52 protein-coding genes and 1 tRNA gene (2 of these 53 running past the window's edge) are annotated in these 57671 nt (G+C 50.0%); 16 read left to right on the top strand and 37 right to left on the bottom strand.

Features of this window, described 5'->3' with window-relative positions; all coding sequences use genetic code 11:
* From P304_RS0106580 to P304_RS14395, 3 genes are all read right to left on the bottom strand, one after another.
* On the bottom strand, window positions 1–826 hold the 5' portion of the coding sequence (locus tag P304_RS0106580) for a DUF2232 domain-containing protein (protein WP_027389896.1). It extends 68 nt beyond the left edge of the window; the window shows 826 of its 894 coding nt (coding positions 1–826); it begins with the start codon at window positions 824–826; its stop codon lies off the left edge, out of view.
* A gap of 126 nt (window positions 827–952) precedes the next feature.
* Window positions 953–2053, bottom strand: coding sequence for an OmpA family protein (locus P304_RS0106575; protein ID WP_027389895.1), 1101 nt, complete (start codon window positions 2051–2053; stop codon window positions 953–955).
* Between the two features lie 118 nt (window positions 2054–2171).
* Window positions 2172–4496 (bottom strand): ice-binding family protein, encoded by a 2325-nt coding sequence (locus P304_RS14395; RefSeq protein WP_201766929.1) that lies wholly within the window; start codon window positions 4494–4496, stop codon window positions 2172–2174.
* A 97-nt stretch (window positions 4497–4593) separates the two neighbouring features.
* On the opposite strand from P304_RS14395, the gene P304_RS0106565 reads away from it, so the two are divergent.
* A complete protein-coding gene (locus P304_RS0106565) occupies window positions 4594–5811 on the top strand; it encodes an IS256 family transposase (RefSeq protein ID WP_027389894.1) in 1218 nt (405 codons plus the stop codon).
* A gap of 13 nt (window positions 5812–5824) precedes the next feature.
* Here P304_RS0106565 and P304_RS0106560 read toward each other — a convergent pair whose 3' ends face one another.
* From P304_RS0106560 to P304_RS14390, 7 genes are all read right to left on the bottom strand, one after another.
* Window positions 5825–6007: a CsbD family protein gene (locus P304_RS0106560; RefSeq protein WP_027389893.1), complete on the bottom strand. Its 183-nt coding sequence runs from the start codon at window positions 6005–6007 to the stop codon at window positions 5825–5827.
* A 21-nt stretch (window positions 6008–6028) separates the two neighbouring features.
* Window positions 6029–6640, bottom strand: a complete 612-nt coding sequence (locus P304_RS0106555) for a porin family protein (protein WP_027389892.1) — start codon at window positions 6638–6640, stop codon at window positions 6029–6031.
* A gap of 46 nt (window positions 6641–6686) precedes the next feature.
* A complete protein-coding gene (locus P304_RS0106550) occupies window positions 6687–6908 on the bottom strand; it encodes a hypothetical protein (protein WP_027389891.1) in 222 nt (73 codons plus the stop codon).
* 56 nt (window positions 6909–6964) lie between these two features.
* Complete coding sequence (locus P304_RS16900; RefSeq protein WP_152514498.1) at window positions 6965–7114, bottom strand: lmo0937 family membrane protein; 150 nt, start codon at window positions 7112–7114, stop codon at window positions 6965–6967.
* Between the two features lie 12 nt (window positions 7115–7126).
* A complete protein-coding gene (locus tag P304_RS0106540; protein ID WP_027389890.1) occupies window positions 7127–7441 on the bottom strand; it encodes a BON domain-containing protein in 315 nt (104 codons plus the stop codon).
* Between the two features lie 42 nt (window positions 7442–7483).
* Complete coding sequence (locus P304_RS0106535; RefSeq protein ID WP_027389889.1) at window positions 7484–8131, bottom strand: DUF2959 family protein; 648 nt, start codon at window positions 8129–8131, stop codon at window positions 7484–7486.
* A 144-nt stretch (window positions 8132–8275) separates the two neighbouring features.
* Window positions 8276–10795 carry an ice-binding family protein gene (locus P304_RS14390; RefSeq protein WP_160165024.1) on the bottom strand — a complete coding sequence of 840 codons (2520 nt, stop codon included), beginning with the start codon at window positions 10793–10795 and terminating at the stop codon, window positions 8276–8278.
* A 127-nt stretch (window positions 10796–10922) separates the two neighbouring features.
* Between P304_RS14390 and P304_RS17225 the strand changes: the two genes are divergently transcribed.
* The 3 genes from P304_RS17225 (at window position 10923) to istB (ending at window position 13125) form a co-directional block, all read left to right on the top strand.
* On the top strand, window positions 10923–11495 hold the full coding sequence (locus tag P304_RS17225; RefSeq protein WP_201766928.1) for a transposase: 573 nt from the start codon (window positions 10923–10925) through the stop codon (window positions 11493–11495).
* 23 nt (window positions 11496–11518) lie between these two features.
* On the top strand, window positions 11519–12361 hold the full coding sequence (locus P304_RS17665) for a Mu transposase domain-containing protein (RefSeq protein ID WP_425479991.1): 843 nt from the start codon (window positions 11519–11521) through the stop codon (window positions 12359–12361).
* Entirely contained in the window at window positions 12358–13125 is a 768-nt protein-coding gene (gene istB, locus P304_RS0106510) for an IS21-like element helper ATPase IstB (protein ID WP_027389162.1), read from the top strand. Before P304_RS17665 ends, istB begins: the two co-directional genes overlap by 4 nt.
* A 413-nt stretch (window positions 13126–13538) precedes the next feature.
* Here istB and meaB read toward each other — a convergent pair whose 3' ends face one another.
* Together meaB and scpA are read right to left on the bottom strand one after the other, a co-directional pair.
* The gene (gene meaB / locus P304_RS0106505) at window positions 13539–14525 is read right to left on the bottom strand and encodes a methylmalonyl Co-A mutase-associated GTPase MeaB (protein WP_027389885.1); all 987 of its coding nucleotides are present in this window, start codon (window positions 14523–14525) and stop codon (window positions 13539–13541) included.
* A 12-nt stretch (window positions 14526–14537) separates the two neighbouring features.
* Entirely contained in the window at window positions 14538–16691 is a 2154-nt protein-coding gene (gene scpA, locus P304_RS0106500) for a methylmalonyl-CoA mutase (protein ID WP_027389884.1), read from the bottom strand.
* A 400-nt stretch (window positions 16692–17091) separates the two neighbouring features.
* Between scpA and rho the strand changes: the two genes are divergently transcribed.
* From rho to P304_RS0106480, 4 genes are all read left to right on the top strand, one after another.
* Window positions 17092–18342 (top strand): transcription termination factor Rho, encoded by a 1251-nt coding sequence (rho, locus tag P304_RS0106495; protein ID WP_027389883.1) that lies wholly within the window; start codon window positions 17092–17094, stop codon window positions 18340–18342.
* Between the two features lie 101 nt (window positions 18343–18443).
* A complete protein-coding gene (rpmE, locus tag P304_RS0106490) occupies window positions 18444–18650 on the top strand; it encodes a 50S ribosomal protein L31 (protein WP_027389882.1) in 207 nt (68 codons plus the stop codon).
* Window positions 18651–18758: 108 nt separating this feature from the next.
* Window positions 18759–19466 (top strand): FAD-dependent thymidylate synthase, encoded by a 708-nt coding sequence (gene thyX, locus P304_RS0106485; protein WP_027389881.1) that lies wholly within the window; start codon window positions 18759–18761, stop codon window positions 19464–19466.
* A gap of 9 nt (window positions 19467–19475) precedes the next feature.
* A complete protein-coding gene (locus P304_RS0106480) occupies window positions 19476–19697 on the top strand; it encodes a heavy-metal-associated domain-containing protein (RefSeq protein ID WP_027389880.1) in 222 nt (73 codons plus the stop codon).
* A gap of 16 nt (window positions 19698–19713) precedes the next feature.
* Here the strand turns inward: P304_RS0106480 and P304_RS0106475 are convergent, their stop codons facing one another.
* The 5 genes from P304_RS0106475 to P304_RS0106455 all read right to left on the bottom strand — a co-directional run bounded on the left by P304_RS0106475 (window position 19714) and on the right by P304_RS0106455 (window position 23981).
* Window positions 19714–21132, bottom strand: coding sequence for a hypothetical protein (locus P304_RS0106475; RefSeq protein ID WP_027389879.1), 1419 nt, complete (start codon window positions 21130–21132; stop codon window positions 19714–19716).
* Between the two features lie 106 nt (window positions 21133–21238).
* Complete coding sequence (locus tag P304_RS14385; RefSeq protein ID WP_051321474.1) at window positions 21239–21889, bottom strand: aminotransferase class IV; 651 nt, start codon at window positions 21887–21889, stop codon at window positions 21239–21241.
* Window positions 21873–22853 carry an aminodeoxychorismate synthase component I gene (locus P304_RS0106465; RefSeq protein WP_027389878.1) on the bottom strand — a complete coding sequence of 327 codons (981 nt, stop codon included), beginning with the start codon at window positions 22851–22853 and terminating at the stop codon, window positions 21873–21875. The genes P304_RS14385 and P304_RS0106465 overlap by 17 nt, the downstream gene beginning before the upstream one ends.
* A complete protein-coding gene (locus P304_RS0106460) occupies window positions 22837–23454 on the bottom strand; it encodes a DedA family protein (RefSeq protein ID WP_027389877.1) in 618 nt (205 codons plus the stop codon). Before P304_RS0106460 ends, P304_RS0106465 begins: the two co-directional genes overlap by 17 nt.
* An 83-nt stretch (window positions 23455–23537) precedes the next feature.
* Window positions 23538–23981: a MarR family transcriptional regulator gene (locus P304_RS0106455; protein ID WP_027389876.1), complete on the bottom strand. Its 444-nt coding sequence runs from the start codon at window positions 23979–23981 to the stop codon at window positions 23538–23540.
* A gap of 613 nt (window positions 23982–24594) precedes the next feature.
* On the opposite strand from P304_RS0106455, the gene P304_RS0106450 reads away from it, so the two are divergent.
* The 3 genes from P304_RS0106450 (at window position 24595) to P304_RS0106440 (ending at window position 27931) form a co-directional block, all read left to right on the top strand.
* A complete protein-coding gene (locus tag P304_RS0106450; protein WP_027389875.1) occupies window positions 24595–24933 on the top strand; it encodes a P-II family nitrogen regulator in 339 nt (112 codons plus the stop codon).
* A 55-nt stretch (window positions 24934–24988) separates the two neighbouring features.
* On the top strand, window positions 24989–26404 hold the full coding sequence (gene glnA, locus P304_RS0106445; RefSeq protein ID WP_051321473.1) for a type I glutamate--ammonia ligase: 1416 nt from the start codon (window positions 24989–24991) through the stop codon (window positions 26402–26404).
* Between the two features lie 306 nt (window positions 26405–26710).
* Window positions 26711–27931, top strand: coding sequence for an ammonium transporter (locus P304_RS0106440; protein WP_027389873.1), 1221 nt, complete (start codon window positions 26711–26713; stop codon window positions 27929–27931).
* A gap of 78 nt (window positions 27932–28009) precedes the next feature.
* On the opposite strand, the gene asnS is transcribed toward P304_RS0106440, so the two are convergent.
* From asnS to dnaX, 8 genes are all read right to left on the bottom strand, one after another.
* Window positions 28010–29365, bottom strand: coding sequence for an asparagine--tRNA ligase (asnS, locus tag P304_RS0106435; RefSeq protein WP_034764456.1), 1356 nt, complete (start codon window positions 29363–29365; stop codon window positions 28010–28012).
* A 5-nt stretch (window positions 29366–29370) separates the two neighbouring features.
* Window positions 29371–30255, bottom strand: coding sequence for an acetylglutamate kinase (argB, locus tag P304_RS0106430; protein WP_027389871.1), 885 nt, complete (start codon window positions 30253–30255; stop codon window positions 29371–29373).
* Window positions 30256–30550: 295 nt separating this feature from the next.
* Window positions 30551–31651, bottom strand: coding sequence for a redox-regulated ATPase YchF (ychF, locus tag P304_RS0106425; RefSeq protein WP_027389870.1), 1101 nt, complete (start codon window positions 31649–31651; stop codon window positions 30551–30553).
* 117 nt (window positions 31652–31768) lie between these two features.
* Window positions 31769–33991 (bottom strand): thiamine pyrophosphate-dependent enzyme, encoded by a 2223-nt coding sequence (locus P304_RS0106420; protein WP_034764453.1) that lies wholly within the window; start codon window positions 33989–33991, stop codon window positions 31769–31771.
* Between the two features lie 15 nt (window positions 33992–34006).
* On the bottom strand, window positions 34007–34987 hold the full coding sequence (locus tag P304_RS0106415; protein ID WP_027389868.1) for a 2-oxoacid:acceptor oxidoreductase family protein: 981 nt from the start codon (window positions 34985–34987) through the stop codon (window positions 34007–34009).
* Between the two features lie 114 nt (window positions 34988–35101).
* Window positions 35102–35734, bottom strand: a complete 633-nt coding sequence (locus P304_RS16110) for a toprim domain-containing protein (RefSeq protein WP_051321472.1) — start codon at window positions 35732–35734, stop codon at window positions 35102–35104.
* On the bottom strand, window positions 35734–36066 hold the full coding sequence (locus tag P304_RS14375) for a YbaB/EbfC family nucleoid-associated protein (protein WP_034764450.1): 333 nt from the start codon (window positions 36064–36066) through the stop codon (window positions 35734–35736). The genes P304_RS16110 and P304_RS14375 overlap by 1 nt, the downstream gene beginning before the upstream one ends.
* 56 nt (window positions 36067–36122) lie before the next feature.
* Window positions 36123–37757, bottom strand: coding sequence for a DNA polymerase III subunit gamma/tau (gene dnaX, locus P304_RS16105; RefSeq protein WP_051321471.1), 1635 nt, complete (start codon window positions 37755–37757; stop codon window positions 36123–36125).
* Between the two features lie 181 nt (window positions 37758–37938).
* On the opposite strand from dnaX, the gene P304_RS0106395 reads away from it, so the two are divergent.
* Together P304_RS0106395 and P304_RS0106390 are read left to right on the top strand one after the other, a co-directional pair.
* The gene (locus P304_RS0106395) at window positions 37939–39279 is read left to right on the top strand and encodes an NAD-binding protein (protein ID WP_027389867.1); all 1341 of its coding nucleotides are present in this window, start codon (window positions 37939–37941) and stop codon (window positions 39277–39279) included.
* Window positions 39276–40721 carry a TrkH family potassium uptake protein gene (locus P304_RS0106390; RefSeq protein ID WP_027389866.1) on the top strand — a complete coding sequence of 482 codons (1446 nt, stop codon included), beginning with the start codon at window positions 39276–39278 and terminating at the stop codon, window positions 40719–40721. The genes P304_RS0106395 and P304_RS0106390 overlap by 4 nt, the downstream gene beginning before the upstream one ends.
* Here P304_RS0106390 and wrbA read toward each other — a convergent pair.
* The 12 genes from wrbA to P304_RS0106325 all read right to left on the bottom strand — a co-directional run bounded on the left by wrbA (window position 40718) and on the right by P304_RS0106325 (window position 53099).
* Window positions 40718–41326, bottom strand: a complete 609-nt coding sequence (wrbA, locus tag P304_RS0106385; protein WP_027389865.1) for an NAD(P)H:quinone oxidoreductase — start codon at window positions 41324–41326, stop codon at window positions 40718–40720. The genes P304_RS0106390 and wrbA overlap by 4 nt on opposite strands.
* 40 nt (window positions 41327–41366) lie before the next feature.
* Entirely contained in the window at window positions 41367–42146 is a 780-nt protein-coding gene (locus P304_RS0106380) for a MipA/OmpV family protein (protein ID WP_027389864.1), read from the bottom strand.
* A gap of 35 nt (window positions 42147–42181) precedes the next feature.
* Window positions 42182–43012: an ABC transporter permease gene (locus P304_RS0106375; RefSeq protein WP_027389863.1), complete on the bottom strand. Its 831-nt coding sequence runs from the start codon at window positions 43010–43012 to the stop codon at window positions 42182–42184.
* Entirely contained in the window at window positions 43013–44005 is a 993-nt protein-coding gene (locus P304_RS0106370) for an ABC transporter permease (RefSeq protein ID WP_027389862.1), read from the bottom strand.
* A complete protein-coding gene (locus P304_RS0106365) occupies window positions 43993–44880 on the bottom strand; it encodes a Ppx/GppA family phosphatase (protein ID WP_027389861.1) in 888 nt (295 codons plus the stop codon). Before P304_RS0106365 ends, P304_RS0106370 begins: the two co-directional genes overlap by 13 nt.
* Complete coding sequence (ppk1, locus tag P304_RS14365) at window positions 44877–46964, bottom strand: polyphosphate kinase 1 (RefSeq protein WP_051321470.1); 2088 nt, start codon at window positions 46962–46964, stop codon at window positions 44877–44879. Before ppk1 ends, P304_RS0106365 begins: the two co-directional genes overlap by 4 nt.
* A gap of 162 nt (window positions 46965–47126) precedes the next feature.
* Complete coding sequence (locus P304_RS0106350) at window positions 47127–48257, bottom strand: HD-GYP domain-containing protein (protein WP_027389860.1); 1131 nt, start codon at window positions 48255–48257, stop codon at window positions 47127–47129.
* Window positions 48258–48469: 212 nt separating this feature from the next.
* Entirely contained in the window at window positions 48470–50062 is a 1593-nt protein-coding gene (locus P304_RS0106345) for a peptidoglycan D,D-transpeptidase FtsI family protein (RefSeq protein ID WP_160165023.1), read from the bottom strand.
* 67 nt (window positions 50063–50129) lie between these two features.
* Window positions 50130–50432: a cell division protein FtsL gene (locus tag P304_RS0106340; protein WP_027389858.1), complete on the bottom strand. Its 303-nt coding sequence runs from the start codon at window positions 50430–50432 to the stop codon at window positions 50130–50132.
* A 48-nt stretch (window positions 50433–50480) separates the two neighbouring features.
* Window positions 50481–51440 (bottom strand): 16S rRNA (cytosine(1402)-N(4))-methyltransferase RsmH, encoded by a 960-nt coding sequence (gene rsmH, locus P304_RS0106335; protein ID WP_027389857.1) that lies wholly within the window; start codon window positions 51438–51440, stop codon window positions 50481–50483.
* Between the two features lie 17 nt (window positions 51441–51457).
* The gene (locus tag P304_RS0106330) at window positions 51458–52168 is read right to left on the bottom strand and encodes a J domain-containing protein (RefSeq protein WP_027389856.1); all 711 of its coding nucleotides are present in this window, start codon (window positions 52166–52168) and stop codon (window positions 51458–51460) included.
* A gap of 1 nt (window position 52169) precedes the next feature.
* Window positions 52170–53099, bottom strand: a complete 930-nt coding sequence (locus P304_RS0106325) for a hypothetical protein (RefSeq protein ID WP_027389855.1) — start codon at window positions 53097–53099, stop codon at window positions 52170–52172.
* 206 nt (window positions 53100–53305) lie between these two features.
* Here P304_RS0106325 and P304_RS0106320 point away from each other — a divergent pair.
* The 3 genes from P304_RS0106320 to P304_RS0106310 form a co-directional block, all read left to right on the top strand.
* Window positions 53306–53391, top strand: a tRNA-Leu gene (locus tag P304_RS0106320).
* 438 nt (window positions 53392–53829) lie between these two features.
* Complete coding sequence (locus P304_RS0106315; protein ID WP_027389854.1) at window positions 53830–55554, top strand: acyl-CoA carboxylase subunit beta; 1725 nt, start codon at window positions 53830–53832, stop codon at window positions 55552–55554.
* A 62-nt stretch (window positions 55555–55616) separates the two neighbouring features.
* Window positions 55617–57671, top strand: the 5' portion of a protein-coding gene (locus P304_RS0106310) for an ATP-binding protein (RefSeq protein WP_027389853.1). The gene runs 843 nt beyond the window's last position; 2055 of the gene's 2898 nt are visible here — the first part of the coding sequence; its start codon is at window positions 55617–55619; its stop codon lies off the right edge, out of view.

Genomic DNA, 57671 nt, shown 5'->3' with positions numbered 1-57671 from the left:
CAAGAATAAGCCCCGGCTGGATAATCATAAAAATATAAACCACAAACTGAAATGGCTTCGGAACAGAACGGACGCGAAAGAATGTCGACAAAATAAGTACGCCCTGAAAGGCGTACAACATAAGCAAATAGAAAAGAATACTCGACGCCACCATAGTCAGCGCCGTATTTTCACCCATAGTTCCAACTAACGAAGCCAGAAACAAAAATACTATCTCAAACGGAATGCGCGTACCGACAAAACGGTCAATGGCAAAAGAATCATCGGAATTTTTCGCCGCTTTCTGACGGCGCAACAACAAGCCTAATGAGCAAATAAGACTAAATGAAATTCCTGCCATGACAAATCCAAACGAAATATTGGCAAGCACAGCAAAAACCTGATTGATATTACCGCCCGCCAGCATGACCGATGCGCCGCTATCAACCACCACTTGAGCCATTTCCTGAAAGAAAACCTGTACCGGATGCGACCCACTCATCACCATATACACCACGTAACCACCCATCAACAAAGCACCAGCAGCTAAGGTTGATTTCACCACAATTTCAAGCGGGTTCGTACGACTGAGCAACAAGTACCCTGCCACCAATGAAGGAAAAACCGTTTCGAAAACATATAATCCCCCACCAAGCGGGTTGATCGCGACTAAAAAAAGCAGTGAGGGTAGCGCAACATACAACGACGCCCGAAAATTCACCGAAACTATCGTGCGCAGTAAAGGGTAGGGAGTAAAGAGACCAGCAATAATACCAATGATGGGTATAAACGAAGAGACGGCTACCAATGCCAAGCTTAACAAAATATTACGGGTAATGGTTTCCACAGAATTTCCTTTACTTAGAGTCTGTCAACGACAACACAGCGTATCGTTGACAGACTACCAGAAATAAGGGATGAACCGCAATTAAGAAGCATCAGCGCAGATAGCCGTCGTCAATTTCATCCGTGACTATTTGACGATGATTTCAAAAAGAACGCGCATATTCGCTTTCGCCGCTTTGGAGTAAATATCTTTCGGGGCAGACTCATACTGAGCCGGTCTGGTCTGTCCATAGCCGATAGTAGAAAGTCTCCCCGGCCTTACGACTCCTTCTTGCACAAGGTAATCTTCAACGGCTTTTGCCCGTCTTTCACTGAGTGCCTGGTTATATGCTTCCGTACCAGACGCTGAGGTATATCCGGCAATGCGGACATTCGCCTTGGGGTTGTCCTTAAGAATCTGGATGCTCTCTTTCAGTACGGCTTTGGCTTCATTATTGAGCGTCGCCTTATCAAAATCAAAGTGGACGTCTTCAAACGCCAGAATAATGATTTTGCCTTCACCTTTCGCCTCTTCTGAAAGAACCTTGACCTTCTCTTCAACCTTCGGCACAGGCGTTTCCGCTACAACAATAACAACCTTTTCCGCCGGTACTGTTTTGGGTTGCGCCACTTGAACCGGAGCCGACTTCGACGTGCCACCTAACGCAAAGACAAGCCCCATCGTTGCACTAAGGTTATGGTAGCTTTCCTGAAATACTTCCGTAACCACGTGATCTCTCAGGTCAAATCGCAATGCGATGTTTTTGGACAACCAATATTTCGCCCCTACGCCATAATTGAGGGCTATCATGTCGCCGCTTGATATGTCAGGGCTATGGTGCGCACCACCGATACCCGCAACGACAAACGGGTTGAATCTCCCGTCAGGCATAAAGTGATAGAGGGCATCAATATGGTAAAAGGTCAGATCTACATCGGTCATGGGGCTTCTAAACTGCCCTTCTTTTGCACCGACGATGGATCTATCATCAATACGGGTGCGAATGGTCTCCACGACCCCTTCAAGCGCAAAATGCTTCGTGAAATTATAGCCAATACGTCCACCATATATAGGGCGATCTTTCAAATTCTTATCATTTTCGAAAAAATTGTACCCAACAAAAGGGCTCAACTCAAAGCTTCCAGCCTTTATCTCAGCACGAGCTGATAACGGCAGAAGAACAACACACGCGAACAACATCATCGCTGTTGTTTTCAACACAGGAATGGTAAATGGACTATTTTTCATTTGAAACCTCCTCGACGTATCTTAATTGTCATAGCAAGCAACATAAAAATGCTCGCAACACAGCCATAACCAAGGGAACAGGCTCACGTCGCTGCTCCCTCAGTTATGGCGCTGCTCTTTACGGAGCTTTGGTTACCATATTGTTGTCTAGGGTCACTTGCTCGGTCACAGAAAACAATCTTCCGACGACCGTAGCGCCTGTGGTTACGTTGACTTGCGGCCAAGCAAAGACGTTTCCACGAAAGGTTGTGTTCGTACCGACAATCGTCGTTCCGGCCGTTCTCCAATACACATTTTTGGAGAGCGCGCCGCCGGCAAGAATAATATTCCCGCCCGGAGCACCGGTAGCCAATGTTCCACCGATTGAAAAAATCCAGACAGAATCAGGGTCACCCTGCGCGTCGAGCGTCAGATCGCCCGTTTGAATGGTTACATTGGACGCCGTTTTATACACACCACGCGTCAGCGTCTGGTTGCCCAACTCAACAGGAAGAACCTGCGTTGCAGCGCCCGGATTCGGGTCGGCGGCGAGGAAGGTATACGCAATGCCAAGGTCAGTTCTGACCTGATTGATAAACGCCACCGTCGAAGCATACGGTGCGGGGACGATATAAGGAGGCGTTACATCATCAGGCGCATAGGATAACCCGTTCGTAAGCTCCACGAATTGGCCAGCAGTAACACCTGGGGTGAATCCGGCATAAAAGGAACGAGCTTGATCCAACAGACCAAAATCCCCATCCGCAATAGATGATATAGGCGCGGGGGTCGTGGTAATCGCCTGGCTCGCCAATACCACGAAGCGCTCGGTTTCCCCAAGATCAGGCGGTGTCGGATTATTCGCCAGCGCCGCCGTGACGGTCAGAGTCGTATCATCCGAATCGGCGCCTAGCGTAGCGGTTATGGTAGATGTTCCCACTGAAACGCCTGTCGCACGGCCACTACTGGCGGTTCCATTCGGGTTCATAGTGGCACGCGTAATATCACTCGATGCCCAAATGACTAATGCTGTAATGTTCGCCTCGCTACTGTCAGAATAGGTGCCCGTGGCAGTGAACTGCCGAATCAGGCCGCTGGCAACACTTGAATTTTCTGGTGTCACGGCAATAGAACTCAACGTTACCGCAGTCACAGTCAAGGTTGTATTCCCAATGACGCTCCCTAAGGTTGCTCTAATAACAGAAGTGCCATTCAAAATACCTGTCGCAAGGCCGCTGGCGACTGTTCCGCTCGGGTTCATGGTAGCACGCGTGATGTCGCTTGATGACCAGACCACCGAAGCAGTAATGTCAGCCACGCTGCCATTCGAATAGGTGCCAGTAGCGGCAAACTGCCGCGTTAATCCCATCGCAACGCTTGGGGTAACCGGCGTTACTGCAATAGAACTTAACGTTGCCGCCGTAACGTTCAAAGTTGTCGTTCCGGTTTGGCCACCCATTGCAGCGCTAATGGATGCCGTACCGACCGCAATTCCGGTGGCAAGGCCACTGCTGGCGGTTCCATTTGGATTCATGGTAGCACGCGCGATGTCGCTTGATGACCAAACAACTAAAGAACTAATGTCTGCCACGCTGCCGTTTGAGTAGGTTCCGGTTGCCGTAAACTGTCTGTTAAGACCGCTCACAACGCTCGGATTAAGGGGTGCTACCGCAATAGAACTCAGTGTTTCCGCAGTAACGGTCAAATTGGTCGCTCCGTTTATACCGCTCAGTGCAGCACGAACTGATGTCGTTCCTGCTGCCTCACCAGTGGCGAGACCGCTGGCATTTATCGTAGCAATAGCGGACGAAACTGTTGACCAGACAGCAGATGCGGTAATATCCTGCGAAGTGCCATCAGAGTAAATCCCTGTGGCGGTAAACTGCCGCGTCAGACCATTAACAACACTCGGATTGGCCGGTGTCACGCTAATAGAGTCCAAGGTTGCACCCGTGACAGTCAAAGTTGTTGCCCCAGTTACGCTACTCGGAGCCGTAGCACGAATGGCAGAAGCCCCAGCAGTAACACCCAAGGCAAGACCAGCGGAATTGACGGTAGCGAAATCAGTTGAATCCGAACTCCATGTGACCGTAGCGGTAATATCATGCGATATCCCTTCGGTGTCGATACCGGTAGCCAGAAACTGCCGCGTGAGTCCACTCGCTATGGTGGAGTTTGCGGGAGTTACGGTAATGGAAGCCAACGTAGCTGCAGTTACCGTAAGATCGGTATTGTCAGATAAAAGCCCCAAGGTTGCCGTAATGTTCGATGTACCTGCCGCTACGCCCATAGCAAGGCCATTATTGGCGCCTATCGTAGCAAAACTAGTCATGCTGGATGACCAGGTGACGGAATCGGTGATATCTTGCGAGGTTCCGTCAGAGTAAACGCCAGTGGCCACAAACTGTCTGCTTAGACCAGCGATGGTAGTCGGATCAGTCGGCGATACAAGAAGAGAAGTCAACGTAGCAACACCTGCTGGCGGAGCTCCGCGTGTGTAAAATATTTTGTGTAAGTGGCCATTTACGATACCATTCTGATCATATCTCAAGGAGTATCCCATGGCCATTTCCGATGAACTTCTCGACCAGCTTCTTGCCAACTATAAAAAGCCTGAAGATCTTGTAGGCGAAGGCGGTCTACTCAAAGAGTTAACAAAGCGACTTGTAGAGCGTGCAATGCAGACAGAGATGACTGACCATCTTGGCTATGCCAAACATGGAAAGTCAGACAAGCAGGCTGGAAACTCACGTAATGGCAAATATCCAAAGACCATTAGTGGTGAGTTTGGTGAGCTTCAGATCAATGTCCCCCGTGACCGCGACGCCAGTTTTGAGCCAAAAATTATCCCCAAAGGTCAAAGCCGTTTTCATGGTTTTGACGATAAAATCCTCTCTATGTACGCGCTGGGCATGAGTACACGGGACATTCAAGTTCACTTGGAAGAAATGTATGGTGTGGAGGTTTCCCCCACCTTAATATCCCAAGTAACCGATGCTGTGATTGACGATGTGAAATCATGGCAAAACCGTCCCCTTGATGAAGTTTACCCCATTGTTTATCTGGATGCTATCAGGGTGAAAGGGAGACAAGGCGGACACATTATCAACAAAGCAGTGTATCTCGCGTTGGCTGTCACCATGGAGGGACAAAAGGAAGTTCTTGGCATGTGGATCGCGGAAAATGAAGGGGCAAAGTTCTGGCTTAGTATTCTTAACGGACTACAAAACCGTGGAGTTAAGGATATTTTCATAGCTTGCGTTGACGGCTTAAAAGGGTTCCCAGAAGCTATAGAAGCCGCTTATCCGAACACCCAAGTGCAAACCTGCATTGTGCATATGGTCAGACATAGCTTGAATTTTGTGGCATGGAAAGAGCGCAAACAGATGGCCGCCGACTTGAAAGAAATTTATGCCGCGCCAACAGAAGAGCAGGCGCGGAGGAATCTTGAACAATTTGAAACAAAATGGGATGCCACTCATCCAATGGTCAGCCAATCATGGCGCCGCAACTGGGAGCGAATAATCCCATTTTTCAACTATCCTCCCGATATCAGAAAGGCAATCTACACCACCAATGCCATTGAATCATTAAACCACTCGCTGCGCAAGGTAACCAAGAACCGTGGGGCATTTCCCGACGACGAAGCAATATTCAAGCTCTTTTACATGGCGTTACGCAATATTTCAAAGAAGTGGACAATGCCGATCAGAGACTGGAAAGCGGCACTTAATCAGTTCTGTATTTTCTTTGAGGGGAGGGTGCCAATGCAAAATTGATGTCTTCCGCTACTTACACAAAATTATTGACAGACCCAATTTGCCCAATCTTGACTTGCATTTTGCCGGCTTTTTGCTCCGTCACACCTTCCGCTTCAATCTTCGGATTGTCGGTCAGCTTGCCAATAAACTCCTTCACATTCCCCTTGGCTTCGTGAAATGTCCCTTCTGCTTTGTCTTTGGTGCTCGATTTCATGGTATTTACTCCTTATGTGTATTAGAACCGGAATCCAACGTGAACCGTGGTGATAAATCCGTCGAGATCAATGTGTTGTCCGCCAAACTCTGGTTCTGCCCAGAGGTATTTTCCTTCAAGTCCAACGAACATGTTCTCAGGAAGATTAAAATTAAATCCTGCTCCGAGATGCAACCCATAGGTAATTTCGGTTGACCCATTGAAGTCACTCGAATTGCCGCTGACTTCCGCATCGGTGATGTACGCGGCTATTCCGGCCAATCCGTATGGTTCAAACTGGCCAAGCGGGAAAAGTAATTTTCCGGTAGCGCTGACGGGTACAACTTGCAGCTTCAACTCGCCTGGCTGTGCTGCGGCATTCCCTTTACTTTCGAAGTAGCCGATGCCTAATTCCACCGCAAATATTGGAGCAAAGTAATGTCCGAAAGCAATTTCACCAGAAAAGCCGGTCTTGCTATCAAGGTGTGTACTCACACCAGCGTTAAAGTTACTCAGATGGTGATTTGAGCTGGGCGAATAGATGCCACCCTTTAACACAACATAATCTAACGGCTGTGATGCGGTTGCGAAGGAAACCATACTCAATGTGCCAATCGCGGCCACGCACAAAGGCAAAATTCTTTTCATAATCATACTGTTCTCCTGCTATAATATTGCGTTTTCGATATTTTCTGCTCGCTTAGCTCTTTTTCCGGCCTAAAACAAGCATGCCAATCCCACCGATTAACGCCACAACCCCAACAATGGGCGGTAAGGGGAGGGTTTTCTTCGTCTCGGCCGTCATTTGCATCGACCCAAGGTCAATGACTTTCTCGCGACTCGTATAATTGATCCCTTCGTACGCAAAGGTGATAACGGCGATTGCAATCAGGGCGAACCCGACCAATGTTGATGTCTGCATAGTGTAACCTCCTGTAGCTCTTGTTATTGGGTGAATAGAATCAATAGAAACCAACATTAAAAAGCACTACGCCCTTGAATAATCCGTACCAGTACGACAACAATGGCAACAATCAGTAGAACATGAATAAGACCACCCATCGTATTAGAGGTTACAATGCCGAGTACCCATAAGACGACCATGATGATACAAACAGTCCATAACATATTTCCTCCAGGTTACTTGACGAGCAAATCGTTTTTAACTGAGGTTACGCCTGGGATTGCTCTGGCGACACTGCCAGCTTTCGTAACACTGAGTGCCGAGTCGACAAAACCACTTAGTTGCACAACACCCTTGAATGTTTCGACGTTAATCTGGTGCATTTTTAATGTTTCATCCTGGAATATTGCGGTTTTAACTTTGGTGGTTATCACGGTATCGTCAACATATTGACCAGTGCTTTCGCGTTCGCTTGTGGCAGCACAGCCGGAAAAAGTCATAGCAAAGACAACAAAGATTACGAGGAGGAAAGTCTGGGATAATTTTCTCATGATGGCACCTATCTATTAGTTTTCATGGACGTTGATGGAGCGTTATTTGCCGCTACCATAGAGTTCAAGGTTAATTTCTTCGAGCGCTACTACGATCGGTTGAATCGAATTGCGTAACGCATCTAAATCCTGAATCGCTTGTTGTGCTACGGGGCGTATTGCCTGTACACCACCAACGGTCAGATCAGTAGAAAGGTAGAGTTGGATCTCATTCAGGTTTGTCTTGGAATTAAGGTATGCTCCCTTGATTCCAGCACCGGCTTCAGGTACGCGAGCATAAATTGCGGCAAGCTTTGCCCGACGCTCGGCGCTGAGTTGACGGATTTGTGGGTTCGTATACACATCACCCTGTTTTTCCCATTCAGCAAAATAGGCCATACTTGAGGCTTTCATCTCATCAACACGTTTGATAACTCGCTCTCCTTGAGTATTCAAATCGTTGAGGTTAGCGGTGTAGGCTTCGAAATGCTTTTTCAAATCAGGTTGGCCAGCATGAAACAATGACTCGAGCGATCCTGACGTGCTATCGATATGCGTCGTCATTTTTTTAATTTCCAAATCTACCTCATGGATTGAGTTGGAAGTATTGACGGAACGATCCATCCCTGTTGTCGCGCAGCCGCTGAGAAGCAGCATGACACTTACAAAAATCAATGCGATAAAAGCTCGTGAACATTTGATGGCGTTCATAGGTATCCCTTTTCTTGGTTAAAGTTGTTAGTAGTTTTGCGGTAGAGGTCACACAGAGAAAGCAAAAGAGAACATTGCCTTGAGAAATAGAGGAGGGCAGGTCGGATGACCGACCCTCCTCTTTTCTGGAAAGATAATCTAAATTTACGGAGCTTTGGTTACGGCATTCGACTGGAGTGTTACCTGTTCGGTTACGGAAAACAGTCGGCCAGTAATGGCTGCATTGGTCAGGATATTTACTTCTGGCCATGAAAACACATTTCCCTGGAAAATCGTATTGGCCTCAACAACCGTTTTTCCGGCAACCTGCCAATAAACGTTTTTGGCTTGCGCACCATTAATCAAGGTGACGGCGCCGCTTGGTGCCCCCGCCGTGAGTGTACCTCCGAGTGCAAATACCCATACGGAATCGGGATCATTTTGTGCATCAAGCACGAGTGCCCCGGTCGAGATGGTCACATTCGCTGCTGTTTTGTAGACCCCACGGGTGAGCGTCAGTGTGCCAAGTTCACTTGGACTGACTTGCGTCGCTGCCGTCGGATTCGGATCAGCCGCCAAGAAGGTGTACGCAATGCCAAGGTCGGTTCTTACCTGGTTAATAAAGGCAATGGTACTGGCATGCGGTGCTGGTATGACATACGCTGGCGGTATATCATCATGTGCATACGTGTACCCATTGGTGAGTTCCGTAAAGAACCCATCACTTGCAGGCTCATTAAATCCTTCATAGTATGTGCGTGCCTGATCCATGATCCCAAGATCGCCGTCGGCGATGGCGGAGCCAACCGTCGTCGTAATCTTTTGGCTGGCAAGGATAACAAAGCGGGCGGTTTCTCCAAGTGCAGGAGGAGTCGGATTGTTCGCAAGAATGGCGGTTACGTTCAGCAATGTATTGCCAGACGTGGTGCCTACTGTTGCAGTGATCGTTGATGTGCCGACACTAGCACCAGTCGCTAAACCGCTGGTTACGCTGCCATTAGCATTCATCGTAGCCACAGCAATGTCGCCTGATGTCCATATTGCCGTGGCGGTAATGTCATCAGTGTCACCCGATGAATAGGTACCGATAGCCACGAACTGTCTGGTCTGGCCATTCACGACATTTGGATTCACTGGCGTGACCGCTATTGAACTTAAGGTCGCAGCGGTGACGGTCAGCGTAGTATTGCCAGAAACACTGCCAAGGGTGGCGGTGATCAGCGATGTACCAGCTGATGCTCCAGTAGCAAGGCCACTCGTTGCTTCAAAGTTAGCGTTCAGTGTCGCTACAGCAATTGAGCCAGACGACCACGTTACACTGGTGGTAATATCTGCAACACTGCCATCAGAGTAAGTGCCGGTAGCGGCGAACTGTCTGGTAAATCCATTTGCAATACTTGGACCGATCGGCGTAACGGCGATAGAGCTGAGGGTCTCTGCGGTTACGTTAAGTGTTGTGCTATTGCTAACAACTGTCCAGAGTGTCGCTGTGATACTTGAGGTACCAACGGATATGCCGGTTGCTAATCCACTATTGGCATTCCCATTCGGGTTCATTGTGGCTACACCAATGTTTCCTGAACTCCACGTTACCAAAGAGGTGATATTCTCCGAGGTGCCGTCTGAGTAGGTGCCGGTAGCAACGAACTGTCTGGTAAATCCATTTGCAATACTTGGATCGATCGGCGTAACGGCTATCGAACTCAGGGTCGCAGCAGTTACGGTCAGCGTAGTATTACCGGAAACACTGCCAAGGGTGGCGGTGATCAGGGACGTACCAGCCGAAATACCCGTTGCTAAACCGCTTGTTGCTTCAAAGTTGGCGTTCATGGTTGCTACGGCAATGGTGCCAGAGGACCATGTGACCAACGAAGTGATATTCTCTGAAGTACCATTCGAGTAGGTACCAGTCGCTACAAACTGTCGCGTCAAACCGTTCACAACGCTTGGATTCACCGGCGTTACGGCTATCGAACTCAGGGTCGCAGCAGTTACGGTCAGCGTAGTATTACCGGAAACACTGCCAAGGGTAGCGGTGATCAGGGACGTACCAGCCGAAATACCCGTTGCTAAACCACTAGCAGCTTCAAAGTTAGCGTTCATGGTTGCTACGGCAATGGTGCCAGAGGACCATGTGACCAACGAAGTGATATTCTCTGAAGTACCATTCGAGTAGGTACCAGTCGCTACAAACTGTCGCGTCAAACCGTTCACAACGCTTGGATTCACCGGCGTTACGGCTATCGAACTCAGGGTCGCAGCAGTTACGGTCAGCGTAGTATTACCGGAAACACTGCCAAGGGTAGCGGTGATCAGGGACGTACCAGCCGAAATACCCGTTGCTAAACCACTAGCAGCTTCAAAGTTAGCGTTCATGGTTGCTACGGCAATGGTGCCAGACGACCACGTGACCAACGAAGTGATATTCTCTGAGGTACCATTGGAATAGGTACCAGTCGCTACAAACTGTCGCGTCAAACCATTCACAACGCTTGGATTCACCGGCGTCACGACGATGGAACTCAGGGTCGCAGCAGTGACGGTCAGCGTGGTGTTACCAGAAACACTGCCAAGGGTGGCGGTGATCAGCGATGTACCAGCCGATACTCCGGTAGCAAGACCACTAGCAGCTTCAAAGTTGGCGTTCATGGTTGCTACGGCAATGGTGCCAGACGACCATGTCACCAATGGTTTTGATAATCTAAAATTGACCAGTTTAGAGGCCTTGTGATTACTGAAAATTGACCATCCTAATTATCCCTTCGCTACTATGGTGCTTACCATAGCAATCGAAGGAGAGAGGATGCTTAGGATGGATCAATATGAACATATTCGCACGGCTCATCGGGTCTATGAGCAAAGCATAAGTGAGATATCTCGGATTACCGGCCATTCGCGCAACACTATACGTAAGGCGCTCAGTGAGCCGTATTCTGGTTATTCACTGCGCCATTATCAGCCGTTTCCTGTTTTGGGGCCATTCCAGAAGATCATTGACACTTGGCTTGCCGATGATCGTGATCGTCCTCGCAAACAGCGCCACACCGCCAGACGCATTTATGATCGACTGGTTTTTGAACACAACTTTTCCGGCAGCGAATCCAATGTCCGCAAATACGTGCGTGAAGCGAAAGAACGACTGGGCATCAGCACCATAAAAGCCTTTTTGCCTTTGGAGCCTGATCTTGGTCAAGAAGCTGAGGTAGACTGGGGAACAGCGGTGGTCGTTATTCAAGGCCAGACACTGAAGGTCAAGATTTTCTGCATGCGCTCCAAGGGGTCTGGCAAACCGTTTTTACGTTTGTACCCCTGTGAAAGACAACAGGCCTTTTTCGATGCACTCATGCGTGGGTTCTTTTTTACGGCGGTGTCTTCCCACGACTGATCTTTGATAATCTGACCACCGCTGTGCGCAAGGTTTTGCAGGGCAAAGCCCGTTTGGAGCAAGAGTCCTTCACCCATTTTCGAGCCTACCATAACTTCGAGGCTCGATTCTGTAATCCCGGTGCCGGTCACGAAAAGGGTGGCGTTGAGGGGTTGGTCGGCTTCGCCCGCCGCAACTTCCTGGTGCCGATTCCCGAAGCACAGTCCCTCGAAGAGATCAATGAGCGTCTCCTCCAACAGTGTGTTGCCTACGGACGTCATACCATCAGCGGCAGAGATAANNNNGATGTGCCCTTTACCAACATCCAGATTTTGTCGGCCAAAGCCGATAAATATGCCACTGTTATTGTAGACAAGAACCGGTACTCGGTTCCCACGCGCTTTGCCGGGCGTGCTTTGCGGGTGATCTGCCATGTTGATCAGGTGGAGATCTTCTCTCAGGGACAACGTGTCGCTAACCACTGTCGCCTGTTCGCCAATAACCAGTGGCAACTGGATCCAGATCACTACCTAGAGATCCTCCTGCAACGTCCGCTTGCGTTTCACAGTGCCCGCCCTATCCGCGATTGGAAGAAGTGCTGGCCACTGACGATGCATCAACTGTTGGAGCGCTTCTGTCGGACGTACGGAGAAAACCGTGGCATCAAGGAGTTCATTAAGGTGCTGCTGCTGTTTCGCAACCACCCGACAGAGGATGTTCATCAGGCTATCGCGACAGCCGTTGAAGCTGGTATCAGTGCCAGCGGCGGCATTCAGCATCTATTGCACCGCAATCAGCCCGTACCGCAGATCTTTCCCCTTGAGCACTACGCCCGACTGCCAAAGGCTGACATCTCCATTTATGCTTGCCTCGGAGGTGGATTATGAGTCGAGTAGCTGACGCTTTGCTGGTGCAGCACAATCTCAAAGCTCTCAATCTCACCAATATGGCTCGCAACATCGAACAGCAGTTGCGTCAGGCCAGAGACGGCGGAATCGATTATGGCCAATTTCTGTTGGAACTAACGGAGTTGGAATTACGCATCCGCTCCGAAAACAACGAGAAACGACGAATTAAAGAGGCGAAATTCCCTCTGCTCAAGACACTGGAAAATTTCGACTTTGAAGCTGTACCCGAACTCGACAAGCGTCTAATGCGAGATCTGGCCGTGGGAGACTACCTTAATGAATGCCGCAACGTGATCCTGATGGGTAAAAGCGGTGCAGGCAAAACGCACCTAGCAACCGCTCTCGGTATCGAGGCTTGCCGTCAAAGCAAGCGAGTACGCTTCGTTACCGGCTACACTCTTGCTAATGATCTTGTGGAAGCCCGCACCGAGAGAGATTTAAATCGCCTACTCGGTAAATATACCCGGCTTGACCTGCTCATTCTCGATGAACTCGGATACGTGCCGTTCTCAAAAGAAGGAGCGGAATTACTCTTCCAGATCCTCGCTGAACGCCATGAACGCGGTTCGGTGATCATTACCACCAACCTTGGCTTTGCTGATTGGACGCAGATATTTGGTGATCACAATATGACCGCTGCGCTCCTCGATCGGCTAACTCATCGCGCCCATATCATCGAATGCACTTGGGACAGCTATCGCCTCAAGCAGTCTCTGAAAGGAGGAAAAAAGAAAACCCTTTAGCTGTACGATTAATTTACTAACCACCGAGGGTGGTCAAAATTCGGTGATCACAGGTGGTCAATTTTCGGTTGTCATAACGATATTGACTTTTCCCCCTTTTTTAGTTTGACAATATATAGGCAATCTACATAAGACTGTAAACGCATAAATCCAGAGCCACATAGAACCCTCGACCGAATTGCCGCACAACCACAATAGCACACCTTTTTACCCGCTTTACAACGCATAATTTTGCTGCCAGAATTCACAATTCGCAGTCAGCGTGTCCTACTCTAGGGCAAACAAGTCTCCTTCACGCTCAAAATAGTGGCGACGTATTTTTCAAAAATACGTTCGAGAGCTTGGCATGTTATGTTGCAGATAAACAACTTTAAAAGTGCGGCAATAGGCATTGCGGAAAAGAGAAAATCCAATCACAACAACGGCCTTCTATACGCCTCTATCAGCCGTTTAACCGCCATGCCCGGCGTGGTAACTCCGTGGTGTACCGCTTCGCGCAATCCCGGCAACAGGCTGGCGACGTTACGATTTTGCACAAACATATCTTTGACTTCGTCCATCAGCATCGACCACATCCAGTCCACGACCTGGCACGACCGTTTTTCCTGAAACTCGCCACTTTCCATCATCGCGCTGCGATACTTACCAAGCATGTCCCACACGGCGTCGATACCCTGCTTTGCTAGGCCGCTCGCCAGCAGAACCGGCACCTGCCAGTTTGGTGAACGGGGGCTAAGAATATGCAGCGCGTTGACAATCTGCGCCCGCGCCAGTTGTGCTTTCGGCTGATTATCGCCATCGGCTTTATTGATGATGATGCCGTCAGCCAGCTCCATCACCCCTTTTTTGATCCCTTGCAGCTCGTCACCAGCGTTCGGTAGTTGCAGCAGCAGAAAAAAGTCCACCATTTGCGCCACGGTCACTTCCGACTGTCCCACGCCAACGGTTTCCACCAGCACCACATCAAAGCCGTACGCTTCACAGATCAGCATGGCTTCGCGGGTTTTCCGTGCCACGCCTCCAAGGGTTTCCCCAGCGGGCGAAGGGCGGATATAGGCGTTCGTTTCACGGCTCAGCAGTTCCATGCGGGTTTTATCGCCCAAAATGCTGCCGCCGGTAATTTGCGAGGATGGGTCGACTGCAAGCACGGCGACTTTATGGCCACGTTCAATTAAATGGAGTCCAAAGGCTTCGATAAAGGTACTTTTTCCAACGCCGGGAACGCCAGTAATGCCGATGCGCAGCGCATTTCCGGTGAACGGCAGCAGTTTTTCCAGCAGTTGTCCTGCGAGTTGGTTATGTTCTGGGAGTTTACTTTCGACCAGCGTAATGGCTTTCGCCAGAGAGCGCAGTTGCCCTCTGGCGATACCGTCTGCCAAATGTTCTACAATAGGATCCATTCCAGTAAGCCGTTACGACAAGGCGGCTTGTTTTTTCTCGATGGCTTGCAGCAGCTGCACGGCCGATTCGGTGATGACGGTTCCTGGGCCGAAAATGCACGACGCTCCGGCAGCGTACAGGGCATCGTAATCCTGACGTGGAATAACGCCGCCCACGACAATCACCACGTCTTCGGCACCGAGTTTACGCAGCTCTTCTGCCAGTTGCGGCACCAACGTTTTATGACCCGCCGCGAGCGACGATACGCCAACGGCGTGAACATCGTTTTCTACCGCCATTTTCGCCGACTCTTCTGGTGTTTGGAACAGTGGTCCAAGGTCAACGTCAAAGCCCATATCAGCGAGCGCGGTGGCCACAACTTTGGCGCCACGGTCATGTCCATCCTGACCCATTTTCGCCATTAAAATCCGTGGGCGACGGCCAGTGCGGGTCGCAAAATCAGCCACGGTTTTTTTGATTTCAGCAAATTTTACATCCCCTTCGTACACGCCGCCATATACCCCCGAAATGACTTTAATTTCCGCGCTGTGGCGGCCATACACTTTTTCAAGTGCGTCAGAAATTTCACCAACGGTCGCCCGAACACGCGTAGCATCAACAGCCAGCGCCAAGAGGTTATTACTGCCATCTTTGGCGGCCTGCGTCAGCGCGGCCAGTGCCGCATCAACCGCCTGCTGATTGCGTTTTGCTTTAATCGCTTTGAGTCGCTCGATCTGTGACAGGCGCACGGCGGTGTTGTCGATATCAAGCACGTCAATTGGATCTTCGTTTTTCAACTTGTATTTATTGACGCCGACAATGACATCTTCGCCACGGTCAATACGTGCTTGCTTGCGCGCCGCCGACTCTTCGATCTTGAGTTTCGGCATGCCGGTTTCAACCGCTTTTGTCATGCCGCCCATCGCTTCGATCTCTTCGATGAGCTTCCACGCTTCGTCGATGAGCGATTGCGTCAGGTTTTCCATCATGTACGAACCTGCCCAAGGGTCAACCACGCGACAGATATTGGTTTCTTCTTGAATAATAAGCTGCGTGTTGCGCGCAATACGGGCGGAATGCTCGGTTGGCAGCGCAATGGCTTCGTCCAGTGCGTTGGTGTGGAGCGACTGCGTGCCGCCCATGACGGCGGCCATCGCTTCGATTGCCGTCCGCACCACGTTATTATATGGATCTTGTTCGGTGAGCGACCAACCAGAAGTTTGGCAGTGGGTGCGCAGCGCCATAGAAGTTGGATTCTTGGGATTGAACGGCTTCATCAGCTTCGCCCACAGGTAGCGCGCGGCGCGGAGTTTGGCCACTTCGGTGTAAAAATTCATGCCGATGGCAAAGAAGAAGGAAAGGCGTGGGGCGAACGCATCGACATCCAGCCCTTTATCGAGCGCGCAGCGGACGTACTCAAGGCCGTCCGCCAGCGTAAAGGCCAACTCCTGTACGGCGTTAGCGCCTGCTTCCTGAATATGGTAGCCGGAAATCGAGATGGAGTTGAATTTGGGCATTTTCTGCGAAGTGTATTCAATGATATCGGCAATGATGCGCATCGACGGAGCGGGTGGGTAAATGTAGGTATTACGCACCATAAATTCTTTCAGGATATCGTTCTGAATCGTTCCTGAAAGCTTCTCCTGCGACACGCCCTGCTCTTCCGCCGCCACAATGTAGCCAGCAAGGACGGGCAACACGGCGCCGTTCATGGTCATGGAAACGGAAACATCGGCCAAAGGAATTTGATCGAACAGGATTTTCATGTCTTCAACCGAGTCAATCGCTACGCCCGCTTTTCCCACATCGCCCACGACGCGTGGATGGTCGGAGTCGTACCCACGGTGTGTGGCAAGGTCAAACGCAACAGAAAGCCCTTGCTGACCAGCGGCGAGGTTTTTGCGATAGAACGCATTTGATTCTTCGGCAGTAGAAAACCCAGCGTACTGACGCACGGTCCAAGGGCGACCAGCGTACATGGTGGCGCGTGGCCCGCGCAAAAATGGAGGCAGACCCGGCATGGTATCGGTCAGCGCCAGATTCGCCATGTCATCTTTGGTCCAGAGCGGCTTGACCGCAATTCCTTCTGCTGTTTGCCAGGTAATTGCGTCCAGTGTATCCGCCTTTAGTTCTTTTTTGGCAAGCGCTTCCCAGTCAGCCTTGGTTTTGGCAGAAAAATCACTCATGCGTCACTCCTTGTATAAATTTTTCAAAATAAAAAACCATATTATTCCTAAAAGATCACCGAAAATACTTCCCGCAGAAGAGTTCTGAAAGTTATTCATTTCGAGTGACTTGCGTCAAAATAAAACAACTACTCACCAAACTCAAGATAAAAAATACCGCTGTATTTGAGCCCCTTTTTCCTGCCATTCGACGGCAATTTTCTGCATCTACACGAAACTGATTACGCTTTTCCATTGACTTCGCACATCAAAGCGTTTAACTATCACACCGTTATCCCAATGCAGCACTGCCTTGCGGGCAACCCAAAGCAGCCACTTACCAACCCTCAAATGCGTTCACTACCGTTGTCCCCTTCTTTTGCTCTTTTTCCCTTATTTCACTCTGGAGTACTTCCTCACTATGGACTTAAATGTTCTAAAAATTACCCCTATCGGGGAACTGATGCAAATGGCTCATGAGGCCAACATTGAAGGCGTCAGCGTTCTGAAGCGCCAAGATCTTATTTTCAATCTTCTGATCAAACATGCCAAAACAGGCGGCCATATTTTCGGCGGCGGTGTCCTTGAAGTTCACCCCGATGGCTTTGGTTTCCTGCGTGCGCCCGATTACAACTATCTGCCCGGCCCCGACGATATTTATGTATCTCCGAGCCAAATCAAGCGCTTTAACATGCAGACTGGCGACACCATCGAAGGGGAAATCCGTCCTCCGAAAGATGGCGAAAAATACTTTGCCCTCCTGCAAATCGAAAGCATCAACTATACGGAGCCAGAAAAGTCAAAAAGCAAAATGCTCTTTGATAACCTTACCCCACTTTTTCCCGATACGCGCCTTATCATGGAAGCGCCAGGGCCGGGTAATGTTTCGATGCGCCTGATTGATATTGTGTGTCCGATTGGTAAAGGTCAGCGCGGCTTGATAGTTGCTCCGCCGAAAGCCGGAAAAACGGTTCTACTGCAAAATATCGCGCAATCGATTGCCCACAACCACCCAGAAGCACACTTGATTGTCCTGCTGATCGACGAACGTCCGGAAGAAGTGACCGATATGAAGCGCTCGGTTATTGGCGAAGTGGTTTCTTCTACTTTCGACGAACCACCGATGCGCCACATTCAGGTCGCGGAAATGGCGGTTGAAAAAGCCAAACGCTTAGTCGAACACCGCAAAGATGTCATTATCTTACTCGATTCGATTACTCGCCTCGCAAGAGCCTATAATACGGTTATTCCACACAGTGGCCGCGTCCTTTCCGGCGGTTTGGACGCTAACGCGCTCCACAAGCCCAAGCGTTTTCTTGGTGCCGCACGGAAAATAGAAGAGGGTGGCTCGCTCACGATTATGGCAACGGCGCTGGTTGATACCGGATCGAAAATGGACGAAGTTATCTACGAAGAATTCAAAGGCACCGGCAATATGGAACTCCACCTGAACCGCAACTTTGCCGAACGGCGGATTTTCCCAGCGATCGATATCCTGAAAAGTTCGACACGGCGCGAAGAGCTGCTTTTCAGCGAAGAAGAGCTACGCCGCTCGTGGATTCTGCGTAAATTCCTGCAAAGCATGCAGCCCCAAGAAGCAATTGAATTTATGGTTGACCGCCTTGGCTCCACGAAAGACAATAAGATGTTTTTCGAGACAATGCATAAGTAGCAGAGTTTCCACTTGAAATCACTTTTCGACAGTGGTAGTTTACTTGGCCGTGTGACCAATGAACGTCATTAATTTTTTCTATTATACAAGGAGCAAAGAGCATGAAAGAAGGAATCCATCCGGTGGTGGCACCGATTTCGGTCGAGTGCATGTGCGGAAATGTTATCGAAACTATTTCAACAAAAGTTGAAGGCTTTAAAGTAGAAGTGTGCTCGCAATGTCACCCACTCTACACTGGCCAAGCGAAAAACATGGATAGCGCCGGACGCGTTGAACGCTTCCGCAAGAAATACGCTGCCGCACAATAGTCGTTTTTCCGAGAAAAGGTTTACCCCCGCTTCTATTCACTATAAGCGGGGTTTTTATTTTTTCATGAATACAGAAGAGGTCTCCTCTTCAACCCTCTTGGAGTCGTTATGCGCACCCCATTACAAGTTGCTCTTCTCAAACATACAGATGACCCAGAAGGTTCTGTTTTCGCAGCGGCACGCCTGTGCTATAGCGGTAGCACCATCACCGACTTGGTGTGCGACGATCAGAAAAAAAAGGAGCAGTTTGTAGCAAAAATACGCGATTTAGGGCACCTCAGCGTCTTCGAACATGTGAGTTTTACCTTTGCCGTCGAAGGTATTTCGCGCGCATGCTCACACCAATTAGTGCGCCATAGACTCGCTAGCTACTCACAGCAGTCACAACGATATGTAAAACAGAACCAATTTGGCTACATAGAACCACCAACCATCTCGGCAACACTGGGAAATGAATGGTTCAGCTCACGAATGGCATTGATTCAAGAGTGGTATGACGAAGCACTGGCCGCGGGCATTCCCGCGGAAGATGCGCGTTTTGTTTTACCAAATGCTTGCGAGACGAAAATTATTATCACGATGAATGCGCGAGAATTGCTCCACTTTTTCTCACTGCGTTGCTGCAACCGCGCCCAGTGGGAAATTAAACTTATGGCCGACGAAATGCTACGCCACTGCTTGGCTGTAGCGCCCTCTATTTTCTGCGAATCAGGACCTGGTTGCGTTCGCGGCATATGCCCAGAAGGCACCATGTACTGTGGCAAGATAAAAGACGTCCGTGAGTTTTATGCGGACATGAAAAACACCCAAGGATAGGTCAATGAGATGAGCATTCGCTATCAGTTAACTATTGAAGGTATGAGTTGTTCAAATTGTGAAAAGCACGTCCGCGAAATTCTACTGAACTTTGACGGCGTGAGCGCCGTACGCGTCAGTGCCCCAAGCGGCAAGGCATCCTTCGAATCAGACGAAGAAATAGCCCAAGAAGAACTGGAAGAAGTTCTTGACGATGAAGGATACATCCTGACCGAAGTCGTCGCCCGCTAACGCTCACCAGCGCATATTAATCTGGCAGCATTCCCTGCCGGATTTCGAGGGCACGACGCAAAGCGGCCATACACCCTTCAATGTCGTGCCCTGCATTTATTTCACGAAGCCCAGCATGAATATTTTCACAAAACACGTCCAGCGACTGTGGCGCAACCTTTCTTGGCTCAACTGCCCACTGCACCAAAGCGGCTTGCGTATCAATAGTCCCTGCCGTCACTTCATAGACACGCAAGTATCCCTGCAATACCAGCAAGAGCGTTGACAGCGGCAACAGATACTCACCAGCACGGCGCAGACGCAAGAAGCTAAACTCAACCACCTCGTGCAAGCGATTATCTCGGCCACTCATATGATTACGTGTACACATAATCCCACGGATTTCATCGCGACCCATTCTCCGCTCCATCATCCTGCCGTTTTCATCGACATGAAAGTCGCCACCGAGCAGAAACAGAATTTTCAGATCATCGAGTGACGGCACAAGCGATGCAGTTGCCCTCTTTTCGATATTGACATGCAGACTAAACGGCATGATGTCGCCACTAAATTCAACCAATGACTCAATCGCCGTTGCCAGTAATCCCGTATCGGTCGTAAAAGGGAGCGTTCGTTTCCGCGCATAATCAAGTCGCACGAGACTATACTCGAAAAATCCGCCTACTCGCAGAAATGGAAGTGCCACATATTTACGCCAACGCACATGATGATCCAAATACCCGCCCAAGCGCCAGCACACATGATCGAGATGAAAATCATAATATAAACGCATATTGTGGAATTTCTCGTCTGAGCGACATGATTTCCAACACGTCAACCCTTGCCAGCGAGCACCAGCGGGAGCCAGATGTCCAAGATTACTAAATTCCATTTCTGCACCAAGCGGCGTCTCCCCATGAATCATCTGCGACCGCAAGGAATCAAGAGCATTGCCCACCTCAACCGTATCAAAAAGTGTCCGAGCGAGCAAAAAACCCATCAATGCCATAATGAAAAAACTTCCCGTCTTTTCACGATGCAATTGCTCTGCAGCAATTTTCAAATGAAAATCAAGCACTTCACGCTGCCGATTTAAAAATAGTAACGCCACAACAATGGCAGCACTATCGCGAATACAGCCCGGTGAAGGTGGCGGAAGCTGGAGGCCAAAGTAACGTTTAATCCGCATGATGGTAGAGCCAAGAGTGTAGTGCCGCACGACAAGGCGAAGGTAATGCAACACAACCGATCGATCCCGGCGCCAGACCGATGCCGATAATCGCAGGCGTCGATCCGTTTTTGCCAACCCATCCCGCAGTGATTTCGGCTTAAAGCGACGACGCAACGCTACACCAAGAAACTCTTGATACAGCAATCCGCGCTCCTGATCACTTAACGTATCAAACATATTTTGGTATTTGCTATTTTGAAATTCTTGAGGAAAGAATACATCCATAAAGCTCTCCAATGTCGGACAATTTTTCGTTGTCACTGAACAATATGGGACTTATATAGGACATAAGCAGATAAATCAAACGTTGTCTTATTACTTTTCTTTTCTATCAGAAGAGATCATTACCATGCCGCCCCCAGGAAACACTCGATTCCTGAAGTCGCTGCCATGTTGAAATATCCAAAGGAGCAAAACCGACCAGTGCATTCATGAGCGCAACCGCTGAAAACCGGGAAATATCACTCACTCGAATTTCAGTCGCCACAACACCACCAGATTCAAGCAGCCGCTGACGCGTCGTGCCGCACAAAAGTGGCATTTCTGGGGTTAGCCAGCGCGTACCATCCCAAAACGCGACATTCGCAATGGTCGTATCGGTCACCAAACCATTGCGAATAATCAACGCCTCATCTCCTCCACGCTGAATCGCATGGCGCCGCAACGCATCCAGCTCGCTACGATCACACCACTTACAACAATAAGCAATGCTGCTCCCCTCCACAGGAACAATCGCACACGGCAATGTACGCCGATATGGCTGACAATAAACGCCAAGAATGCCCGTACCATCGTACTCCAGCCGACAACGCTCTTGTGTCGCACTACCACAGACTTTTGAGAGAGCTTCTGCGACCGCGCCCGCCATATCGCGCATGCCGCACCCACACTCCATCAACGTGCGCCCTATACGGCCCACATGATACTCCACGTGCTGCGGCACACCATCAACAACCAAAATCGTTTCAAAGCACGGGGACATATATTTTCCCGATCATCTCTTCATATTCCTGCCTTGGATCACTTTCAATTGTAATGCCGCCACCACTTTTATAGAAGTACGCGTCGCCATCCTGCTCCAGAAAACGTATCATTACTGCAGAATCAAACGTTTCCCCATCATACACGCCAAAAATTCCGGTATAGAATCCCCGCTCGTACGTTTCACACGCCTGGATGATTTCTACCGTTTTGCGCTTCGGAGCACCGCTAATTGAACCCGCTGGCAAAAGCTTTTGCAGCATAGTGCCTATACTTCCGTGCCATGAATCCGTAAGTGTGCCGACAATATCAGAGCTTGTCTGCCACAAATGTCTCCCGCCAGCCACTATTTGATGCCCATAGCGAAAGCGATCTACCCGCACATTTGACGCCACCAGCGAAAGATCGTTCCGCAGTAAATCGACGACCATCACGTGCTCGGCACGCTCCTTCGGATTCCTCAAAAGCGTTCCCAACGCGTCAGGCAAAGAGGCCTCCACCGTCCCCTTCATCGGGCTGGTAGCAATTTGGTTGTGCGCGATACGGATAAAGCGTTCGGGAGAGAAACAGACAAAACGGTTGCGCCACAATAAACGGAAAGGAGCAGCAGCGTGAAAAAAAACCGACTCCAGCGTGCCATGAAGCGTTACCGGCGTACGGCAGGTAAAATTCAGAAGATACGTGTCCCCACGACGCATTGCCTGATGGATACACGCTATGCGATTCGCATATTCATCATATGCAGGGGGATTTGACACCCTAACAGCAACACCTTCCGCGGCAGCCATCTGCGCATGCGACACACCATAGTGCCTGCCATCACAAGCGATAGCAACAGTAGCGGGCAATGATGCAAGCGGGAAAACATGCCCTACCGCACCGGTAAAATCAACCACACAAACAAAAGGCTCACGCGCATCCCCAAAGGCATTCATTTGAGCAAAATGATCACTGACTTTTGTCAAGTGACGCCCTTTTGCGCTGCCAGAAAAAATACCCCGCACCCAATAGAGTGCACAGAATCAGAAGCGAAATAATCGCCTGCTGCAAATACTCATGTAAGAGTGCCTCATTACTGCCCAACCAATAACCTAGCAAAGCCAGAATAACGACCCATATCCCTGCACCAAGCGAGGTAAACAAAGCAAAAAGTAAGAGATTCATCCGCGCGATTCCAGCAGGAAGCGAAATATACTGCCGCACGCCTGGAATCAGTCGACCAATAAACGTACTGATGTGCCCATGACGCTGAAAATACTGCTCGGCACGATCAAGATGCGCTGGTTTTACAAAAAAATAACGGCCGTAACGCTCAAAAAAAGGACGCCCATAACGCATAGCAATCCAATAGTTAAATAATCCACCCAGCAAACTTCCGCCCGTACCACAGAGTATGACTAAACCAAGGTGCATTTCTCCGCGTGCCGCAAGGTAAGCCGCCGGCGGCACCACCACTTCGCTTGGAAAGGGGAAAAATGAGGATTCCAAAAACATCAACGCAACAACACCACCGTACCCAAGGGTGCCGATGGTGCTGAGAAGAAAATCAACCATTGACTGAAGCATATTCCACACCTGCCTTAAAAACGTACATGTGATTGGCAGATGCTACCGTAAAGCCCATTATGGGTAAAGCAGAAAACACCTGCTTACGCCTCGGTTACCACCTCATCCTTCATAATCAACTGTAAAAGTCCATTTAACTTCTCCAGCTGATCACCAGACGTGCGCGAATGTAAATAATTCTGCATTACACGTCGCTGTTCTGGTGCGAGTTTGCGCAGCATCCGCTTTCCTTCACGAGTAATTTTCACGATTATTTCGCGCTTACTTTCCGGCGAAACAACCCGATCTGCCCACTCTTTCTGAACCAACTTCTCGACCAAGCGACTTGCGTTACTTGGAGAAACGTCCATGAGTTGCGCAATTTCCTTCAGGTTCGCCCCATTCCGGCATGAGTTGATGTAATACAAAACCTTAAACTGCGCTGGGCCTACATCGAAAGTACGTAAAAACTCTGAATCAACGTGCTTTAAATCTCGCAACACAACACCCAAATTCCAATATAGGGTAAGGGGAAACTCCGGCCGCATGCAACACCTCCTCGTTATATTTCCGCATTCAGGCAGTAATTCCCTACGAACTGCAGTAAAAAGTCTTCAAATGCTAAAAACAAACTATAAATGATTTAACCTAAGCAAATCAAAACTGATTGTGCAGATAATCACTTATAATTTATTCTAAAAATGAGACTTGCTGCTTTAAAACAGAGTGCTAAAATACATTATAAAAATCAATATTGCATTAAAAAAATTCTCATAACAATAGTTCATTATGGTTCATAAAGCATAACTACGCACGAGATAAACCATTGCTTACACCATTATTAACAATACTTTAATCAACTATAAATGAAAATAAAACATAAGATGATAGTATTAATTTCACTCCTCTACATTTCATCAAACCTACGAAACCGCCACCTTGTTAAACACAAAAACGATTCGCACTATCTGCCTCATTCTTAGGCACTCTTGTGCCTTAAAATATGAAATGTGATTTATCTTTTTGCACAAAAAATAGAGAGAAACCAAGATGTCAACTCAGTAAAACCTATGTAAACCTAAACATAACCTATACCTTTAACACTTGGCAGCACACTTGCTAATCAAGTACTGCGCCGAAAAAATCTCAGGAGTGTGCAACATGAAAAAAATAGAAGCCATCATCAAGCCGTTCAAACTCGACGACGTAAAAGAAAAGCTCGAAGCCATCGGCATCCAAGGGATCACCGTAAGTGAAGTCAAGGGACTTGGCCGCCAAAAAGGACACACCGAACTCTACCGTGGCGCAGAGTATGTCATCGACTTCCTGCCAAAAGTTAAAATCGAACTCATCGTGCCAGACGGAGCCGTAGATGATTGCGTGAACGCTATCGTCGAAACCGCACGCACTGGCCGCATTGGCGACGGGAAGATCTTTGTTCTTCCAGTAGAAAAAGTCGTCCGCATCAGAACTGGCGAAACCGACGAAGACGCCATATAAACTCACAGCCCAAAACTACTATTTAGCATTTCCATTAAATACTACGAGGTGACACATGTTCAAGACGATTGATGAAGCCGCCAGCTATATCCGCAACGAAGGCGTGGCGTCTGTTGATTTCCGCTTTACCGACCTTATGGGAACTTGGCAGCATATCACAATCCCAGCTGCACACGTTGACGAGAACATCCTTGAAGTCGGCCTAGGCTTTGACGGATCATCAATTCGCGGCTGGTGCGAAATCCATAGTTCCGACATGACATTTGTTCCAGACGTCACCTCAGCCTTCGTCGACCCATTCTTCCGTCGCAAAACTGTTGTCTTCTGCTGCGATATTGTCGATCCGATCACCACCGAAAAATACACGCGTGACCCACGCTTTATCGCTGAAAAAGCCGTGAAATTTCTCAGACAAACCGGCATAGGCGACCAAGCTTACTTTGGCCCAGAGCCCGAATTCTTCATATTTGACGATGTTCGTTTCGACTCATCCGAACAGCAGTCTTTCTACTTCCTCGACTCTCAGGAAGGCTCTTGGAATACTGGCGCTGACGAAATGCCGAACCTCCAGTACAAGCCAGGCATTAAAGGCGGCTACTTCCCAGTTCCCCCAGTAGACTCACTCCACGACCTTCGCTGCCAAATGGTTGAGCAAATGCAAGCCATCGGCATCAACGTAGAAGCTCACCACCACGAAGTAGCAACTGCCGGACAGTGCGAAATTGACGTGCGCTTTGACGGCCTCCTGCGCCAAGCTGATATCGTACAAATGTATAAGTACGTTGTACGCAACGTTGCTATTCAAAACAATAAAACCGTTACTTTCATGCCAAAGCCACTGTTTGGAGACAACGGCTCCGGCATGCACTGTCACCAGTCAATCTGGAAAAACGGTCAACCACTCTTCGGCGGCAACGGCTATGCTGGCCTCAGTCAAGAAGCTCTCTGGTACCTCGGCGGCATCATCAAACATGCGAATGCACTGGCTGCCTTCACAAACTGCACCACGAACTCTTACAAGCGCCTTGTTCCAGGATTCGAAGCACCAAACAAGCTGGCGTACAGCTCACGCAACCGCTCCGCTGCTATCCGGATTCCAATTGCGACTTCACCAAAAGCGAAGCGGATAGAAGTGCGCTTCCCTGATCCACTCGCTAACCCATACCTCGCCTTCAGTGCCATGCTGATGGCTGGCCTCGACGGGATTGAGAATAAAATCAGCCCAGGCGAGCCGCTTGACAAAAACATCTACGATCTTGACCCAGTTGAATTGTCAACTATTCCATCTATGCCAGGCAGCCTAAGCGAAGCACTTGACGCTCTCGAAGCCGACCATGACTTCTTACTCAAGGGTGATGTATTCACTCCTGACGTTATCGAAACATGGATTGAATACAAGCGCGAGAACGAAATCAAGCCGCTCTCACTTCGCCCACACCCATACGAATTCAAGATGTACTACGCGTACTAATACGCCCGCCTCTCAATTTCGATGCCCCGCAGCCATAGTGCCGCGGGGCTTTTTTATTAGGCAATAACCTCAACACCAAACCAGATATGTTTTCAAGACCACATACATGCACATTTACTAACCATATCCCAAGCCAAAACCTGCCATTAGCTAATAATAAGGCAATAAATGCATAACCTTTACGCATGAAGCACATCGCCGCCATCACATAACTCGCTAAGTCATTACATAAAAAGACCGCAATACTGGCGCATCTTTTGCATACCCTCCTAAAACGCAGATTCATATACCAAGGAGGATTCTCACATGGGCCACGAGCTACAAGCCTCAGCAGACGTTCTTTTTATGATGTTAGGAGCCGTCATGGTCTTTGCCATGCACGGCGGTTTTGCCTTCCTCGAAGTCGGAACCGTGCGACGCAAAAGCCAAGTCAACGCCCTCATGAAGATTTTATCAGACTGGTCATTCTCAACAATTGCCTATTTTTTCATCGGATTTCCGATTGCGTACGGCATAACCTTCTTTGGTGGCGCCGCCGAACTCATCGGATCAAACCAAGGATTCGACCTCGTCCGCTTCTTCTTCTTACTCACCTTTGCCGCCGCCATCCCTGCCATTATTTCCGGCGGGATTGCCGAACGGGCAAAATTTTGGCCACAAGTCATGGCAGCTGTCGTATTTGTTGCCTTCGTCTACCCGTTCTTTGAGCGGATGATCTGGGGTATCGGCACCGAAGGCGGATTACAAGAATGGCTCACCGCCCTTACTGGCGAAGGACTCCACGATTACGCAGGCTCTATTGTCGTTCACTCGATGGGCGGTTGGCTGGCACTCCCAGCGATTCTCCTTCTCGGCCCACGCAAAGGGAGATACCGCGACGGGAAAAGCCAATTCATTCCCGTCAGCAATATCCCTTTCCTTGCGCTCGGCAGCTGGATGCTGGCGGTCGGCTGGTTTGGCTTTAACGTCATGAGCGCACAATCACTCGTAGGTATCTCTGGGCTGGTTGCCATGAATTCGCTATTCGCTATGGTCGGTGGGGTCATTGCGGCACTCGTCTTTTCGAAAAATGACCCTGGATTCGTCCATAACGGTGCCCTTGCTGGGCTTGTTGCCGTCTGTGCAGGCTCCGACATCATGCACCCACTTGGCGCACTCGCCACCGGAGCTATTGCTGGCGGACTCTTCATTGTCGCCTTCTTGTATGCGAATGAAAAATGGAAAATCGACGACGTGCTCGGCGTCTGGCCGCTGCACGGGGTGTGTGGCACATGGGGCGGCATTGCCGCTGGAATCTTCGGCCAACAAGCACTGGGAGGACTTGGCGGCGTTAGCCTCATCTCGCAAACGATCGGCGCACTCGCGGCGATCATCGTTGCGGTTGTCGCCAGCTATATCGTCTATGCCGTTCTCAAGAAAACAGTAGGAATACGCATGGATGAAGAGGCTGAATACCGCGGTGCCGACGTAGCGATTCACAATATTGGTGCCTATCCAGAAGATGCCGTAAAAGTCGCACGATCATAAAAAACGCAAAAACAAATCAAGCGGAGCACTCACGTGCTCCGCTTTTATATTTCCCCTCAAGTCGTTCCAATATTTCGACTACACCGTCCGCGGCGCACGCGGAAAGGGAATCACATCACGGATATTCTGCATCCCGCTGACATACTGCACAAAACGCTCAAATCCCATCCCGAATCCCGCATGAGGGGCGCCACCAAAACGACGCAACTCCAAATACCAATCCATCCGCACCGGATCAACCCCAATCGCAACCATCCGCTGACGCAAACGCTCTTCGTTATCTTCGCGCTGCGAACCGCCAATAATTTCACCGATACCCGGCACGAGTAAATCCATCGCGCGGACAGTTCTGCCATCACTGTTTTCTTTCATGTAAAAAGCCTTGATGGCCGCTGGGTAGTCGGTCACGAAGACTGGCGCTCGGCAATACTCCTCGCTTAAATAGCGCTCATGCTCTGATTGCAGATCGCAGCCCCAAGCCACAGGAAAAGCAAACGTACGCGGCGCTTTACTCAAAACATCAATCGCTTCGGTGTAAGTAAGATGAGCGAACGTCCCCGCCGCAACCGCTTCCAAACGCGCCACTAACCCTTTTTCGACAAATTGATCGAAAAACGCCAACTCGCTTCCATACTGATCGAGTGCTTTGATAATCAACGTCCGGACAAAGTCTTCCGCCAGCGCCATATCGTCCTGCAAATCAGCAAACGCCATTTCCGGCTCAATCATCCAAAATTCCGATAAATGGCGCGATGTATTGGAATTTTCTGAGCGGAACGTCGGCCCAAAAGTGTAGATCTTTCCGAGCGCCAGCGCCATTGCCTCCCCTTCCAGTTGCCCACTGACCGTCAGCGACACCTGTTGCCCAAAAAAATCATCAGCAAAGTCGGTTTGGGCATGCAACGCCTTCAGCGTCGTCACGGTAAATTGCTCCCCCGCCCCTTCGCAATCGCTCGCCGTAATGATTGGCGTGGTCACATAGTGAAAACCACGCTCGGCAAAATAGGCATGCACCGCTTGCGCCAAAAATGAGCGCAGACGAAACACCGCATTCAAAAGATTTGTGCGCGGTCGCAAATGCGGCATCGTGCGCAGGTATTCCAGTGTGTGCCGCTTTTTTTGCAGCGGATACGTTTCCGCATCCGCAAGGCCCACCACTTCGATCGACTCTGCATGCACTTCAAAAGGCTGCCCTACCGCGGGCGACGCGACCAAAACCCCCGTGACAATAATCGCCGCTCCCGTCGTCACCGCGTGCAGCTCGCCTTCCGGCTGCTCGGCCACAATCTGTAATGTGCCAAATGCCGACCCATCATGCAGCGCGATAAATGAACAACTCTTAGAAGTGCGGCGACTACGGACAAAGCCCCGCACCGTAACCGCTTGATTGACCGCTTCCCCGGAAAGCAACTGACGAACCGAATAGACCGCCACAGCACTCAACCCGCGTGAATTTCGGTGCCAATGCCGGCATCAGTGAAAATTTCCAGCAGTACCGAATGGCGTGCTCGACCATCGATGATGTGCACCTTTGGAACACCGGCATGAATCGCATGGCGACAGGTATCAACCTTCGGCAACATACCGCCGTGGATCACACCAGAAGCAATCAGCGCATCAACCTGCGAAAGCGACAATGACCGGAGCAATTCTCCATCTGCTCCCTTCACCCCTTCAATATCGGTCAATAACACCATCTTTTCCGCTTTGATTGCTCCCGCAATCGCCCCCGCCACATAATCGGCGTTGATATTATACGCCTTACCGTCGGCACCTTCGCCCACCGGCGCAATCACCGGAATAAAATTATCCCGCACGATCGTGTGGATAATGTCAGGACGGACGTATTCCACCTCACCCACCATGCCAATATCAATGATTTCTGGCCGTTGCGTTTCTGGCGATGGCTTGGTGACAAACATCTTTTTGGCACGTATCAGATGACCATCGCGACCGGAAAGACCGACCGCGTGACCGCCATTCTGATTGATGAGCCCAACAATTTCCTTGTTCACCTTGCCGACCAACACCATTTCCACGATGTTCATTGTGTCGTCGTCCGTTACCCGCAGCCCCTGCACAAACTCTGTGCTCTTGCCCATGCGCTTCAGTGTTTCGCCAATCTGTGGCCCACCGCCGTGCACTACCACAGGGTTGATGCCGATATATTTCATCATAATGATATCGAGCGCGAAATTACGCTTCAGGTCTTCGTCGACCATAGCGTTACCGCCGTATTTAATCACGATGGTTTTGCCGTAAAAACGTTTGATGTACGGCAGGGCTTCCATAAGGACGTTGGCTTTGTCGATGAGGTGTTGCATGTGAAGGGGCTCCTTTCGAACCTTATTGATTGCACTGGTTAAACACTAAATTTTTCGTGGTGTGCTCCGTTGGTCAATATGTTCTTTATTTTCGCGTGAAAATAAAGAACCAAACAAAAGCTTACCGAGGGAGGGCAAGAAGGAAAAACCTGAAAATTTCTCGCTTCGCTCGAAATGACAGCATGAAGGCACAATGCCGCATCTCCCTGTCATTTCGACGAGCGCCAGCGAGGAGAAATCTCAGGCTCACTTTTCGTGCATTTCGTGTTTTTCGAGGTTATATCATTCCCAGTTATCACACATTAAACCGGAAATAGATGACATCCCCATCCTGCACGATATATTCTTTCCCTTCGAGGCGCATTTTCCCTGCTTCGGCAGCGGCTTTCATCCCGCCAAATGTGACTACATCGTCGTACTTCGTCACTTCGGCGCGGATAAATCCCCGCTCAATGTCGGAGTGAATCACGCTCGCCGCTTTCGGTGCTGTCGCCCCTTTATATACTGTCCACGCACGTACTTCTTTCTCCCCAGCGGTGAAGTAGGTAATCAGATCAAGGAGTTTATACCCTTCGCGGATCAGGGCGTTCAGGCCACTTTCGGTAACGCCAAGGTCGGCCAGAAATGCGGCGGCTTCGGCTTCGTCAAGCTCAGAAAGTTCCGCTTCAATTTTGCCAGAAAGTACCACTACGCCAGCTCCTTCAGCTTCGGCGCGTGCGCGCACGGCGGCGACATGTGGGTTTGCTGAGTAGTCGGCGATTTCATCTTCCGACACGTTGCAGACGTACAACAGCGGTTTTGTGGTGAGCAACTGGAAAGAATCAGCAATGCGCCGTTCTTCTTCGTTCAAATCTACGCTCCGTCCGGGCAATCCTTTGGCAAGGTGCGGCAGGAGTTTTTCCACAATCGGCAGTTCGGTCATGGCCTCTTTATTATTCCCCTTCAGGAGTTTGCGCAGCCGCTCTTGGCGTTTTTCGAGCGACTGCATATCAGCCAAAATCAGCTCGGTTTCGATAATTTCAATGTCACAAGCTGGATCAACTTTACCGCCCACGTGGACAATGTTTTCATCTTCAAAACAGCGGACAATATGCGCGATGGCATCGGTGCCGCGAATGTGGCCAAGGAACTGGTTCCCAAGTCCTTCGCCCTGCGAAGCTCCTTTGACAAGTCCGGCAATATCAAGAAATTCCATGGTAGTAGGAACCGTGCGCTGCGGCTTCACTATTTCACGCAGCTTGTCTAAGCGGGGATCGGGGACGCTAACAATCCCGACATTTGGGTCGATGGTGCAGAATGGATAGTTGGCGCTTTCGGCACCAGCTTTGGTCAATGCATTAAAAATCGTCGATTTGCCGACATTTGGTAAACCGACGATGCCACAGTTAAATCCCATGAGTATGCTCCGAGCAAGTATTTTTCGCTATATTACATGGGGAAACAGGAAAAAACCAATTGAAAAACCCCCGCAGGAGCGAACTCCTCGGGGGTGTGTTGCGATACGTAAAAACTCTTACAGGATTGGGTTCTCAGCGTAGGCTTTGAGGCGCGCCCAACGACGATCAACTTCTTTCTGGAGTTCAGCAAGGATAACTTCGCCGCCAGCTTTGTACAGGTGACCAGTCGCTTTGCCCATGGTTTTCAGGGCGTCAGTGACAGACATCTTCTTGTCTTTCGGATCGAAGTTCAGCGTCGTGATGCCGTGGTCGATCTCGTACAGTGGGAAGAGGCAGCTATCAAGCATCGCTTGTGTGGTTTCTGGACCACTATCGTCTGGAGTTACCCAGTTGAGTGGGCAGACGGAGAACGCCTTAATGAAGGCCATACCACCTTCGCGTACCACTTGCTGCGCACGACGCGCTTTACGCACGGCATCCAGCGGGTTGGTTTCGGCAATCGTCGCAATGTATGACATGTTGGTGCCACGCATGATTTCGACGATATCTTTGTGGTGGAACTGCTTTCCAGTGATGCTCTTACCAACATGCGACGTCGTAGAGAGCGAGCCTTTGAAACCGCTGTAACACATTTGCGCGCCAGTGTTCGCATAGACTTTATTATCATATTCCATATAGATAAATGGCGTGTCGCGCAGTCCAGCGCCGATCAACTGATCCATCCCAATGTCAGAAGAGCCATCGCCACCAATGCTGATAACGGTGATCTCTTTGTCGGTATAACCGTGAGATTTTAACCACTTGTGGTGCTCAACGATCCCAGTAGCGGTCGATGAGGCGTTGTGGAAGAGTGAGTGGACGTAAGGAACTTTAAATGAAGTGAACGGATAGCCAGTCGAAACAACCATGCCACAACCAGTGTTAAAGCTCAGGATAGTTGGCCCGTCGATCCCTTTCAGGAACATTTCCACGTTCGTGAAAATACCGCAACCGGGGCAGCTTGATACTTTATCAACACGGCTTGGCATATCAGAAGCGAGCTTCTTGAGGACGTTCATATCAACTTTTTCGTATTTGCAGTTCTGGTTGTACTGCTCAAGCGCGGGAAGTTTGATTTTTTCGGCTGGCGCAAACTTTTCGTCGCCATCCCAATGCTGATAGTAATCGAATACAGGGATAGTTTTACCGGCTTTCGCTTCTGCCAATTGCGCCATCAATACTTGCGCATCGCGGAAGATGAAGTTCAGACCGCCAAGACCGAAGACGCGGTTGTAGATTCTTACGTCCGTACGATTCTGTTGAGCAACGGTAGAAACTTCGCTCGCAAGGTAAGAGAGTGGTGCGCCGTACTGGTGAGCACGTTCTGCAACCATTAACTGCTTCAATCCACCGATAGCTTGCGCCACTTCTTTCACTGGGAATGGACGGAGTACGTTGAAAGAAATAAGCGCAGGAGCTGACTGACCCGCTTTTTTCGCAAGGTCGATAGCGTCTTTCGTTGCTTCGGCAGCGCTGTTCAACATCATGAGGGCGCTATCAGTGCCTTCAAGGTTGTAGGTGTCAAGGAAGTTATATTTACGACCAAATGCGGCTTCAAACTCTGCAAACATGCCTGGAAGTGCCGCGTACGCCTCTTCCATCGCAAGGTGGAGCTGGTACTTGTTATTAATAACATCATCGTTCATGTATGGGCCAAATGTTTTTGGCTCATCAAAGTCAAGGCAAGTAGGACGCTTCGGCTTTGGACCGATGTAGTTACGGACATCTTGCTGATCTTTGGCGATCATAATGCGGCGGTTGCCATGTGAAGTATGGAATCCATCATAGGCAACGCAAACCGGCAGGTTCACTTTTTCGGCCAGCTTGAGCGCGATGATGTTCATATCATAGGTTTCCTGAACGTTTTTCGCCATCAGGATGATCCAGCCCATACCAAGCATAGTCGCAAGGTCGGTGTGGTCGTTCTTAATGTTCAACGGGCCAGAAACACAACGGGTAGAAAGGTTGAGCACCATCGGAATACGCGTTCCAGAAATAACTGGAATTTGCTCCATTTTCAGCAAAAGGCCGTTCGCCGAAGTAACATCGACCACGCGCGCACCAGCAATCGCCGCGCCGTAGCAAATGCCGATAGCGGCTAATTCGGACGTACCAACAACAAACGAAAGGTCAGCTTCGCCATTGGCAAGACGACGGTTTACTTCTTCGCCGGCGTCGGAAGAAGGGGTAATCGGATAATAGCCTTCAAATTCAAAGCCAACATGGATGATGGCTTCGGCAACAGCTTGGTTGCCATTTAAGACGGCAGGAACTTGTTCAATTTTCTTTATAGCGCTCATCAGTACCTCCACAGATTAAAACCAGGTTTTTTCTTCAACGAGTGCGGCGTGTTCAACTTCAAGAGCGCTCGAAAGAGCCTTCCCTTTTTTCGTTTCCGGACATACTGCAACGCAGCGCATGCACCCTTTGCAGTATCCATAGTTAAAGCCTTGCATTTTTGCGTCAGCAAAGATGATTGAGCCAGGGTCAGCACACGTGTAGATACATTTGGCGCAGTGAATACACGCCTCTTCGTTGAAGAGCGGAATCATCCCTTGACGGGTAATTCTGTTGTCTTTGGGGTGGAGGGAGAACAGGCGAGATTCCATGTAGCCGCCCTTGTTCTGGTTCTTCCAGCCGATTGGCGTTTCATACGTCCAACGACCTGGAACTAAAGGGAACTTGCCATCAGCAGCAAATTTTTTTACGACCATTGACTTAATGGTTTTTTCGTACGCCGCAATGTTTGAAGCGGTCGCCTTCGGATTCGGCCACGTTTTCTTAATGGCTTTCTCCATCGTTGCGTCGGTAATGCCAACCGCATGCGCGATACCGCAGATCATCGGCATATTGAGACGCGAATCGGTTTCCGTAGCAATTGCCATCGCATCAACACAGATAATAGTTCCGCTATGCAATTGCAAAATATCACGGATTTCGTCTGGAGTTTTTGACGTGTTTACAACAACAGAAGCATTTTCCTGCAGCCCTTGAATCAGGCTAAGGGGACGGATAAGCTGCTCGCGGAAGATACCGAGGATGTGCGGGATTTCTGTCGGGCCGCTTTCGCGGATGACATTTCCGAGTTCACAGATCTTAACGCTCACATCGGTCGGGGTTCCTTTTTTTTCTGAACCGTATTTGGCGTCAAACGCGCCATCTAATCCGAGCTCTTCAACAGCAATCTTGAACAGGATTTTTCCTGCCATGTTGGCGCCGTCGCCACCAATAGCGGACAACTTAATGTTACAGAACCCCAGCTCGTCGGAGTAGGGGAGGGTGAAATTCTGACTCATTCTCAGGCCTCCTTGGATGATCAAAAGTTTGGAAAGTATGACAGAAAGAACGGACGTTTCAAAGCAAAATCTGCAACGGAACATAAAAAATCCAAACAGCTTTTGATTAAACTATCACAAAGAGACGATCTCTTTGCTTTTCCGTTCATGCTCAATTTCGACATTTTCAAAGGCTAATTTCAGCATTTCACCAGAGAGGTTTTCAACTCTAACGCCTGACAAGAGCTGTTGACCAAGGAAATAAATTGGCAGATCAGACCGCGATTGTATAACAGCGTCTTGTACCATTCGCGCCGTAATATTTCCCTCCGGAGTATTACTGGTTGCCACCACCAAACGATCTGCTCGCAGCCGATAAACATGCTCGGCAACATCGGCACCATACAAATCCTCCCAGCGCCGATTTTCCATCGGACTGACCGCGCCGCCAAGAATGTGATAGTGGCCACGATAGCAACCAGCTTCCTCAATAGCGACCACATCAGCATAGCTTTCCACGACGCACAAAACCCGCAAGTCGCGCTGCACAGAATGACACAGTGGGCATCGTTGCTGCTCCATAAGCCCATGACATTCAGGACACGGAGCCAGGCCGGACTCCATTGCCTGCAACTGCAGAAGAAGTTCCTGACGCTGCTGCGAACTCCACAAGGCAATTTCGCGCGCATACCGCAAACCACTGCGCTTCCCCACCCCAGGCAAGGCCACAAGCGACAAGGCAAGTCGCTGCACCAGCAGCGGATACATCACATAAATCCTGGAATTTTCATCCCGCCAGTGATTTTGCTCATTTCATCCTGCACCATCTGCTGCACTTTTTCCTGAGCTTCATTCACCGCCGAAATAACCAAATCCTGCAACATTTCGGGATCTTCCGGATCAATGATTTCGGGAGCGATTTTCAGCGAAATAATACGATTTTTTCCATTCGCGACGACTTTAACCATACCGCCACCAACAGCAACTTCGACCGTCTTACTCTCTGCCTCTTCTTGCATCCGCGCCATTTTTTCCTGCATAGCTTGCGCCTGCTTTAAAATACCCTGCATGTTATTCATGCCACCGAAACCTTTTGCCATAAGTCACTCCCTTACGGTACCTTAAAAAGTACATTCAATTTTAAAACATTCAACATTTATGTTTTATTTTGCACATCAAGCACCTTGAAAGACACTAAAGTGCCGTTCAACGTACGCATAAGCTCTTTGGCCAGCGGGTGTGCCTCAATTTCCTGACGCAATTCCTCATTACGGTCTTCCTCCATGCGCCGCTCATGCGTGGCCAATGTTTCACGATGTTCACTCTGATCCGCCTGAAGTGCAATAGTTACCGCCCCGCCAACTATCTGCCCAAGCACCTGCTCCAAGCGATACATCTTTTCAGTACGAAAAATTGAACGCTGAGCTTCGGCCACCATAAGCGTAAAACTCCCCGCACTCGCCCCCGCAACTAACTTCACGTTACGGAGCATCCCGCCCAGCGGCGGGTCGAACTGCATTACTTCTTCTGCCAGCCGCTGCTGCAAACCAACACTTTCCGGAACAGCCTTAGGAGCCGGTTTAGCTATTACACTCGACTCACAAACTGCTGGTGCTAGAGTTTTTTTTTCCGGCATGGCACCGCGTGAAGCCACTTCCACTGGTGGCACCACCTCGCCTTGCAGCAACGATAACAGGGCGTCAACCGCCACTCCGGGAACAATATGTGCCGCGCGGATCAGCGCAAACTCTAAATCGTATCGCGGAAACGGGGTATTACTAAGCTGAATGAAGCACTCGCGCAGGATCGCGTATACCATGTCCAACACCCGTGGATCAGAATCCGCCAACTGGCGCAACATTGCCAGTGCCGACTCATCGCAATCATGCGGATAAATCCCTTGTATAGCTAAACTCACGTGGCGGCACCCTTCCAGCAACTGACGCGTCAGATTGCGGATATCAATTCCGCTGGCATCCAGCGATTCCAGTAGGGCGAGCAAACCGGAAATATCGCGCTGCCGCAACAGCTCAAAAAACTGCAACACCGTCTGTAACGACGTCGTTCCCAGCAGGCTCGCCACTTCGTCCGCCTTCAGCTCTCCATCAGCATAGCTGACAATCCGATCCAGCAACGACTCAGCATCACGCATGCACCCTTCCGAGTTGCGTACAATGATTTCCAGCGCCTGTGGCTCGAATGGAATATTTTCGGTACGCAAAATTTGCGCCAAGGCCTCAACCATGTCACTCATGCCAATACGGCGAAAATCATGACGCTGGCAACGCGAAAGAATTGTAGGGTTAACTTTGTGGAGATCTGTAGTAGCCAAGATAAAAACCGTATGTGGCGGGGGCTCTTCCAGCGTTTTCAAAAACGCGTTAAAGGCCTCTTTTGTAAGCATGTGAAATTCGTCGATGATATAAACCTTCCAACTACCATGAACAGGCGTAAAATGAACCTCTTCGATCATCGCCTTCATGGCGTCGATACCACGGCTCGACGCCGCGTCCATCTCGACCACATCAAGAAACGCCCCACTATCAATCGCCTCGCAGTGGCGACACACACCGCACGGCTCACCTTCGTGCTGCTCAAGACAGTTCAAGCTTTTTGCAAGAATCCGCGCCGTCGATGTCTTGCCAACACCGCGCGGCCCGTTAAAAACCAAGGCATGCGGCAAGCGATCCTGACGAATGGCATTGAGCAACGTGCGGCAGATATGCTGCTGCCCGACGACATCGGCAAATTTTTTCGGACGATACTTGCGGGCGTAGACAACGTAGGACATCAGCGAAACTCCCTTACTCTTATCTGCTTCGCAGGATACCACCATGCGTATTCGTATGGCAACCGCAACAGCTGAAAGAGAGCATGGGAGTCATATAATTTCGCGCAAACCCAGTTGATCACTCCGCCCAATCGGAGTACAGTGCTGCTCTGGTTCGCAAGTAACACCTTCAGGAGCGTGCATGGACATTATCATTGCCGGTGCTGGGCGCGTCGGGCGCGATCTCGCGCGAGTGCTGAGTCCGCACAACAATGTGGTAGTGATCGACTCGGATGCCTACCGTCTGGAAAAAGCTGGAGAAGATCTTGATATCCTCAGCGTTCATGGCAGCGCAGCCGACCCTGCCAGCTATACTAAACTTCCCTTACGCGAATATGATCTGTTCATAGCCGTCACCAGTACCGACGAAGTCAATATAACCGCTTCCCTTATTGTTTCTTCTTGCCTGAAAGTGCATCGCAAAATGGCACGTATTCATAATCAAATGCTTCTGGAGATCGGCATTGACGCACTTGCGTCCATTGATTTCATCGTTTCACCGGAACATGAGGCCGCCACAACGGTGCTGGAATTGCTGGAAAATTCCTGGGCGCGCGACGTCATCACGTTTTCGTCACAAACCGTGAAAGCCATCGCCCTTGATATCACCAATCAGGCGCTGCACCAGCAGACGATTGCCAATCTGATGCAATCCTTTCGCGGGCGCATTATCGCCTGCGCCATTGAGCGGGAAGGAACTCTACTCATACCGAATGGTCGCACGGAAATCCTCCTCAAAGATCGCCTCTATGTTCTGGGCGCCGACAGCGACCTGAAGGCGTTTGCCGAATCAACGGAACTCCACTTCGGACACACCATTAAACGAGCCGTGGTACTGGGAGCGAACGACATTGGTATTGTGATAGCAAAAGCACTCAGCGAAAGCGGAGCACAAGTCAAATTGCTCGACCGCGATCTCGCCGACTGTGAACATGCTGCCCTCAAACTGGGTGACGACGTGCTGGTGCTCAACGATCGTCACACGACGACCGGCATTTTTTACCAGGAAAGCTTTCACCTCGCCGATGTGCTGATCGCTGCCACACTCAATGATGAATATAACGTTATCATGGGTATGAGTGCGCTGAAAGCTGGCGTGCCACGCGTTATCAGCCTGAGTTCCAATAATGAATACTACGAGCTGGCGCATGCCATGGGGCTTGATATTGCCGCTGGGCCCAAACTGGCGACCGTCACTTCGCTACTGCAAAAGCTTTCTGAAGGAAAAACCATGCTCGCCGAGAGTTACTTCCTCGGGAAACAAGGAGTAGTACTCCGCTGGTCGGTACCACAAAAATCGTCTCTGGCTGGGCAAAAGATATCGCAGATACCGTTTCCAGAAGGCTCCCTAGCAGTCGCGTGCATGCGCAACGAACAGGCAATACTGCTTTCCGGCAATTTTATCGTCGAGCCGGATGATCTGCTGATTATCTTTTGTATCGAAAGTGTTCTCGCGCAGGTTAAAAAGAAGGTACTGCGGTGAATTACCTCAGTATTGCCAAGTCGCTGGCGGTTATTTCACTGCTCGTGGGTTTCCTGATGATTGTTCCCATTCTCACGGGCATCATCTATGGCGAGCCATACCTTCCTTTTACCTTACTGGCACTGGGCGTGATGACTCTCAGCGGCGCAGTGCTGCTGACGCTGCGCCACCACCAGACACAGCTAGGTTCGCGCGAAGGAATGCTCGTCGTCAGCCTCGTTTGGCTGTTGCTCGGTATCATCGGTGGCCTGCCGTTTGCGCTGTATGGCTGCTCGTCGTATGTCGAGGGTATCTTTGAAGCTATCAGCGGTTTTACCACGACTGGGGCAACTATCATCAGCGATATCGAAAGTCTGCCGAACATGATTTTAATATGGCGTAGCGCGACACACTGGTTTGGTGGGATGGGGATTATCGTTTTCAGCATCGCTATTTTGCCGTATATCGGCAATGGCGTCATGCAGCTTTATAAGGCTGAATCTTCGGGGATTGGGGTCGAAAAACTGACACCGCATATTCACGACACTGCGTTAGCGCTTTGGAAAGTCTACTGCCTACTCACCGTCGCTAATATCATCGCGCTGCTGCTGGCGGGTATGAACCTGTTTGATGCCATCAATCACGCCTTTTCTACGCTGGGTACTGGGGGATTCTCCACCAAAAATACTTCGATGGCGTTTTACGCCGATAACCCGCTCATTATCTGGCTTACTACCGGTTTTATGCTCATTGCCGGCATTAGTTTTCTGGCGCACTTCAAGGCACTCAGTCGCGATTTGAGTGGATATCGCACTGCCGAAACGCGGCTCTATTTGCTGATATTCTGTTGTTTCGCGCTGGGAATGTCGCTCGCACAATGGAGCCGCAGCGCGGAACTGCCGTATCTTGAAACCTTAATGCACGCCGCTTTTACGATTGCATCGCTCATGACCACGACGGGATTTGCCAGTATTGACTATGAACAATGGTATGATGCGGCCATTGTGTTTGCCCTTCTGACAATGGTCATCGGCGGCTGTGCGGGGTCGACGTCCGGCGGTATTAAAGTCATCCGCTACGTGGTGCTCTTTCGCACGCTGAGTGTCGAACTAAAAAAAATCATCCACCCACGCGCGGTGTACCCGCTTCAGATCGGCAACAAACGGCTCGCACCAGAAACTATTACGGTAGTGCTCGGTTTTTTCGCGCTCTACTTTCTGACCACCTCAGCTCTTGTGCTCTACCTTGCCGTGCGCGGCTTCGATCTGTGGACGGCGATTACCGCATCACTGGCGATTGTGGGCAGTATTGGCCCCGGATTTGGCGAAGTCGGCCCGTACGATAACTACGCCTTCTTTGCTTGGTATGACAAGCTGGTGCTGTCGCTCGGCATGATCATCGGTCGACTGGAGTGCTACACCTTTTTCGTCCTCTTCTCGCGCGCTTTCTGGTCACGGTTCTAAGCGAGTTTTTTCGCAATACGCGCGACATGCTCACCCTGAAAGCGAGCTCCCGCGAGTTCATTCTGGCTTGGCATCCGCTCTCCACGAGCACCCGCAATAGTCGTCGCGCCGTATGGAGAGCCGCCGGTAATTTCGCTCATCTCCAGTTGCCCGGCAAAAGCATACGGCAAACCGACAATCACCATGCCGTGGTGCAGCAGTGTCGTGTGGAAATTCAGGATAGTCGATTCCTGCCCGCCATGCTGCGACGCCGTGCTCACAAAAACACTGCCGACTTTCCCCACCAACGCCCCCTGCTGCCATAACCCGCCCGTAGCATCAATAAACTGCCGCATTTGTGCGCACATGTTACCAAAGCGGGTCGGTGAACCAAAAATAATGGCGTCCGCCTTGGCAAGATCCTCCACTGCGGCAACCGGAACGTGAGCCATGCTCTGCTGCGCTTCTAACGCTCCCATTTTCGCGAGCACCTCATCAGAAAGCGTTTCGGGAACCCGCTTGATAACCGCTTCGCACCCCACAACCGCCTGAACCCCTTCTGCCACTGCTTTTGCCATCTGGTAGGTGTGACCGTAGAGACTGTACTGAACAATAAGGACTTGCATAGTGTTCTCCTTTACTGATGTGTTTTTCCTCAAATTGCCGTTAAAAGCGATACGCGACACCAACGCCACCACGCATTTGATCGGCTGACCCTTCCAAGCGAACCATCGGACTCTGCGCCGCATCGCCCACCAACCGACTATAACTTATCAGGGAAGAAAGCGTCACGCTAGGTGTAACGCTGTACTGAAGCGTCCACGCAACACCTACATCTTTGATCCCTGCATCGGCCTGAAAAGGGGCATAGCCAGAACGGAGCGACTGCGCCGCAGTGATACCAAAACGACTTGCCATATACTCACGGTTTGCCCACGTCACACTCGGCGTCAAAGCACTGAACACTCGTTCATGGGGACACGGGATGCGGTACGCACTTTTCAACTCCAGCACTGTTCCCCCATTACTGTCGTTGACTTGATGGCGCGCCTCAACACTCAAGGTAAGTGGCGCCAACAGATAACTCGCTGCCACTACCAGCTCCGCGCCACCACGCACATCGCCCAATCCCTGCAACGCCTGATTATCACTTTCTTTGCGCCCAAAACGGTAGCCAAGCGCTATGCTGGCATCCCACTGCCGGGAGTCAGGAGCGACACGCCACCCGATACCACGCCGCGTATGCACAAAAAAATGCTCGCCATAGGTCATGTCTATTAGTGGCAACGCCCGCACGCGATAGTCGTCCGAGCCCTCATAATCCGGCGCGACAAGCGCCATCCCACCGATAGCTGCCTTAAAAACCGATTCTTGCGCCGCAGCACTCGACGCGGCACACACCGCAAGCAAGAAACTCAAACATAATGGCACAGAAACATTTCTCATCATGCACCTCATAAGAATTAGTCGACATGAATGAGTCACCGCTCTTCATAGCTTAACACATCGCGTAACCCTTCACCCAGCAGGTTGAAGCCCATCACGGCAATAAATATAGCGAGTCCGGGAAACAGGCTGAGCCACCACGCAAAATCGATGTTTTCTTTTCCCGCTGCCAGCATATTGCCCCAACTTGGGGTTGGCGGCTGTACACCTATCCCTAAGAAACTCAGTGCCGATTCGGTCAATATTGCTCCAGCAACGCCGAGCGTTGCCGCGACGATAATGCTGGGATAACTGGCAGGGAGGAGATGCCGGAAGATAATCCGCGCCGACGAACAACCGGAAACCCGTGCCGAAAGCACGTAGCCAAGCTCTTTGTTACGCAAAAATTCAGCTCTCACCAGCCGCGCAACCCCCATCCAACTGGTTAAACCAATCACTGCCATAATATTGTAGATGCTTGGTTGCAAAAACGCGATGACGGCAAGGATCAAGAAGAAGGAAGGGAAACAAAGCATGATATCGACAAAACGCATAGATAACGTGTCTATCCAACCACCAGCATAGCCAGAAAAGGCACCCATTAACGTGCCGATAATGAGCGAAATGCCAACAGCCACAATACCAACCAGGAGCGATATCGACGCGCCATGAATCATGCGCGACAGCACATCACGCCCCAAATCATCGGTTCCAAGCCAGTTTTCGGGAGATGGAGGCATGAGCACTTTGGTAAGGTCAACGGCATTCGGATCATACGGCGCCAGCCACGGCGCTCCAAGTGCCACCAGAATAATGGCGACAATAATCAGTGCACCACTCATTCCTAACCAGCTATGGCGAAATGATTCCCAGAAAAATCGTAACATTTACGGCCTCCCCGCAAGGCGAATACGCGGATCGGCAACGGCGTACAAAATATCCGCCAGCAGATTACCCACCAATGTCAACAGTGCTCCAATCACCAAAATGCCCATTACCACAGGATAATCACGTGACATAACCGACTGATAAAAAAGCTGTCCCATGCCAGGAATGGAAAAAATGGTTTCAAAGATTACACTGCCGCCGATCAGCCCCGGTAAAGAGAGCCCCAAAATGGTGATAACGGGAATCAGCGCATTGCGCAGCGCATGAATGCCTACCACGCGATATTCGCTCAACCCTTTGGAGCGGGCGGTCAGAATGTAATCCTGCGAAAGTACACCCAGCATGCTGGAGCGCATGTAGCGACTGATTCCCGCCAGCGACCCCAGAATGGAAACCGCAACTGGCAACACGAGGTGATGCGCAATATCAAGGATTTTGCCGAGTGGCGACAGGGCGTGGTAATGAAAGCTTTTAATGCCGCTGACAGGAAACCACCCAAGTTCAACGCTGAAAAACATGATGCACAAAAGCGCGATCCAAAAGCCAGGAAGTGCGAATAACACAAAAACAAAAACAGTGATCCCTTTATCCCAGAGTGAATCTTTCCGCACGGCAGAAATAATTCCCAGCAACATCGAAACGGCAAAAATCACAATAAGACTGACCACGTTAATCCCAAGCGTTATCGGAAGTCGTTCGACAATAATCGTGGCTACGGGGCGACGGTCAGGCGAAAAGCTTTCACCAAAGTCAAAGGTTGCCATACGCGAAAGCCATTCCCAAAATTGTATATGCAACGGTTGATCAAGGCCGTACATGGCGTACAACCGGGCGGTAGCTTCGCGGCTAACTTCTGGATTCAGATCATTTACCAACGATACAGGGTCACCCGGCGTCAGATGTATCGTAATAAATGAGATGATCGATATCCCCAGCAAGAGGGGAATCATCCCAACAATCCTTTTGACGAGGTACCAGATTACACCTGGCATTGCATCCGCTCTTGATACAGCATGGCAACGATACCATCAGAGAGGCCGATTTTCGGCACAATAATGCGGCGGATTTTTCCCCAACGCAGAATACTCAGCACGATTTGACCAGCGGGAACGATGACGTCAGCGCGATCTTCACGCAAGCCAATTTGTTTCATCCGCTCATCCATCGAAAGTGCGCTGAGCATTTTCACGGTTTCAGCGAGTTTTTCCTGCGATAGGGGGTGTCCCTCTTTCGGGCCGGTAAGTTTGTAGATTTTATTGATATTCCCCCCAGAACCGATGGCCTGAATGGCTTTATCGTCAGCAACGGTCTGACGCAACCACTCGCGCAGTTCTTTCCAGCGCTCGTCTGGAACAAGATTATTGAGCAGTCGGACGGTGCCAATGTCAAACGAACGCGAAACAACGCGCACTCCATCGCGATAATAGGTTAATTCGGTCGAGCCACCACCAACATCGATATACAAGTACGACCCGTTCGGACTGATGGCACTGGAGGAATTGTGGGCAATGATTTCGGCTTCCCGTGCCCCACTAATGATTTCGATATGCACGCCACTCTCAATAGCAACGCGCTTTACAACGTCTTCCCGATTCACGGCATCGCGCAATGCCGAAGTGGCACATGCCAGATACCCTTCTATTTTGGACACTTCCATAATGTTACGGTAAGCGATCATAGTTTTTATCAGGTCATCAACTTTAGTAGGCGAAATGGCGCCCTGCAAAAAGGCGTCGTCTCCTAAACGCAGCGGTATGCGGTATAACGCCCCCTTTTTGATATTCACCCCTTCGCCATTCCGTTCGTATACATTGGCAATCAGTAGGCGCATGGCGTTAGAACCAATATCTATAGCTGCGAGTTTCACTCTGGGTTGTCCTCCGTGGGTAGATTTTTTTCAAAGATGTAGCGATAGATTTCAAATTGAGCACGTCGACAGTTCCTCTGCGCGGTTCCGCGATAGCGGTTTGCTTGCCGACCACTCAAGAGCCGCGCTTTCGTATTATCGTTCCATTGCAGCTCAAACATATCATAGAGTTCCTGACGCAAGGTGGAATCATATATCGGAGTAATCACTTCGACGCGGTTACTCAAGTTCCGTCGCATCCAATCGGCTGACCCCATAAAGGCTTCTGGGTTTCCTCCATTGGCAAAGAAAAAGAGGCGTGAATGTTCGAGGAAGCGGTCGACAATACTAATCGCCTGAATGTTGTCACTTACGCCACGCTTCCCAGGAACTAAGGAGCAAATCCCGCGTATGATCAGCCGAATTTTCACACCCGCCTCACCCGCTTCGTAGAGCCGTTTTACCATTTCACGATCAACAAGACTATTGAGTTTGAGTGAACACCACGCTTCCTTCCCCAAACGGGCATTATCGACCTCCCGTTGCAAGAGTGCTTCAAAACGGGGGCGCATGGTGAATGGAGCCATCAGGATATGCTTGGGCTGCGCTTCGTAGGCGTTATCTTCCAAAAAGCGGAACACTTCGCCAACATCCTCGGTAATGCGCGAATCAGCCGTTAACAAAATATCGTCGCCATAGACTTTCGCTGTTGATTCATTGAAATTTCCGGTGCCTATACCGCTGTAGCACACACTATTTTCACCTTCAGTGCGCGTAATGTGCAGCAGTTTTGAATGCACTTTCAAACCGGGGACGCCATAGATAACCCGTACGTTATTGTCTTTGAATTTACGCGCCCACGATATATTGGCCTTTTCATCAAAGCGGGCTTGTAGTTCGATAACCACTACAACCTCTTTCCCGTTGCGCACAGCGTTGACCAGCGCGTTGGCAACATTAGAATTGCTGGCAAGGCGGTACAGGGTCATTTTAATCGAGGTGACTTTTGGGTCAATAGCGGCTTCACGCAGCAAATCGATCACGTGGTAAAAGGGCTGATAGGGAAAGTGGAGCACGATATCGCGCTCCCGAATAATCCGCATAATGCTCTGACGTGGCGATATAGCTGGGTGCGGAATCGCCGGAAACGGTTCAAAGTAGAGTGATTTATCCCCGACTTTGGGAAACCCCATAAAATCTTTAAAATTGTGGTAACGGCCAGATGGGATCTTCGTCAGCTCGTCACTCCACTCCAGTTTATCATCGAGCGCTTCCAGAAGCTCGAGCGGCATTTCTCGGTCGTACACCATCCGCACGGGCTTGCCGCGCTTGCGCTCTTTGAGACTTTCGCTCAGTGTTTCAATATAGGAAATCATCACTTTATCTTCTAAATCCAGCTCGGCATCGCGCGTGATTTTGAACGTATATGCATCAAAACGGTCATAATCAAAGAGCGCAAATATTTCGCTCAAGCAAAAGCGAATGATGTCATCAAGCAAGATAATACAGTGGCGATCTGATGCCGAAGGGAGTACGAGGAAGCGGGGGATGGTGTCAGCCGGTGGTATTTTCATAACCGCGCGTTGTTCGTCGTCGGGATCATTAGAATTGCGCATCAAAATAGCAAAGTAAATCATCCCATCATTGACGCGCGGTGCCGAAGCGACTTGGTCAAGCATAACCGGCACAAGCGCTGGCCGCACAGTCGAACGAAAGTATTGCACGACGAATTGCTGCTGTGCTTCGTCCAATGTGGTTTCATCAACCAGAAAGATCCCCGATTCGGCAAGCTCTTCTAACACCGCCGCATAGATTTTTTCAAAACGGTCTTGTTGGCGCATAACACGGTTACGGATGGTGGCGAGTATCACTTTGGGATCGGAGCCAATCAGTTCCTGAGCCCGTTCGCCCAGCGCAAGGAGGCGCTTCATGGTGGCCACTCGCACTCGGAAAAATTCGTCAAGATTTGACGAAAAAATCCCTAAAAACTTCAACCTTTCCATCACCGGATTTTCCGGATCGGTGGCTTCCTGCAACACGCGATCATTAAATGAGAGCCAACTTATTTCGCGATTTATATACGGATATTCCATCGGTGGCTGCATGGTTCCCATCCTCATAGTTGAATTTGATGCCGTACCATCGCTCATGATGGACGCAAAAATGGGGAGCAGTATGTGGGATGGCATATTAAAGAGTTTTTATATGAATGCAAAGGAATTGTAAGATTCAAGTCGGCAAAAAGCGGGGAGTCTTCACACCGTCGCCTACATGGCGAGGCTTCCTTCTTCCTGATGCAGATTGATAACAATTGGCGGCACGCGGCGGTTTTGGCGATCACAGAAAAGACGGACGCGCGGAGAAAACATCTCTTCCGTCAATCCCAAGCCAGAATTGATGACCGTGCCAACATACCCTTTATAGCGACCGCTGCTCACACGAATAACGGAACCGACCGGATACAGGTTCACGGAACGGACAAAGCGCTCCAGCAATTGCGGATGAAAACACTCCACCATTTCACTGCTCATAATGGAAAGCGCTTCGGGATAACTCATCGCACTGCGGTACGGCCTTTTACTCGTCAAAGCGTCAAAAACATCACACAGCGCAATGACTTGTGCCATCGGATGGATACTGGAAATAGCACCCTCAGAAATCGATTGCGCTTCCCAGCGACTCGCTTGCCCTTTTAACCCTTCCGGATAACCGCCACCAGAATGGCGTTCGTGATGGTGACGCACAATATCCAGCACTCCAGCTATGGTATTGAGGCTCTCATTCGCTTGTAACATTTCGTACCCACGAACGGGATGTTCCGTCACAACGTCACGCTCACTCGGGGTTAAACTCCCTGTTTTATTGAGAATAACCGGCGGAATATAGACTTTTCCGATATCGTGCAGAATGGCACCAACCCCGAGATGAACCAATCGGTCATTCACAAAACCAAGTTTTTTGCCAAAGAGAATGGCAAACACGGCAACATCAACGCTGTGTTGGAAGTTATACAGGGAGTTATCTTTTAGGGAGTTGAGAGAAATCAACGTGTCTTGCGAAAGAAGATTGATGATTTTATGGATGTAGTCCGTTAATTCAAGTAGATGAGAAGAGTCACCGATCTTACGTACCGTGGCCAATGCCCCTTTTTCGGCGGCTTCAAATACCTTAGCAACAATCATAGCCCCTTCGGCCTGCACTTCCGTTGCTAAATTCACTTGCGCATCCGTGCCACGCTGGTCTGATACCAGCAACATAGAATAGCCGAGATTGTATAACGTCTCGATTTTCATCCGATCAAGTACTGTCCCTTGATCGTACAGAAGTGAATGATTGTGAAATACCCGCTGCGCAAGCACCATTCCCACTTCGAGATCGGCTATTGCCATCATCTGCATATGTGCCACCATAAGTAACAAAAAGGATAATGTGCGCTTCGGACGAAAGGGTGCCGTGAGTCATACGCAAAACATTTACTATACCGCAACCAATCACCTAAACGTACTGAACAATGTGTGGCGTTGTGCTACTTCCGGTCACAACCAAGACGTACCGTTTTTTAGAGGGAGGAGCATAACTTTTCGATAGAGAAGCCGCAAGTAATTTTTCATCATTCTCCTCTAGTCACAACAGTGGGCGCTTTGTCGGGAAGGATGTTATGGAAATTTATGTATTTCGCCGCAATATCGCGGAAAATCGGCGCGGCGACCGCTCCACCATAGTATTTCCCTTCTGGCTCATCAACAAAGACACCGACGACCACTCGCGGAGATTCGTACGGGAAAAAGCCGACAAAACTCGAAAAATACTTCCCGCTATTATACCCTTTAACAGGATCAAGCTTCTGCGAGGTGCCGGTTTTTCCGCACAACGTATAGTGTTTTAAACGAGCACTTTTAGCGGTTCCGCGCTCAACAACCTGTAACAGCATATGCTTTAAGGTCAACGCAACCTGTTCGTCCAAAACCCGTTCACGCGGGATTTCCTCCCCAGTCGTACGGCGTAAAATTGTGGGTGTCACAAGATAGCCACCATTCGCTATCGCACTGTACAAGCGAACCATTTGTAGTGCATTGGCGCTCATTTCATACCCCATAGCCAATGAAGAGCGTGAGAGTTTGCTCCACTGCTTTGGCGGACGGAGCAAGCCGGGCGATTCGCCATGCAGTTCTATCCCTGTTTTCTGCCCAAAGCCGAAATTCGTCATAAATCGGTAGAGATACTCCGGCTCCATGCTGAGTGCAATTTTGGCAGTGATGATGTTACTCGATTCCACAAAAGCATCCACTGTATTGATATGTCCTACCGGATGCGTATCGCGAATTTCACGATTCCCATCGCGCCAGACACCATTCTCCCCGAAAAACATATCCTGCGGAGTGGCTTTTCCTGATTGCAAGGCAGCAGCAAATGTCACGAGCTTATACGTCGAACCAGGTTCAAATACATCCGTAATGAAAATATTTTTCCATTTTTCTTTAGGAAATTTTTGATAATTTTCGGGGTCATAATTTGGCCATCCGTAGGCCGCCAGCACTTCACCCGACCACGGATCCATCGCCACAACCGTAATACTTTTCGGCTTGCTAGACACAAGATAGGTACTCACAGAATCGTGAATAAATGTTTGCAGTTGACTGTCGAGTGAAAGGCGCAATGGCTCTTTCTTCAGCGGATAATTTTGTGTCAACGTTTCAAGCATGATATCACGGCGGCGTGCATCGCGATAAATGCCAATCCTCAACTCATCGCCGATCAACACATCGTCAAAACGTCTTTCGACCCCTTCAAGACCCTGCGCATCAACTCCTGTAAAGCCCAGCACGCGGCTAAAAAGCTCTTTAGATGGATAGCTCCGCTGCTCGCCGCTCAACAATCCGACCCCTTTAATTTCGCCAATCTTCGCCGCTTGCGCGGGGGGGACGTTGCGTGCAATCCAGAAGAAACCACTGCGACCATGAATCCGTTCATAAATCGGGCCGTAATCCTTCAACCCAAGTGCCGTCGCGATATGACTGGACGTTTTGATAATTTCTTCAATTTCCGAACCAACACCATAGACATTGTACGCCTTTGAGCTTAACGCCAGCGGCAGACCATTGCGGTCATGAATATCGGCGCGCTGCTGCTTCACCGTAAAGTCTTTAGTATATTGCGCTTGGCGCTTTTGTGCCCAGTAGTCATGGTGGACTATCTGCTTCATGCTCAAGTGATAAAATATCAGTCCAGCCGAACAAACTAGCACTCCTAGCTGCATATAACGAAGGGTTTTAACGTTGCGGTCGAGCAATGTCAGCAGCTCCTTTGACAGTCCCTTGGTGAAGGAATTCGAGTTTATCGACATCGGGATACACCATGCCAAGTTTTTTTGCCATGGCTTCAACGGCAACCGGCGAACTGAGGTGTTGCAACGTTAAGTTCAGTGTGCCAAGACGATTTTCTTCTTCCAAGACACGCGTCTGCAACATCGCTATTTCGTATCCCATAGTGATAATGCGAGTTTTAACTATCAGACTTAACAGGATAGTGGCGACCAGCAAAAAGGCCGCTCCCCACAGGTAAAACAAGCGCATATCGTTTCTTTACTCCGGCGTATAGACACGTCACTAAAATCCCGAAATTCACTGTAGCATAGCTTGAGGGAGTTTCTCTACTACCCGTAACTTCGCACTTCGCGAACGGCTATTACGGCTTATTTCTTCATCCGTGGCGATGATCGGGCGGCGGGTAATGATGCGGATTGGCGGCTGATGTTGACACATACAGCGTGGCATTTCCGGCGGGCACACGCAGGTAGCGGCTTCACGCCGGAAAAGGTGCTTCACGATGCGGTCTTCCAGCGAATGAAAGGTGATAACCGCCAAACGTCCACCAGGTGCCAACCAATCAATAGCGTCGAGCAATGAACGCTCCAACGCATCCAACTCGCCATTGACAGCAATGCGTAGCGCCTGAAATATCCGAGTGGCAGGGTGAATTTTCTCATTACGATACCAGCGCCCGATCACGCGTTCGATGAGCCCAGCAAGCGCAGCGGTCGTTTCTATCGGCTGCTTTTGCCGCTCTTCAACAATCTTGCGCGCCGCCAAAAGACTGTGCCGCTCTTCGCCATATTCGCGGAAAATACGCGTGAGTTCTGCTTCATCAGCTTCGGCAATAATATCAGCCGCCGAGCAAGGGTGATCGGGATCCATCCGCATATCCAGCGGCCCATCGTGCAAAAAAGAAAAACCCCGTTCGGCAGTATCAATCTGATGCGAAGAGACACCGAGATCATAGATGAATCCATTCACAGAAGCAGGGGTGATAGAGAGCGACTGGAGGAGTTGATTCAGATCGAGAAAATTCCCCCGCACCGCACGAAAATTGAATCCGGCAAGCCGTTCTGAAGCGGCGGCTAATGCGGCAGGATCGCGATCAATCCCAATAACAGCCGCCTGCGGTAGCCGCTCAAGGAGCGCGCGACTATGGCCGCCGCCACCAAAGGTACAATCGACGAAAAGCCCCGACGGCTCACTATCCGTAGGGGCAAGTGCTTCAATAACTTCTTGTTGTAAAACCGTTACATGATGGAACGTCACAGGCTCCCCTGCCAAAATTAGTACGAGATACGCACGGAACCGTCAAATACTCGAATAATACCGGAAACCAGCTTATCAACCCACGCAAAGAAAGGGTTTACTTGCAAATCATCATCGTGAACCATGCGTCGAAAACGGCTATCGGATTTTGCCAAAATATCCGCAATGATCTCTTTAGACTCTTTATCCTGAGAATTTTGCAGGTAAACAATGCCGCGCACCGCTTCCACAGTTCCCTTGGTCACTAACGCTTTGATCGCTTCGCGCTTCACATAAAAGTTATCGCTAAACTCGCAGCGCATGATCAGCGATTCGATGCTCATATGTGCCACGAGCGGATCAACCTTAAACGTCCCTTGCTTGATTTTCTGCACTTTTTGCAGAATCAACTGCTCTGTTGTCGGCTTTGAGCGTGGGCGACCTGCGGTAGACTGCGTGTTCGTCTGATACCGTGGAGTATGCCCATGTGCGGAGGCACTCGCGCTTGAGGTCTTCTTCGCGCTTGCTGCATCCGCACAAACAGTATCTGGATGCAACTGTTTGTACTTCATCAGTTCGCCATGAACTCGGTTGATTTGCTGAAAATATCGGACACTCGCAGGCGTATTGCCCAGAACGTCTGGATGATATTTTTTTACGCACTGCCTGAAAGCGGCCTTAATGTCTGGCAAGGTGTTGGTGTGATCCACCCCGAGCAGTCTCTTGGCTTCGCGAGCATACGTAAACATGTTACCCCTTTTCTCTAAACCCCTCGATCAGCGACTCGATATCTTGCGTATCAGTTGCGTTGGCATCATCGCGTCCCATCGTGCGGGCAACCCGCGCGCGGGATTTTTGTGACTCGGTACCGAACCAGGTGTTGAGATAGTTATTGAGTGCGCGTATCACGGCAATGACTTTTTCAATCTTCTGCCGCGATATATCCTGGAACTGTAGCAAATCCATTGCCACAAAAATTTCATCCTGACATTCGTACGCAATATCTTTGATTTTCTGGATACTGGCAAAGCTTCCCGTAATCTCTAAAAGGAGTTTTACGACAGGGTTTTCCGGATACTTCGCACTCAACCGGTTTACGACTTGTTCATGCGCCTGGAGTTGAGCAAAAAAGGAGTCCATCTCCTCGATCATCTCATTTAGCTTGGCGATACCGCCGTCCAGCTTATCCATTACCTCATTGGTTTTTTGCTCGGTTTCGCTGGTAATCTCATCCAGACGGTCAATAATCCGATGGTCGGCGGACGGCAAACGAACGCCCCCTAATAGCTCACCTTCGACCTCTTCATTACGCGAGCGAGATGGGGCTGCAGACGACACCCCAGCAGATTCCTGAGCAAGAATTTCCGCCATGTCGCCTGAAAGATTTTCCGCTGGAACGCTGTTTTCTTCCGGAAAATCTTTTGATTCGCTGGCGGCATCACGCGCTGCCACCGCAGCATCTATGTCAAATTCCTCGTCATCAGCCTCTTCAGCGGCGACCGCGACCGCAACTGCTGGAGCACCAGCTTCTGCCATAAGCGCATCAATATCAATATCGTCATTGGAAAGCGGCGCGGCAGGGGAAGCTTTTGGAGTTGGAGCGGGAGCCGCAGGTGAGGGGGCAGCGTCGAAACCGGCGAGGAGAGCATCAATATCATCTTGGTTTTGCATACTGGCCATCAAATACTCCTGTCTATGGTGCAGCGTCACCGCCTGTTTTTCAGGAATATACTATAATGGCGAATCAAGTGTTGGTCAAGAAATGGACTCGAAGAAATACCACGAAAAAGAGATTTACCTTTCGCGCCACCAACAACTGACAAACACGCTACTTTCTCGTTGACAAGCCCTACGCATTGCCGTATAAGTCCGCTTCGCACCCGCAAGGGGCTGTGGCGGAATTGGTAGACGCGCTGTCTTCAGGCGGCAGTGACCACAAGTCATAAGAGTTCGAGTCTCTTCAGCCCCACCACGGAACATCATCAAGCCGGAGAATACTTCTCCGGCTTTTTCTTTTTTTCAACACGACACATCCCAACTATCCTCACGCCCATGAGTGGCAGAAATTAACCCATCAGCTACACAAAATTCAGCACAAATCACATTATGCGTTTTAAAATGGCATCAATAAGCCATCATTCGCTGACAAGGCAATTCCCGAAAAAATCAATATATCCTTTTCAACAAAAACAACTTACCTGAAATAAAACAGAAATATAAAACCAGCACATTGTATACAGTTAGCAGTTGACAATTCTTCGTCATTCCGATAATTTCTGCCAGTAATCAAAAGTAGTTTGATTCAAAATGGTAACAACAGCCTGATCATCCCTCCTTGCGCAGGTGTCAGGCTCTTTTTGTGCCAAACTGAGTTTTCAAGTCGTTAATTTTATTAAGAAGGAAGGGTGCAATGTCCAAAACGATGATCAAACCTTCATTAAAGAATCCTTTTGATTCTGCTGAAGTGGTGGAATTCACCATTCCGGGGGAAGTATCCCGGAAGGCCGGCCCTTATGAAGAGGCAATGAAAGAAGGGCACGAACTCATTCAACGCCCTATCAAATCTGTCGCCATTGAACAGATCGAGAAACAACATTTTAAAAAGCGTATGACAGTGTGGGAGCGGATTAAAGTTCTCACGGATCAAGAACCGAATATCCTCTACCAGAACTGGGGCAAAAACCTTGACGGCGCCTCGCTCGTTACCGGGATTTTAAATATCGCTGGCCGCGATGTCGCTGTGTATGGTCATGACTTTACCGTACGCGCCGGTTCAATGGACGCGACAAACGGCAATAAGCTCGCGCGCCTTTTTTACATGGCTGGCGAAAAAGGGATTCCGGTTATCGGCATGAACGACAGCGCCGGAGCCTTTGTTCCTGCTGGCGTAGGCGGTCTTGACGGATACGCTGAAGCCTTTACCGCTCTGCGTAAAATCAGCGGTGTTGTTCCCAGTATCATGTGTATGTTCGGCTTTAACGCTGGCGGCGGCAGTTATTTACCACGTCAGGGAAGCTTTGTTATTCAGCCGAATGACACCTTTTTCGGCTTGACTGGCCCTGGAGTTGTGAAGTCAGTTCTCGGTGAAGACATTACACCGGAAGAACTCGGCGGCCCAATGGTGCACGGGCAATCTGGGGTAGCCGACATTACCGTTGCGGACGAAGTTGCTGCCCTGCGCCGCGCCGTACGCCTCCTGAGCTACATCCCCGATAACAATAGCGTAATGGCTCCATTCCAGCCAACCAGCGACCCGCTTGACCGGAAAACATGGGAAATCAACACCCTTCTCAAAAAAGCCTTTAACTCGCCGACCGGCTTTAATACGCCTTTCGACGTCTCTATCGTCATCCAGCAAATCTGCGATTTTGGCGATTATATCGAACTGCAACCAGATCGCGCCCGTTGCGTTATTACCGCTTTTGGTCGCCTTGGAGGCAACGTAGTTGGCTTCTGCTGTAACAACAGCGCCGTCGCATCAGGGCAGATTGACGTTGATGCAGCTCTCAAAATTGCTCGCTTTATCCGCTTCTGTAACCTCTACAATATTCCGGTCATCTTCATGGAAGACACCACTGGCTTCCTCCCCGGACGCGAACAGGAATCACGCGGTATCGTTCAGGCGGGACGCTCCATGCTCGACTCTATTGTCGACCTCAGAACACCACGCATCCTGCTTATTCTGCGCAATGCCTTCGGTGGTGCGTACGCGTCATACAATAACTATCCTACCGGAGCCGATCTCGTATTGGCGCTCCCAACCACGCGCCTTTCGGTTATGGGGCCAGCAGGAAAAGAATTTGTGTACAAAGATGAAGTTCGCAAGATCCGCAATGCCGTCGCTGGTCGCGTCAAAACGGGCACACAAGAACGCATTGCCGCAGGGATGGAAAGTGCCGCCGCAAAACGTGATGCAGAAAAAGAAGCCGCCGACTGGATGAAAGCTGAAGAGGCTCTCCTCAACCAGCGCTACGAAAAAGAGCTTATGAACCCCAAAGAAGGTTTGGCACTCGGGTCGATTTCTTCGATCGTTATGCCAACTGACCTCCGGAAGGTACTCGGCGAAAACCTCAACTTCTTCCTCAGACACTACAAGCCATCGCCTATGAGCGGCGTTCAGCGCGAATTCCACTGATATTCTGCCACTGTGCAGCCTGAGAAAAAGACTCGAAAAACCAGACCAGGAGTAAAACACTCATGACACATACTGTTGACTACTATAAACACAACCCGCTGATTCATCGCAACCGCCGCCTTAGCGAGTCATCGTCAGAATGGGTACGCTCTTTTGCTTGCGAAGACCTGCGCCCTCTCATCGTCTGTCGTGGCCCAATTCGTAAAGAAGCGATGGATGTTTTTGAAGAAATGGGAATCACCCACTATGGAATTTTGCTTTCCGAAAAAGATTCGATTGTGTACCCCAACGCTCTGGCGCCCGAGCTGCGCCAACTGAAAGATTCCACCCGCGTCCATCGCGTACCCGACTACACTGGTGCCAGCAAAGAAGAGCGTGTCGAACGGATTGAACAAATCATCCAAATCGCTAAAGACAACAACTATGACTCAGTTTTCGCTGGCTACGGCTTCATGGCGGAAGACGAAGAATTTGTTGCCTGTATCGAAAGAGCTGGTCTGAAATTCCTCGGCCCGAACTCTGGGACACAGGCTCGTGCCGGCAAAAAAGACGAAGCAAAGCGGACGGCCTTGCAAGTCAACGTCAGCGTTACCCCAGGGATTGACAACGTCACCGCGCGCACCTTGGTCAAAAAATATCCAACGCGCGAAAAGCTCATTGGCATGGCGAACGTGGAAGGCTTCAACCTCCCCAAAGCTATTGTAGACGACACGCAAGCTCCGCTGGAAACTCTGGCCGATGCTATCTTGTTTGCTTCGTATGCCAAAGGGGTCGACCTTTTTTCTGTCGAAGAACTCTGCGCCCAAGTTGAGTATGAAGTTGCCGAAATGTTCCGCAAATACCCACGCAGTCGCGTCCGCCTCAAAGCCATCGGCGGCGGCGGCGGGAAAGGGCAGCGGATTTTAGGAGCCTCTCTACTGGTTGCCAAAAAAATCGACGAAGCTGCCATTAAAAAAGCCGCTTCTGATGCACCTGGCATGGTGCGTGAAATCCTGAACGAAGTAAAAGCCGGTGGCGTTGGCGATAACAAAAACGTCCTTATTGAGCTGAACATCGAACAAACCCGTCACAACGAAATCCAGCTGCTCGGTAACGGCAAATGGTGCATATCACTTGGTGGGCGGGACTGCTCATTGCAAATGCACGAGCAAAAACTCCTTGAAGTATCAGTCACACAAGAAGGGCTCAAGGCCGCCATTGAAGTAGCCAAAAAAGCTGGGAGAACGGGCGAAGCGGCGTCACTAGCAAGCGACCTCACCGTTTTGAAGAAAATGGAAGAAGAAGCGGCACGCTTCGGCCAAGCGGTCGGACTTGATTCGGCGTCAACGTTCGAATGTATTGTCGACCGTGATCGCCACTACTTCATGGAAGTGAACACTCGCATTCAGGTGGAACACCGCGTTACCGAACTGTGCTACAGCCTGAAATTCACCAACCCGAAAAATAAAAACGACTTCTTTATCGTCGAATCACTCGTCGAAGCGATGGCGCTGCTTGCACAACACAAAGAGCGCCTACCAAAGCCCGAACGGGTCGTGCGCTATAACGCTTCGGTCGAAGCGCGCCTGAACGCCACCGACTCATCGCTTTCACCGCATGCTGGCGGCATGATCCGCTACTGGTCTGCCCCTATCGAAGGTGAAGTGCGTGACGACCAAGGTATCTGCATTAAAAATCCAGATACCGGCATCTTCATGAACTACAAAGTGGCGGGAGCCTATGACTCCAACATCGCGCTGTTACTCACGAAAGGTGACAACCGCCTTGAAAGCTATCAGCACCTTGCCAAAGTGCTCCGTTCTACCAACCTGCGTGGCACCGATCTGGCTACCAACCTGCAATTCCACTACGGCTTAGTCAACTGGTTCCTTGGCACAAATGTGAATGCCAAACCAACCACCCGCTTCGTCGTGCCCTATCTGACTCTCGTCGGCATCCTGAAAGAGGAAGCCAACAAACTTGATCCGGTTCATGCCTTCTTGCAAATGAAAAAACACTATGCAAAACAGGTGGTAGAAGCGATCACTGACCCCGCGGAACAAGGGAAAGCGCTCAAGAGCATTTCGAATATTCTCGACCGCAAAGGGACGCTGATTACCCGTCCGATGGAAATCCTC

Origin of the sequence: Chrysiogenes arsenatis DSM 11915 (assembly GCF_000469585.1) — a bacterium.
GTDB lineage: Bacteria > Chrysiogenota > Chrysiogenetes > Chrysiogenales > Chrysiogenaceae > Chrysiogenes > Chrysiogenes arsenatis.
Note: the sequence above shows the minus strand (reverse complement) of the source record. Positions and strands in the feature narration are given on the sequence as shown.

Bases quoted from the DNA above. Each gene is read 5' to 3' on its own strand.
- P304_RS0106575 (WP_027389895.1), bottom strand. From the start codon at position 2,053: ATGAAAAATAGTCCATTTACCATTCCTGTGTTGAAAACAACAGCGATG.
- P304_RS0106565 (WP_027389894.1), top strand. From the start codon at position 4,594: ATGGCCATTTCCGATGAACTTCTCGACCAGCTTCTTGCCAACTATAAA.
- P304_RS0106560 (WP_027389893.1), bottom strand. From the start codon at position 6,007: ATGAAATCGAGCACCAAAGACAAAGCAGAAGGGACATTTCACGAAGCC.
- P304_RS0106555 (WP_027389892.1), bottom strand. From the start codon at position 6,640: ATGATTATGAAAAGAATTTTGCCTTTGTGCGTGGCCGCGATTGGCACA.
- P304_RS0106550 (WP_027389891.1), bottom strand. From the start codon at position 6,908: ATGCAGACATCAACATTGGTCGGGTTCGCCCTGATTGCAATCGCCGTT.
- P304_RS16900 (WP_152514498.1), bottom strand. From the start codon at position 7,114: ATGTTATGGACTGTTTGTATCATCATGGTCGTCTTATGGGTACTCGGC.
- P304_RS0106540 (WP_027389890.1), bottom strand. From the start codon at position 7,441: ATGAGAAAATTATCCCAGACTTTCCTCCTCGTAATCTTTGTTGTCTTT.
- P304_RS0106535 (WP_027389889.1), bottom strand. From the start codon at position 8,131: ATGAACGCCATCAAATGTTCACGAGCTTTTATCGCATTGATTTTTGTA.
- P304_RS17225 (WP_201766928.1), top strand. From the start codon at position 10,923: ATGGATCAATATGAACATATTCGCACGGCTCATCGGGTCTATGAGCAA.
- istB (WP_027389162.1), top strand. From the start codon at position 12,358: ATGAGTCGAGTAGCTGACGCTTTGCTGGTGCAGCACAATCTCAAAGCT.
- meaB (WP_027389885.1), bottom strand. From the start codon at position 14,525: ATGGATCCTATTGTAGAACATTTGGCAGACGGTATCGCCAGAGGGCAA.
- scpA (WP_027389884.1), bottom strand. From the start codon at position 16,691: ATGAGTGATTTTTCTGCCAAAACCAAGGCTGACTGGGAAGCGCTTGCC.
- rho (WP_027389883.1), top strand. From the start codon at position 17,092: ATGGACTTAAATGTTCTAAAAATTACCCCTATCGGGGAACTGATGCAA.
- rpmE (WP_027389882.1), top strand. From the start codon at position 18,444: ATGAAAGAAGGAATCCATCCGGTGGTGGCACCGATTTCGGTCGAGTGC.
- thyX (WP_027389881.1), top strand. From the start codon at position 18,759: ATGCGCACCCCATTACAAGTTGCTCTTCTCAAACATACAGATGACCCA.
- P304_RS0106480 (WP_027389880.1), top strand. From the start codon at position 19,476: ATGAGCATTCGCTATCAGTTAACTATTGAAGGTATGAGTTGTTCAAAT.
- P304_RS0106475 (WP_027389879.1), bottom strand. From the start codon at position 21,132: ATGGATGTATTCTTTCCTCAAGAATTTCAAAATAGCAAATACCAAAAT.
- P304_RS14385 (WP_051321474.1), bottom strand. From the start codon at position 21,889: ATGTCCCCGTGCTTTGAAACGATTTTGGTTGTTGATGGTGTGCCGCAG.
- P304_RS0106460 (WP_027389877.1), bottom strand. From the start codon at position 23,454: ATGCTTCAGTCAATGGTTGATTTTCTTCTCAGCACCATCGGCACCCTT.
- P304_RS0106455 (WP_027389876.1), bottom strand. From the start codon at position 23,981: ATGCGGCCGGAGTTTCCCCTTACCCTATATTGGAATTTGGGTGTTGTG.
- P304_RS0106450 (WP_027389875.1), top strand. From the start codon at position 24,595: ATGAAAAAAATAGAAGCCATCATCAAGCCGTTCAAACTCGACGACGTA.
- glnA (WP_051321473.1), top strand. From the start codon at position 24,989: ATGTTCAAGACGATTGATGAAGCCGCCAGCTATATCCGCAACGAAGGC.
- P304_RS0106440 (WP_027389873.1), top strand. From the start codon at position 26,711: ATGGGCCACGAGCTACAAGCCTCAGCAGACGTTCTTTTTATGATGTTA.
- argB (WP_027389871.1), bottom strand. From the start codon at position 30,255: ATGCAACACCTCATCGACAAAGCCAACGTCCTTATGGAAGCCCTGCCG.
- ychF (WP_027389870.1), bottom strand. From the start codon at position 31,651: ATGGGATTTAACTGTGGCATCGTCGGTTTACCAAATGTCGGCAAATCG.
- P304_RS0106420 (WP_034764453.1), bottom strand. From the start codon at position 33,991: ATGAGCGCTATAAAGAAAATTGAACAAGTTCCTGCCGTCTTAAATGGC.
- P304_RS0106415 (WP_027389868.1), bottom strand. From the start codon at position 34,987: ATGAGTCAGAATTTCACCCTCCCCTACTCCGACGAGCTGGGGTTCTGT.
- P304_RS16110 (WP_051321472.1), bottom strand. From the start codon at position 35,734: ATGTATCCGCTGCTGGTGCAGCGACTTGCCTTGTCGCTTGTGGCCTTG.
- P304_RS14375 (WP_034764450.1), bottom strand. From the start codon at position 36,066: ATGGCAAAAGGTTTCGGTGGCATGAATAACATGCAGGGTATTTTAAAG.
- dnaX (WP_051321471.1), bottom strand. From the start codon at position 37,757: ATGTCCTACGTTGTCTACGCCCGCAAGTATCGTCCGAAAAAATTTGCC.
- P304_RS0106395 (WP_027389867.1), top strand. From the start codon at position 37,939: ATGGACATTATCATTGCCGGTGCTGGGCGCGTCGGGCGCGATCTCGCG.
- wrbA (WP_027389865.1), bottom strand. From the start codon at position 41,326: ATGCAAGTCCTTATTGTTCAGTACAGTCTCTACGGTCACACCTACCAG.
- P304_RS0106380 (WP_027389864.1), bottom strand. From the start codon at position 42,146: ATGAGAAATGTTTCTGTGCCATTATGTTTGAGTTTCTTGCTTGCGGTG.
- P304_RS0106375 (WP_027389863.1), bottom strand. From the start codon at position 43,012: ATGTTACGATTTTTCTGGGAATCATTTCGCCATAGCTGGTTAGGAATG.
- P304_RS0106370 (WP_027389862.1), bottom strand. From the start codon at position 44,005: ATGCCAGGTGTAATCTGGTACCTCGTCAAAAGGATTGTTGGGATGATT.
- ppk1 (WP_051321470.1), bottom strand. From the start codon at position 46,964: ATGCAGCCACCGATGGAATATCCGTATATAAATCGCGAAATAAGTTGG.
- P304_RS0106350 (WP_027389860.1), bottom strand. From the start codon at position 48,257: ATGCAGATGATGGCAATAGCCGATCTCGAAGTGGGAATGGTGCTTGCG.
- P304_RS0106345 (WP_160165023.1), bottom strand. From the start codon at position 50,062: ATGAAGCAGATAGTCCACCATGACTACTGGGCACAAAAGCGCCAAGCG.
- P304_RS0106340 (WP_027389858.1), bottom strand. From the start codon at position 50,432: ATGCGCTTGTTTTACCTGTGGGGAGCGGCCTTTTTGCTGGTCGCCACT.
- P304_RS0106330 (WP_027389856.1), bottom strand. From the start codon at position 52,168: ATGTTTACGTATGCTCGCGAAGCCAAGAGACTGCTCGGGGTGGATCAC.
- P304_RS0106325 (WP_027389855.1), bottom strand. From the start codon at position 53,099: ATGGCCAGTATGCAAAACCAAGATGATATTGATGCTCTCCTCGCCGGT.
- P304_RS0106315 (WP_027389854.1), top strand. From the start codon at position 53,830: ATGTCCAAAACGATGATCAAACCTTCATTAAAGAATCCTTTTGATTCT.